Here is a 56,748-nt window from a genome sequence, read left to right on the forward strand (position 1 = left end):
GCAAGTGGTGGAGCGCGACGACAAGGGCATGCCGTTGCGCGTGGCCGGCACCTGCCTCGACATCACCGAGCGCAAGCTGGCGGAAGAAAAGATGCTGCTGCTTGCGCAGCATGATGCTTTGACCGCTTTGCCGAACCGGGCGCTGACCAGGGAACTGGGCGAGCGCGTGCTGGCATCAGCGCGGCGCGACGGCCTGCGCAGCGCAGTGTTGTTCGTCGATCTCGACCGCTTCAAGCCGATCAACGACACCTATGGCCATGATGCCGGCGACGCTGTGTTGCGGGAAGTGGCGGCACGCCTGTCGCACTGCATTCGCGCGGAGGATGTGGTTGGCCGGATCGGCGGCGACGAATTCATGATCGTGCTGGCCGATGTCGACGGCGCACGGGGCGCAGCGCATGTGGCGGCGCAATGCATCGCGTTGCTCCGCCAGCCCTGTCTGCACGGAGAACTCTCCTTGCAGATATCGTCGAGCATCGGCATCAGCCTGTTTCCGGCTGACGGCAACGATATCGACACGCTGATCAAGAATGCCGATACTGCGATGTACCACGCGAAGGAAATGGGACGTGACAATTACCAGTTCTTCACCGGCGAACTGAACCGGCGCGCGGCCAGTGCATTGAGCCTGGAAAGCCGCATGCGCAGCGGGCTTCAGAAGCATCAGTTCAGACTGTATTACCAGCCAGTCGTCGAAATCGATTCGGGCGCGGTGATTTGCGCGGAAGCGCTGCTGCGCTGGCCCGATTCGGGTGTTGCGCCCGACCAGTTCATTCCGGTGGCGGAATGCACCGGACTCATCAACCAGCTGGGCGAGTGGGCGCTCAACGAGGCATGCCGCCAGCAGGGCGCGTGGCAGGCAAGAGGTGTCGGCGATATCCCCGTGTCGGTCAACATATCGACTGCGCAGTTCAGGCAGCCGGGATTCCGCTGCATGGTGGAGCGCGCGATGAAGGAGAGCGGCATCGCGCCTTACCGGCTGCGGCTCGAGATCGGGGAGAACGTGCTGCTCCAGAATTTTTCCTCGGTCGTGAACACGCTGCGCGCGCTCAGGCAGCTCGGCCTGCATGTGGTGCTCGATGATTTCGGCAAGGGATACTCGAGCTTGTCTTATCTGAAACAACTGCCGGTCGACGCCATCAAGATCGACAAGGACTTCGTTCACAATCTCAACAACGACCGCGGCAACATGGCAATCGCCGCGGCCATCATCCATATCGGCAAGGAGCTGGGGCTGCAGGTGATCGCCGAGGGCATCGAGACGGATGCGATCATGCAATCGCTGCATGCGCGCCACTGCGAAGCGATGCAGGGATTCTATGTCTGCGAGCCGCTCGCCAACGCCGAATTCGAGGACTGGTACCGCAGTCATGCCGGCGTGGCAATGACCCAGGGTTGAATGTTCTGCAACTGTTGCTGCACACGATACTCCTGTAGGATGGCACCCGTGCGGCGCATCGGCCGCGAGAATCATTCAACACTTTGCCCTGAGGTCCGGCATCATGCCCTACAAAATCGATAGCGAATTCCACCGAGACAAAGCGCGCGCCCTGCTCGCCGACGCCGAACTGATTTTTGACGAAGCCGCCGTGCAGCAAGCCGTCGACAAGATCGCGCATGACCTCAACGACCGTTTCAACCACACGGAAGGCGCGGCGTTTCCGCTGGTGCTGGGCGTGATGGGTGGCGCCGTGGTTTTTTGCGGACAGTTGCTGACGCGCTTGAAGTTTCCGCTGGAGTTCGATTACATGCACGTCACCCGCTACGGCAGCAAGGACCAGGGCGGAAAGATCGAATGGAAGGTCATCCCGCGCTCGAATGTCGAAGGCCGCACCGTGATCGTATTGGACGACATTCTCGACGAAGGCGAAACGCTCGCGCATGTGAAGGAGCGCCTGCTCGAGATGGGCGCTGCGGAGGTCGTGCTTGCGGTGTTTGCCGACAAGGATATCGGCAAGACGAAGCCGGTGGCTGCGGATTATGTGGGACTGGTTTTGCCGAACAAATTCGTGGTCGGCTATGGCATGGATGCCTACGGCTACTGGCGCAACCTGCCTGCGATCTGGGCGATCAAGACGCAGGGGTAGTCCGCTAAAAGCTGGTGTCCACGGAAGGCATGCCGAGCGTCTTCCGTGGACATCAACCCCTTACAGCGCCAACCGCTTGCGCGCTGCCATGTACTCCGCCTTCAGCTTTTCCACCACTTCCGCCACGCTCAGCACCTGGTCCATCAGGCCGACGCCTTGACCGGCGCCCCAGATGTCGCGCCAGGCCTTGGCCTTGCTGTTGCCACCGGAGCCGAAATTCATCTTCGACTTGTCGGCGACCGGCAGGTCGTCCGGATCGAGGCCGGCGGCAATGATCGATTTCTTCAGATAGTTGCCGTGCACGCCGGTGAACAGGTTGGTGTACACGATGTCGGCCGCGGTCGAGTCGATGATCATCTGGCGATAGGCCTCGTCGACATTGGCTTCCCTGGTCGCCAGCCAGCGTGATCCGATGTAGGCGAAATCCGCGCCCATGGCTTGCGCCGCGAGGATCGCATCGCCGCTGGCGATCGAGCCGGACAAGGCGATCAAGCCGTTGAAGAACTTGCGCACTTCGCCCACCAGCGCGAACGGCGACAGCGTACCCGCATGACCGCCTGCCCCGGCCGCGACCAGGATCAGGCCGTCGACGCCCGCCTCCAGCGCCTTCTCCGCATGACGGATCGAGATCACGTCATGCATCACGATGCCGCCGTAGCTGTGGATCGCGTCCAGCATTTCCTTCGGCGGCGCGCGCAGGCTGGAAATGATGATCGGCACCTGGTGCTTGACGCAGACTTCCACGTCGTGCGCGAGGCGGTCGTTGGATTGATGCACGATCTGGTTCACTGCAAACGGTGCAACCTTGGCACCGGGGTGTGCTTGCCGGAAGGCGTCGAGGTCGGCCTTCATGTCGGTCAGCCAGGTATCGAGCATTTCCGCCGGCCGGGCATTCAATGCGGGGAATGAACCGACGATGCCCGCCTTGCATTGAGCCTTGACCAGCTCGGGTCCGCTGGCGATGAACATCGGCGAAGCGATGACGGGCAGGCTCAGGTTTTGCAGGGCTGCCGGGATACGATTACCACTCATGGAAACTCCTTTGGTTAGGCATGAATGTCCGGCGCGATAGGAATGCATACCGGTGCCACTGACACTCATTGCGAAATTTTCAACACGCTTCTCGGAAATCCGATTGCGTTTTTCTGCATTCTGTTTATGATGTTATCAGAAAAAACAATGTTTTTGTCAAACGGATTTTTGAATGAAACCCAGAAAACAAGCTGTTGGCGAGCGTGCTCCGATCGACTTCCGCCAGGCCCAGGAAGACCTGCGCGTCAACCTGCGCCAGGGAATGCTGGACGCCGCGACGCGTCTGCTGACCGAGGAAGGTCCGTCTGCGCTGACGGTGCGGCGCGTGGCCGATGCAGTCAACTGCTCGACCACCCTGCTCTACTCTTTGTTCGGTGGCAAGGACGGGCTGGCCAATGAGCTGTATCTCGAAGGCTTCGCGCGACTGAAGCAGGAATTCGCCGCCGCGAACGCACAGCCTGCGAAAGGCAAGGACAACAAGGACGGGCTAGCGCCGCTGCTGCAACATGCGCGCATCTATCACCAGTATGCGAAGCGCAACCCGAGCTACTACATGGTGATGTTCGGCGACGCGATCGCCGGCTTCGTGCCGCCGGTCGAGTCGCGCAAGAAGGCGTGGGAATCGCTCGCGGCCCTGATCGACACCTTCGAGCAAGTCATGCAGAGCGGCGCGCTGCCGCCGTCCAATCCGACCGCCGCCGCGCGCCTGTTGTGGGCCGCGATGCACGGCGCGGTCAGCCTGGAACTCAAGGGCTACTACCTCAAGAGCGAGCGCGCCGATGAACTGTTCGACGCCGCCGTGAACGCCGTGCTGCGTTCGCTGCAAATGGGCCCCGCGGATTCCAAAGAGACACCATCAAAACGATAACGACAAGCAAAGGAGCCGTCATGCCGTATCAATGCTTTGAACTCAGCATCACCGACAAAATCGCCCACCTCGTGCTCAACCGTCCCGCGGCGCTGAACACGATGCAGCCGGTCATGTGGCGCGAACTCACCGAGATCCTGCAGGAGCTGCAGCGCAACGCACCGGCACGCGCGCTGGTCATCTCCTCGACCGGCAAGCACTTCACCGCCGGCATGTCGCTCGATGTCTTCGCGGGCGAGTCGAACGTGTCGATCAACGACAGCACCGCCGGCGGACGCGCCAACGTCGTGCCCGTGCTGGAAGACATGCAACGCGTGTTCAACCTGATCGAAGACTTGCGCATGCCGGTCATCGCCGCCATCCAGGGCGGCTGCATCGGCGGCGGTGTCGACATGATCTGCGCCTGCGACATCCGTCTCTCGACCAGAGATGCCTTCTTCTGCATCCAGGAAATCAACATCGGCATGACCGCCGACCTCGGCACCCTGCAGCGCCTGCCCAAACTGATTCCGGAAGGCATGGTGCACGAACTCGCCTACACCGGCCGCCGCCTGCCGGCGCAACGCGCACTCGCAGTCGGCCTGGTCAACGACGTGTTCGACACGCAAGAAGCAATGCTCGAAGCCGCCATGCAAATGGCGCGCGAAATCGCCGAGAAGCCGCCGGTCGCCATCTGGGGCAGCAAGCAAGCGATCCATTACGCGCGCGACCATTCCACGCAAGACGCGCTGCGCCAGATGGGCTGGCTGCAATCCGGCATCTGGCGCACCGGCAACCTCGTCGAATCCTTCCTGGCCAAACAGCAAGGGCGCGCCCCCAACTTCGACGACCTGCCTCCACTGCACTCCTTCGCCGAAACGAAGTATGAATTGAAGTAAAAAACGACGGTCAAATAGTCACGCAGTACATATTGCGAAAACACAGCGCCGTTCCAGCTGGATGAGATAGCACATAGAGGCTGTCGCTTTTCCACGCTGTGAGCTGCCGGCAAATCGGGTACCGAAGCGGATAAAGAAGCGAAACATGTCTGAGCCGAAGGCGAGTTGGTTTCGCTTCCCGCTTCGGCACCCGATTTGCCGGGAACCCCGCAGGGGCAGCGAGGCGCGGTCGCCTTTCTTTGCTCACTTTCTTTGGCGAAGCAAAGAAAGTGAGCGGCCGCCGGGCCGCCCCCGGCAAGCCTCCACGGAGAACCCCCAGCACCGTATCACCGAAGAAAAAACCCCCGCCCACCACCAGAAAAAGGAGAAAAAGATGTTCCAACCGAAGCTCATGCAAGGCAAACGCATCCTCGTCACCGGCGGCGGCACCGGCCTCGGCCGCGCGATGGCGGAAAAATACCTCTCCCTCGGCGCCGACCTCTACATCTGCGGCCGCCGCAAACCGGTATGCGATGACACCGCCGCCGAAATGATGGCCCAATACGGCGGCAGCGTGAAAACCTTCGGCATCGACATTCGCGATGCGGCAGCAGTGGACGACATGGTGGAACAGATCTTCGCCGACGGTCCGCTCACCGGCCTGGTCAACAACGCCGCCGGCAACTTCATCTCGCCCACATCGGCTCTGTCGCCACGCGGCTTCGACGCCATCGCCAACATCGTCATGCACGGCACCTTCTACGTCACGCACGCGGTCGGCAAACGCTGGGTCGAGATGGCGGCGAAAGGACAATGGAAGCCCGAAGACGGCTACCGCAGCGTGGTCTCGATCATCGTAACCTGGGTGCTGAACGGCGGCCCCTTTGTCGTGCCGTCGGCGATGAGCAAATCCGCGATCCATGCGATGACCATGTCGCTGGCGACCGAATGGGCGCAATACGGCGTCCGCCTCAATGCCATCGGGCCGGGAGAGATCCCGACCGAAGGCATGAGCAAGCGTCTGAACCCCGGCGAAGCGCCGGGCGCGCGTTCGGCCAAAATCAATCCGATGGGCCGCGCCGGCAAGATGGAAGAATTGCAAAACCTCGCGACCTTCCTGATGGCCGGCGGCTGCGACTGGCTGACCGGCCAGGCAATCATGATGGACGGCGGCAATCACCTCGCCACCGGCGGCAATTTCTACGAGCTGCGTTCGTGGACGCCGGAGCAGTGGAAGGAAGCGCGCGACCGCATCGAGGCGCAGAACAAGAAGGACCGCGAGCAGCGCACGGCCTGAGCCGCGGTCAATGCCCGATCGCGGTTCGGTGATCCGCACGGGACAGGCTGGGCGGCGCGTCTTCAAATTTCTTCCAGACGCGCCGCAACTGCCGGCTCGAATGAAAGCCGGCCCGCTCCGCAACACGCTCCATGTCGAGCTGCGATTGCGTCAGCAGGTCGCGCGCCAGGGCAATGCGGATGCGGTGAAGATATTCCACCACGCCGGTGCCGGTATGCTCGCGGAACAGCCGCGTCAGATGCCGTTCGCTGGTGCAGGCGATCTCCGCCAATTGCGCGTTGCTCCAGTCATTGGACGGATCGGCGACGATCGCATCCTGCACGCGGTGAATCGCCGGATGCAGGTGATTGCGATACGCGAGCCATGGCGACAACTGCGGATCGCTGCCGGTACGCCGCATGTAGATGACCATGTGCCGCGCAATCGCAGCGCTGCACGCGTAGCCGGCGATCTGCGCCACCACATGCAAGGTCAGGTCGATGCCGGCGGTTGCCCCGGCACTGCTGAAGGTCAATCCGTCTTCAACGAAAATCCGGTTCTCCAGCACGTGCGCGCGCGGCGCGAGTTGGCGCAAGCGGTCGCAGTGCGCGTGATGCGTGGTGCACTGCTTTCCGTCCAGCAGGCCGGCATATCCCGCCAGTTGCGCGCCGGAGCAAATGCTCAGCACGCGATGGCTCGACTTCACCATGCGCTGCAACCATGCGACGGTGGCCCGCGCCGCGTCGCTGCTGAAATCATCGTCACTGCCGATGCAGGCGACGATGATCAGCATGGCATTGTCGGGAAGCGCATCCGGCAAGGGACTGAAGCCGGTGAGGCCCAATCCGATCGAGGTGTTGATATGCGATTCCGCGCTGATGTAGTGCACGCGAAAGTAGGGCGCCCTGCCGCCCTCTTCCGCGAAACGGTTCGCATAACGAAAGATTTCCGCAGGGCCGACCAGGTCGGTGGCGAACGTGCCGTCACGCAGCACGAAATAGACCGGGATCGTTTGATCTGACATGTTCGGTGCTTCCATTGGCATCCCATCGATATTCCATCTGTTTCGCCGTTGCCAGCGCCAGTTGCCGCCCCGCCAGCCGCTCGACCAGATGCAGGCTCATGTCGATGCCGGCCGAGATGCCGGCTGATGTCACTACTTTACCGCAGTCCACCCACGGCGCATCGCGCTGCACGCGCACGGCCGGATAGCGCCGCTGCAAGTCATCGCCATCCTCCCAGTGCGTGGTGGCGGGCAAGCCGTCCAGCAGCCCTGCTTCCGCGAGCAGGAATGCGCCGGTGCAGACCGATGCCGTGATCGTCGCGCTACGCGCCTGGGTGCGGATCCATGCGACCAGCTCCTTGTTGCCGAGCACGCCGGAGACATCGCCGCCCGGCACGATCAGCACGTCGATATCCGGCGAGGGTGGCGGCACACAATCCGGCAAGATTTTCATGCCGCCTCGCGCATGCACCGGCCGCATCCCGGGCGCGATCAGGAAACAGCGGAACAGCGGTGCCGCATGGCACATGCGCGCCTGCACCCGCGATGCGGTGGAAAACACTTCAAAAGGACCGGCGAAGTCGAGAACTTCGACCTCGTCAAAAACCAGTATGCCTATGCTTAGCATGATTCGCCTCTCGTGTTGATGCCTTGTTATCTGCATCGTAGGAGACGGCGGCGCAAGTCGATAGACGCGCGGAAGACAAGAAGCGGACAAAAACGGACATGCGCCGGAGGAAGACTGGCGGTCCGCATAGATCAATATGCAAGCTATGTCTTGTCGCGCTGTCTTAGTGGTCGGAGCACGATGAGTGTCCACGGAAGACACGGAAATCGGCAGAGATTTTTCCGTGTCTTCCGTATTTTCCGTGGACAAGATTTTCCGCGCTGTGGATGCCGGACAACCTAATCCTTGTTGACGAGCTGATCGATATGCACCTGCGCGGCACCGGCGCGCACCAGTTGCGCAACGGTCCAGTGCGCGAGTTCGGACGGTGATTTGTGCAGGTAGCGCCGATTCGCTTCCTCAAACAGCGAGATGCCGGACAGCAGCGACTCGAGTTGCGACAACGGAATGCTTTGCCTTTCCAGCAGCAGGAACTTGAGCAGCACCTTGACGGCATTCTGTGCATTGCGCACCGGATCGCCGACGAAATAGTCGAGGCGCGAGAAGGCGGTATCGAGTGCCTTGCCGACCTCGGTGAACGGCGCGCCGTGGCCGGGAATCACATACTTCACGTCGAGCGAGGCGATCAGCTTGAGCGTGTCGCGCACTTCCGCGAATCCGGACGCGCCTTCGAGTTCGGGAAACACCACACCGAAGCCGTTCTCCCACAAGGCGTCGGCGGAAATCAGGATGCGCTCGTCGGGGCAGTAGAGGATCAGCGAATGCGGATCATGCCCCGGTGCGGCCAGCGCCTGCCATGTCATGTCGCCCAGCGTGAGGACATCGCCCGAGGCGATGGTGTCGTCGAAATCAAAACGCTCGCATTGCTGGCCGGTCGCCTTGTAGGTCAGCTCGTCATCATTCCAGGCACGCACCTTGGCCGCCTCGGCGGCGGGAATGGCGGTGCGGCAGGCGAAAGCGCGCTGCAGGCTCGCATTGCCGCCGCAGTGGTCGGAATGCAGATGGGTGTTGATCAGCAAATCGAGATGCCTGCCCTGCAGCGCGTTCCGCACCAGCGCCACGGTCTGCGCGGCATGCGTCACGTAGCCGCTGTCGACGAGAGCGGTGTGCTCATGCCCGAGGAAGAGGATGTTGTTCGACGACAGCCAGCCGCGTTCGAACACGCGCATCGTTGCAGGCAGTTTCATTTTTTCATCTGGTAAGCCAGGGAAATCTTCGCGAACTCGACCAGCACCGCTTGCGAGCCGCCGTTGAACGTGGTGAAGGAATTCCCGGTGCGCACCACGAGGCGCGGCGGAAAAATCGCGCTCAGGAAGGGAATGCCGATCATCTTTGCGCTGCGGATATCGCGCCATTCGACGTGACGGTTGTACATCCAGCTTTGCGTGATGCCCTTCTCATCGACGGTGACGGTCGAGCGCAGGAACCAGTAGTAGCTGATCGCCAGCATCACCGCCGCGCCGAGCAGCAATGCCTTGACGCCGATCCCGTACTGCAGCAGCGGAAAGCGCGTGGCGATATTCACGCCGTACGCAGCGAGCAAGGCGGTCACCGCGGTGGCCAGCAATTTGAACCACGGGTTGTATGCGGGGCCGGAGACGGTGCGTTCCGGTTTGTAAAATTCGAATTTCATGGAGTTACCTGTTACGTTGTATGCCCTGCGGCAGGGTCTGCGCGCGCTTGAATGCGTCCGAGTCGAAGAACGGATCGCCACGCAGATAAGCCATCAGCATGTCGGTCGAATCCAGCCCCCAGAAGCAACGATTATCCACGACTGCGGTCGGTACGCCAAATACTCCTGCCGCGACGGCCTGTTCGCCATTGCTGCGCAACTGCTGTTTCACTTCCGGCGCGTTCAGCATTTCCGGGCTTGCATGCAATTCCCGCAACAGTTCCTGCCAGTTGGCCTCCTCCGTCGGCAGCTTGCCTTCGCGCCAAACGTAACGGAACAGACGGTGCACCACCTCCGGCGTAATCCCAAGCGCAATGCACAGGCGCAGCAGCGGCAAGGGATTGAACGGATGGTGCGCCGGCGGCTGCATAGTGATGCCGTGCTTGTGCGCCAGCCAGGCGCAATGCTCGTAGGTCCAGGTGCGCTTGGGCAGAATTTCGGCGGGGCCCTTGTTGTCCCAATGCTGCAACAGGCCGGCGAACAGGACGGGCTTGAAATTGACCTGCACGTCGGCGGGCAGCGTGTGCAGCAGCTCGCTCTGCAGATAGGAGAAGGGTGAAATGAAATCGAAATACCAGTCGAGTTGCTTCATCGATTGCCTGCCTTTCGGTAATCAAATTGCGCCGTGATCAGAACAATGCTTCCCGCCGCCTTCTGATCTCCACCCACACCTGCCGCTTCATCTCTTCCGTCGCGGTGCTCCACAGCGCGATCTCATCGATGCTGCGCAAGCATCCCTCGCACAAGCCGGTCTGCGGATTCATCCTGCAGATGCTGATGCAGGGCGACGGCACCTTGCCGGTATCGGACGCCGGGTCGAAATCGATCATCACGCGACGGCGCTCGCCCTGGCCTTTTTCTCCTCCAGCCTGGCGTTGAATTTCTCGGGCAGGATGATCACGCGCTCATGCACGCCTTCGGTGATCTTGTCCATGCCGTCCCAGGCCTCGAGCGAGAACTTCACGCGTCGTCCGTCGACCTCGGTCACCTTGCCGCGGATCTGCAAGGTCATGCCCGGCGGCGTCGCCGCGAGATGGGAGAAATTGACATGCACGCCGACGCTCTGCTCGCGCGGCCAGTCGACGTAGGGCATGATGCCATTGACGCAGGCCAGCTCCATCATGCCGACCATGTAGCCGGTCGCGAGCACATCCGGCATGTCGCGGCAGAACGCGGTGTCGTGATAGAGCTGCGGCACGGTCGAGCGCTCCGGCACGACATAGGTCCATTCAAATGCAATACCTGGTTTGAGATCCGGGCTCATCTTGTCTCCTTCTTGTGTTTCTTTTCAGGCGGTCGCTTTCAGTGCCACGTCGGCCACCGGCGCACCCGTCATCTTCAGCAACTGTTGCGGCGTCAGGTTGAATACCGCGTGTGGATGTCCGGCCGCGGCCCAGACGCTGTCGAGCTTGAGCAGATCCTCATCGACCAGCATCACGGTCTTCTGCAGATGCCCGATCGGACAGACGCCGCCGATCGCGTAACCGATGCGTTCCTTGACGAATTTCGCATCGGCCTTGCCGAGCGCACCGACGATCGCGGCGACTTTCTTTTCATCGACGCGGTTGGCGCCGCTGGCCACCACCATCACCGCCGCGTCGTCGGACAGGCGGCGGAAGACGATGGACTTGGCGATTTCGGCGACGCTGCAACCAAGGCCGGCGGCAGCTTCGGCAGAGGTCTTGCCGGTTTCAGGCAGCATCACGACCGGCTTGTCGTGACCGATCGCGCGCAGCAGGTCGGCCACGCGTTGCGCGGTGTCGGGCAGTTTTTCTTGTGTTGAATCGTACATGTGGTTTCAATCCGTGATCAGCAGGGCGACGCGGCGGCGCAATTCGGGCAGCAAGTCGCGTTCGAACCAGGGGTTTTTCTTCCACCAGGACTGGTTGCGCGGACTCGGATGCGGCAGCGGAAAATACCGCGGCAGATATTCCTTCCAGGCCGCGACCGTCTCGGTCAGGGTCGGCTTGCCATTTTCGCGCAAATAGAACTCTTGTGCATATCGGCCGATCAGCAGGGTCAGTTGCAAGTTCGGCATCGCCGTGAGCAGGCGCGGATGCCAGGCCGGCGCGCATTCCGCGCGCGGAGGAAGGTCGCCGCTCTTGCCCTTGCCGGGGTAGCAGAATGCCGTCGGCACGATCGCGACCTGCTGCGCATCGTAGAACACATCGCGCGACAGGCCGAGCCAGTCGCGCAACCGGTCGCCGGAGGGATCATTCCACGGGATGCCGGTGTCATGCACGCGCTTGCCGGGTGCCTGTCCGACGATCAGCAGGCGCGCACTCGCACCTGCCTGCACCACCGGACGCGGACCATGCGGCAAATGCAGCTCGCACAGCCGGCAGGCGCGGATTTCCGTCAGCAGCGACGGTAACTTGCGATGACTCACCTTCCCGGTATTCCCTGCGCTTTCCTATCCTGCGCGCTTGGCGGCAATCGCATTGCCGGCACGACTGACCGCCTTGCGGCCGAGGTGTTGCGAGATGAACTGCCCCGCATCGACCACCTTGTCGAGGTCGATGCCGGTATCGACGCCGAGACCGTTCATCATGTACAACACGTCTTCCGTCGAGACATTGCCGGTTGCGCCCTTGGCGTAAGGGCAACCGCCCAGTCCCGCGACCGAGGAATGGAAGGTCGCGATGCCGACTTCCATGCTGGCGTAGATATTCGCCAATGCCTGTCCGTAGGTGTCGTGGAAATGGCCGGACAGTTGCGCGATCGGGAATTCCTGCGCTGCCCGCTCCATCACGGCCTGCACCTTTTTCGGCGTGCCCACGCCGATGGTGTCGGCGATGTCGATTTCATCACAGCCCAGTTCGCGCAGGCGGCGCACCACATCGGCCACGCTCTCCGGCGAGACTTCGCCCTGGTAGGGGCAGCCGAAGGAACAGCTGATGCTGCCGCGCAGGCGGATCTTGTTTTGCTTGGCCGCCTCCGCCACTTCGCGAAAGCGTTCGATGGATTCCGCGATCGAACAATTGATGTTCTTCTGCGAGAACGCTTCCGACGCCGCACCGAAGATCACCACTTCATCGGCTTTCGCCGCAAGCGCCGCTTCGAAGCCCTTCATGTTCGGCGTCAGCACGGAATAGATGACACCCGGCTTGCGCCGGATGCGTGCCATCACTTCCGCCGAGGTGGCCATCTGCGGCACCCATTTCGGCGAGACGAAGGACGCGGCTTCGATGTTGACGAAGCCGGCATCGGTCAGGCGGTCGACCAGCTCTACCTTGACGTCGGCGGAAATGGTTTCCTTCTCGTTCTGCAGGCCGTCGCGCGGACCGACCTCGACGATCTTTACCTTGTTCGGCAATCCCATGTGCATCTCCTTCTCAGGCAGCCTTGAAGGCGAGCAGCTGCGCACCCTCGCTCACCTGGTCACCGACCGCATACAGCAGGTCTTCCACCGTGCCGTTTGCGGGCGCGGCAATGGTGTGCTCCATCTTCATCGCTTCCATGATCAGCAGCGGCTCGCCCTTTTCGACGCTCCTGCCCTTGTCGACCAGCACTGCGACGATCTTGCCCGGCATCGGCGCGGTGAGGCGACCGCCTTCCGCTTCCGCTTCGCCCGCATGTGCCAGCGGATCGTTGTAGTTCAGCGGGAAATGCGCGCCGCCGGTGAATACATGGAACATCTCGCCGTCGCGCACCACGGTGCCGCGCACCGTCGCACCGTCGAGCTTGATGACCAGATGATCGTCCTTGCGCTCGACCAGGGTCATCGCGGAAGAGTCCGCGCCGAGCGTCAACGACCAGCCCGCGTCACGATATCCGACTGCCACCGGGTAAGCGCTTGCTTCGTCGGCAAAGTCCAGCTGCCGCAACAGCGTGCCGTTCATGCGCCATCCGCTGGTGTCGGCCCAGGGATCGTTGGCGGCCGCGTCGGCACTCCGCTCCGAGGTGAGGAGCGATGCTGCCGCGAGTGCGAGCACCTGCATGGCGACCGGCTGCGTCGGCGGGAACAAGGCCGCGTGATGGCGTTCGATCAGGCCGGTGTCGAGGTCGGCGTGGGAGAACGGCTGGCTTTCCACCAGACGCTTGAGGAAGGCGACGTTGGTGGCGAGGCCGACGATCTGGTATTCCGACAAGGCCTGCGCCATGTGGCCCAGCGCTTCCGCACGGTCCTTGCCCCAGACGATGAGCTTGGCGATCATCGGGTCGTAGAACGGCGAAATCGCGTCCCCCTCGCGCACGCCGGAATCGATGCGAACAGCAGCAGGCTCGGTGGCAATGCTGCCCTTTCCGAGCTCAAAGCTCACGGCCTGCGGCGTGCACATGTGACGCAGCGTGCCGATCGACGGCAGGAAGCCTTTCTCCGGATTCTCGGCGTAGATGCGCGCTTCCAGCGCGTGTCCGTGGATCTTCAGTTCGTCCTGCTTCTTCGGCAGCGCTTCGCCCGAGGCGACCCGCAACTGCCATTCCACCAGGTCGAGGCCGGTGATCATTTCCGTCACCGGATGTTCGACCTGCAGGCGGGTATTCATTTCCATGAAGTAGAAGGAGCCGTCCTGATTGGCGATGAACTCGACCGTGCCGGCGCCGACGTAACCGACTGCCTTGGCCGCGGCAACCGCGGCTTCACCCATCGCGCAACGCCGCTCGGACGTCATGCCCGGCGCGGGCGCTTCTTCCAGTACTTTCTGATGGCGCCGCTGCACCGAGCAGTCGCGCTCGAACAGGTAGACGCAATCGCCCTTGGTGTCGGCGAACACCTGGATCTCGATGTGGCGCGGACGTGTCAGATATTTTTCGACCAGCACCTTGTCGTCGCCGAAGCTGTTGATCGCTTCGCGCTTGCAGGAGTCGAGCGCGGCCTTGAAGTCGGCGCTTTTCTCGACGATGCGCATGCCCTTGCCGCCGCCGCCCGCGCTGGCCTTCAGCAGCACCGGGTAGCCGATCTTGTCGGCCTGCTCCTGCAGGAAGTCGGCTTCCTGACGGTCGCCGTGATAGCCGGGCACCAGCGGCACGTCCGCCTTTTCCATCAGCGCCTTCGCCGCAGACTTGGAACCCATCGCGCGGATCGCCGAAGCCGGCGGGCCGATGAAGACCAGGCCGGCCTTGGCGCAGGCTTCCGCGAACTCCTCGTTCTCGGACAGGAAGCCGTAGCCGGGGTGGATCGCCTGTGCGCCGGTGGCGAGCGCGACTTCGATGATCTTGTCGGCGCGCAGGTAGCTTTCCTTCGCGGGCGCCGGCCCGATCAGCACGGATTCATCGCATACGGCAACGTGTTTGGCGTTGGCGTCCGCTTCCGAATACACCGCGACGGTTTTGACGCCCAGTCGGTGTGCGGTTGCGGCAACACGGCAAGCGATCTCGCCGCGGTTTGCAATCAGGATTTTGGTGAACACGCTTGCTCCTTTGAGCGCTTGCCCCGGCGGGTAGCCAAGGCAGGCGACGGGTTGTTTTATTGGTGGTAAATCTTCCCTGCCATCCCTCACCCTGAAGGGGAGGGAATGTTCTTGATGACTAAATCAGCATTCCACTTCCTGCGTCACATGCTTGGCGTGCATGCCCAGCTTCTCCAGCAGTGCGCTGTCCGCATCCGCATCCGGGTTGCCGGTGGTGAGCAGCTTGTCGCCGTAGAAAATCGAATTCGCTCCCGCCAGGAAGCACAAGGCCTGCACCGCCTCGCCCATCTCGCGGCGGCCGGCCGACATGCGCACGCGCGCGGTCGGCATCGTGATGCGCGCCACCGCGACGGTGCGCACGAATTCCAGCGGGTCGATCGGCTCGGTGCCATGCAGCGGCGTGCCTTCCACCTGCACCAGGTTATTGATCGGCACCGAATCCGGATAGGGATCGAGATTGGCAAGCTGCGCGATCAGCCCGGCGCGCTGGCGGCGCGATTCGCCCATGCCGACGATGCCACCGCAGCAGACCTTGATGCCGGCATTGCGCACCTTGTCCAGCGTGTCGAGGCGGTTTTCATAGTCGCGCGTGTGGATGATGTTGTTGTAGAACTCCGGCGCGGTGTCGAGGTTGTGGTTGTAGTAATCGAGGCCGGCTTCCTTCAGCCTCTCGGCCTGTCCGTCTTCCAGCATGCCCAGCGTGGCGCAGGCTTCCATCCCGAGCGCCTTGACGCCGCGCACCATCGCTTCAACGTGTTCCAGATCGCGATCCTTCGGGCTGCGCCAGGCGGCGCCCATGCAGAAGCGGGTGGCGCCATGTTCCTTCGCCTTGCGCGCGGCGGCGAGCACCGTTTCCAGTTCGAGCATCTTCTGCGCCTTCACGCCGGTGTCGTAGCGCGCGGCCTGCGGGCAGTAGCCGCAATCCTCGGGACAGCCGCCGGTCTTGATCGACAGCAGCGTCGCCAGTTCGATTTCCTGCGGATCGAAGTTTTCGCGATGCACCTGCTGTGCGCGGAACAGCAAATCGTTGAATGGCAGGTTGAACAGTTCCAGCACCTTGTCGACCGGCCAGCGCTGCGCCACCATTGCCTTGCGCGCGGCGGGGGTCGAGACTTCGTGGAACGTAATCGTTTGCGACATGAATCACTTCCTTTGCACTAATTTGAAACGGGACAAACCGGCCGGCCTTGCGGCCAGCCCGGCAAACTTGAAAAATCGAGATGGTCCGCCGCCGCCGAGGGCGATGCCGCAGGCAAGCGGGGAATGCAACCGAGCGCCGGCGCCGGCAGGCGAGCCGCCAAGGCTTCGAGATTATCCATCCCGTAGCGCATCTCGAGGTCGACCACATTGCCGACCCAGCCGGCCAGCTTCAGGCCGCGCGCCGCGATCGCCTCGGCGGTCAGCAGCGCATGATTCAAACAGCCCAGCCGCAGGCCGACCACCAGGATCACCGGCAGGCCGAGCTGCTGCGCCAGGTCGGCGGTGTCGCAGGTGTCGGACAAGGGCACGCGAAAGCCGCCGACGCCTTCGACCACCACCGCATCGGCCGCCGCCGCAATGCGGTCATAACACGCATGGATATGCTGGAGGTCGATGGTGACGCCTTCCTGTGCCGCTGCGATATGCGGCGCCGCGGGTTCGCGCAGCAGATAAGGCGTGGTCAGTTCGGTGGGCAGCGCGACGCTGGATGCCGCCGCCAGCAGGTCGGCGTCCTCGTTATGCAAGGCGCCGTCGCGCAGTTCCGCGCCTGCGGCAACCGGCTTCATGCCGGCAGCACGCAAACCCTGCTGCGTCAGGGCATACAGCAAGGTACTCGACACCAGCGTCTTGCCGATTTCGGTGTCGGTGCCCGTCACGAAATAAGCGATTGAAGCACTCATGCAGATGCCTCCAGAAGATTGATCGCGCTGGCCAGTTCTGCCACGTCGCGGGCATTATGCGCTGCCGACAAGGTCACGCGCAGGCGCGCGGTGTCGGGCGGAACGGTCGGCGGGCGGATGCCAGGCACCCAGAAGCCCTGCCCGTACAAGGCGGTGGCGGCGCGCATGGTTTCGTCATTGGCGCCGATGATGATCGGCTGAATCGCGGTTTGCGAAGGGACCAATTCCCAGCGCTGCAGGTTCAGCGCGCCGCGCAGTTGTTCGATCAACGCCTTCAGGTGCGCGCGCCGCGCCGCGCCCTCGTCGCCGGCAATGATATCCATGCTGGCCATCAAGGCATGCGCCAGCGCGGGTGCTGCCGCGGTCGTGTAAATGTAAGGGCGGGCGCGCTGCACCAGCCACTCGATCACGGTCTCGTGCGCGGCGACGAATGCGCCGCCGACGCCGGCCGCCTTGCCGAGCGTGCCCATGTAGATGAGGTAAGGCGAACGCAGGTCGAAATGTTCCAGCGCGCCGCGCCCATTCGCGCCGAGCACGCCGAAACCGTGCGCGTCGTCAACCACCAGCCAGGCGCCGTATTGTTCGCACAAGGAGAGCAAGGCCGGCAGCGGTGCGAGATCGCCATCCATGCTGAACACGCTGTCGGTGACGACCAGCTTGTTCTTCGTCTTGCTCTGCTTGAGCATGCTTTCCAGCGCATCGGTGTCGCCGTGCGGATAGACCTTCACTTGCGCGCGTGACAAGCGCGCGCCGTCGATCAGCGAGGCGTGGTTCAGTGCTTCCGAAAAGATTTCCGCATCGCGTCCGCCGAGCGCGCTGATAATCGACAGGTTGGCCATGTAGCCGGTGCAGAAATACAGCGCACGCGGCGATTCCAGGTGCGGCGACAGGAATTCGGCGAAGCGCTCTTCCAGCTGCGCATGCGCGCGCGAGTGGCCGCTGATCAGATGCGATGCGCCGCTGCCGACGCCGTAACGCGCGGCCCCCTCCTGCAAGGCTTCGACCAGGCGCGGATGCGCGGCCAGGCCAAGATAGTCGTTGCTGCAGAAGGCCAGCATGTCGCGGCCGTCGACCTTCACATGCGGCGCGCAGGGCGTCTCCGCCACGCGCAGGCGGCGACGCAGGCTTTGCGCATCCAGATGCTGCAGTTCGCGTTCGAGTGTCGCCAGCAGTTCCATGCTCATGCTCCGATCACTTTATCGAACACGGCTTGCGTGCGGGCGGCGAGGCCGGCGATTTCCTCGTCGTCGAGGATGTAGGGCGGCATCAGGTAGACAGTGCGTCCGATTGGGCGCATCAGCAATTCATTATTCAGTGCTTCCGTGAAGAAGCGACGCGAGAAGCTGCTTGCTGCGGCCGCGTCGTCGATCACCGCATCGAACGCCCAGATCATGCCGCGCTGGCGGAAATTCTTCACCCGCGGATGTTCGGCGAGCGGCGCCAGCGCTTCGGTCATGCGCGCGGCGCGTTCACGGTTGCGCTTGAGCACATCGTCTTCGTCGAAGATCGCCAGCGTCGCCAGCGCGGCGCGGCAGGCGAGCGGATTGCCGGTGTAGGAATGCGAATGCAGGAAACCGCGCCGCACATCGGCATCATAGAAGGCTTGGTAGATGTCGTCGCGCGTCATCACCAGCGACAAGGGCAGGTAACCGCCGCTGATGCCCTTCGACAGGCAGACAAAATCAGGCCAGATATTAGCTTGTTCGCATGCGAAGAAGGTGCCGGTGCGGCCGCAGCCGACCGCGATTTCATCGGCGATCAGATGCACTTGGTAGCGATCGCACAGGGCGCGTACTTCGCTGAGGTAGACCGGATCGTACATCGCCATGCCGGCAGCGCATTGCACCAGCGGTTCGATAATGATGGCGGCGATATGCCTGCTGCGATCCTGCAGCAGCGTTTCGAATGCCTTCGCTGCGCGACACGCGACATCGGCCGGCGTCTCGCCCTGCTCCGCGGCACGCGCATCGGGCGACATCACCACATGCGCCTGCTGCAGCAATGGGCCGTAGGCATCGCGGAACAATTGTACGTCGGTCACTGCCAGCGCACCGACCGTTTCGCCGTGATAGCTGCCCTTCAGGCACACGAACTCGCGCTTGTCGGCATGGCCGGTATTGCGCCAGTAATGGAAACTCATCTTCAGCGCGATCTCGGTCGCCGATGCGCCATCGGATGCATAGAAGCAATGGCCGAGCACGTGGTTGGTGCGCGCCGACAATTGTTCCGACAGGACGATCACCGGTTCATGCGTGAAGCCGGCCAGCATGGCGTGCTCCAGCGTATCGAGCTGCTCCTTGAGTGCGGCATTGATGCGCGGGTTGGCATGGCCGAACAGGTTGACCCACCATGAACTGATCGCATCCAGATAGCGCTTGCCATCCGTGTCGTACAGCCATGCGCCGCGTCCGTGGCTGACCGGCACCAGCGGCACCGTTTCGTGGTGCTGCATCTGCGTGCACGGATGCCAGACGCTCTTGAGGCTGCGTGCGACCTGGTCGGTTGCTGCGAGGTGGGTTTTCAGACTTGCGTTCAAATACTGCTCCAAAACTGTTCCATTCACTTCCTGTTCCGTCCTCGTGCAGGAGGACGGAACGTGTTCTTCCTAAGTCAGCCAGGTCGGCTTGCGCTTTTCCAGAAACGAGCGCACGCCTTCCTTGCCTTCCTCGGAACTGCGGATGTCGGCGATGCGCGTTGCCGTGTCCGCGATCAATGACTCGGTCAGCGGCTGTCCCGCCACATCCTGCACCAGACGCTTGGCTTCCTTCACCGCATTCGGACTGTTGGACACCAAAGCCTTCACAATGTCCGCAGTGGATGCGCCGAGCGCATCGGCGGATACCACCGCATGCACGAAGCCGATGCGCATCGCTTCCTGCGCGGAAAAGCGTTCCGCCGTGAGGAAATACCGACGGGCGGGGTTTTCGCCCATGGCCTTGATGACGTAAGGCGAGATTGTCGCAGGAATAAGGCCCAGTTTTGCCTCGCTCAGACAAAAATTAGTTGCCTCTTTGCAAATAGCGATGTCGCATGCGGCCACCAGACCCATCCCGCCGGCGTAGCAATCCCCTTGCACTTTTGCCACTACCGGTTTCGGGCAGGCATAGATCGTACGCAGCATCTCGGCCAGTTGCATCGCATCCGCACGGTTTTCCTCGTACGTATACCCCGCCATTTTCTTCATCCAGTTGAGATCGGCGCCGGCGCAGAATGCCGGGCCGCTGGCGGCGAGCACGATGGCGCGAATGGCCTCGTTCTGTCCGAGTTCGCGGAAGGCCTGCGTGATTTCGGCGATGGTGGTTTCGTTGAATGCGTTGCGCACCTCGGGGCGGTTGAGGGTGACCGTGGCGACGCGGCCTTCAATGGCGACAGTGAGTGATTGGTAAGACATGATTACATCCTGAATACGCCGAACTTCGTCTCCGGAATCGGCGCGTTCAGCGATGCGCTCAATCCCAGCCCCAGCACCATGCGCGTATCCGCCGGATCGATCACGCCGTCGTCCCACAGACGCGCGGAGGCGTAGTACGGATGGCCCTGATGTTCATACTGCTCGCGGATCGGCGCCTTGAATGCCTCTTCCTCCTGCGCCGACCAGGTGCCGCCCTTGCCTTCGATGCCGTCGCGCTTGACGGTGGCGAGCACGCTCGCTGCCTGTTCGCCACCCATCACGGAAATGCGCGCATTCGGCCACATCCACAGCATGCGCGGGGAAAAGCCGCGTCCGCACATGCCGTAGTTGCCGGCGCCGAAGCTGCCGCCGATGATCACGGTGAATTTCGGCACCGAAGCGGTCGAGACGGCGGTCACCATCTTCGCGCCGTTGCGCGCGATGCCTTCGTTTTCATATTTGCGACCGACCATGAAGCCAGTGATGTTCTGCAGGAACACCAGCGGAATCTTGCGCTGGCAGCACAGCTCGATGAAGTGCGTACCCTTCAATGCCGATTCGGAAAACAGGATGCCGTTGTTGGCGATGATGCCGACCGGCATGCCGAAGATGTGCGCGAAGCCGCACACCAGCGTGGTGCCGTAGCGCGCCTTGAACTCATCGAATTCGCTGCCGTCGACGATGCGCGCAATGACTTCGCGCACGTCGAAGGGCTTGCGCGTGTCGGTCGGGATCACGCCGTACAATTCGCGCGCGTCGTACTTCGGCGCGACCGGTTCGCGCAGCACCATCTGCTGCGGCTTCTTGCGGTTGAGGTTGGAGACGATGCTGCGCGCCAGCGCGAGCGCATGCATATCGTTCTGCGCCAGATGGTCGACCACGCCGGACAGGCGCGTGTGCACGTCGCCACCGCCGAGGTCTTCCGCGCTCACCACTTCGCCGGTCGCGGCCTTTACCAGCGGCGGGCCGCCGAGGAAAATCGTGCCCTGCTCCTTCACGATGATCGACTCGTCGCTCATCGCCGGCACATACGCGCCGCCTGCGGTGCAGGAGCCCATCACCACGGCGATCTGCGGAATGCCCTTGGCCGACAGGTTGGCCTGGTTGTAGAAGATGCGGCCGAAGTGGTCGCGGTCGGGGAACACGTCATCCTGGTTCGGCAGGTTGGCGCCGCCGGAGTCGACCAGGTAAATGCACGGCAGATTGTTCTGGTCGGCGATTTCCTGCGCGCGCAGATGCTTCTTCACCGTGATCGGATAATAGGTGCCGCCCTTGACGGTGGCGTCATTGCAGACGATCACGCATTCCTGCCCGGCCACGCGCCCGATGCCGGTGATGATGCCGGCCGAAGGCGCCGCATTGTGATACATGTCGTAGGCGGCGAGCTGCGAGAATTCCAGGAAGGGCGTGCCCGGATCGAGCAGCATCTGCACGCGGTCGCGCGGCAGCAGCTTGCCGCGCGAAGTATGCTTCTTGCGTGCCTCGTCGCCGCCGCCCAGCGCGATCTTTGCGACCTTCTCCTTCAGGTCGTCGACCAGCGCTTGCATCGCCGCAGAATTGTCCTTGAACTCTTCGCTGCGCGGATTGAGTTTGCTTTCTAAATGCGACATTTCAACATCCTTTGTTGTAATTTTCCGCGCGTTTACGCGGTCTTTTCTTCATCCAGCTGCAGCTCTTGCTTCATCAGTTCGCGCATCTTGAATTTCTGCACCTTGCCGGTGATAGTCATCGGGAAGGCTTCGACGAAGCGGATGTAGCGCGGCACCTTGTAATGCGCGATCTGGCCGCGGCAGAATTCACGAATGCTCTCTTCATTCACGGTCGCACCGGCGCGCGGAATGATCCACGCGCACAATTCCTCGCCGTACTTCTTGTCGGGCACGCCGACCACCTGCACATCCTGCACGCCGGGATGGCGATACAGGAATTCCTCGATCTCGCGCGGGTAAATGTTCTCGCCGCCGCGAATGACCATGTCCTTGATGCGGCCCGAAATATTGACGTAGCCTTCCGCATCCATCACCGCGAGGTCGCCGGTGTGCATCCAGCCTTCGGCATCAATGGCTTCGGCGGTCTTCTCGGGATCGCCCCAGTAGCCGTGCATCACCGAATAGCCGCGCGTGCACAGCTCGCCGGAGGTGCCGACAGGCACGGTCTTGCCGGTGTCGGGATCGACGATTTTCACTTCCAGGTGCGGCTGCGTCTTGCCGACCGTGGACACGCGCTTTTCGAGCGGCGTATCGGTCGTACTCTGGCAACTGACCGGGCTTGTTTCGGTCATGCCGTAGGCGATCGTGACTTCGCTCAAATGCATGTCGCTGACCACGCGTTTCATCACTTCGATCGGGCAAGGCGAGCCGGCCATGATGCCGGTGCGCAGCGTTGACAGGTCGAATTCCTTGAAACGGGGATGATCGAGTTCCGCGATGAACATGGTCGGCACGCCGTGCAGGCCGGTGCAACGTTCCTGCTGTACCGCCTGCAGGACCAGCAGCGGATCGAAAGCGTCGTTCGGATAGACGATGGTGGCGCCATGCGTCAGGCAGGCCAGATTGCCAAGCACCATGCCGAAGCAATGGTAGAGCGGGACGGGAATGCACAAGCGGTCGGCCGGCGTGAGGCGCATCGCCTCGCCGATGAAGAAGCCGTTGTTCAGCACATTGCGATGAGTCAGCGTCGCGCCCTTGGGAAAGCCGGTGGTGCCGCTGGTGAACTGGATGTTGATCGGGTCGGTGTTCTTCAATCCCGCACCGATCTGCGCAAGACGAGGATCGGCGGGATCGCCTGTCGCCATCAGGTCGGAAAAACGCATCATGCCAGGCACCTGTTCTTCGCCGAGCTGTATCACCGTTTTCAAGGACGGCGCGCGCGCCGCGCTCAAGCTGCCCGGCGTGGCGTCAACGATTTCCGGCGCAACGGCACGGATCATCTCGAGGTAATCGCTGGTCTTGAAGGCAGTCATCGTGATCAAGGCCTTGCAGCCAACCTTGTTCAGCGCGTATTCGAGCTCGGCGATCCGGTAGGCCGGATTGATGTTGACCAGAATGATGCCGGCTTTCGCTGTCGCAATCTGCGTCATCAGCCATTGGGCATTGTTGTGCGACCAGATGCCGACACGGTCGCCCGGCTGCAGGCCCAGGCCGAGCAGCGCGCTGGCCAGGCGGTTGGACTCCTGCTGCAGCTCGCGATAGGTATAGCGTAGCTGCTGATGGCAGGACACCAGTGCTTCGTTCTCGGGAAAACGGCTGACCGTGGCATCGAAGAAATCGCCGATCGTCTGTTCGATCAACGGCGACTCCTGACTGCCCCGGTCGTAGCTTGTAACCAACTGCGCCATTTACTCTCTCCAGTCATTTTGTTGTAGAAAAACTGCCATCGACGTAATACCACCGGCCTTCTGCGCGCACGAAGCGACTGGTTTCGTGCAAGCGGTGCGCGCGGCCGCCGATCTTGTAGCGCGCCACAAATTCGACCGTTGCGGTATCACCTTCCGGAACATGCTTGCGCACTTCCAGGCCCAGCCATTTCATATCCTCGTCCTGCGCCACCGCCTCGGCCGGCCGCGTGCTTGCATGCCAGGTCGATTTCACATAATCCTCGTTGTGCAAGGTATAGGCGGTGTAACGCGAACGCATCAGCTGCTCGGCGGTTTGCGGGATTTCACCGCCGTCGATGAAACGCCCGCAGCACTGCTCATAGTGGTTTCCGCCGCAGGGGCATGGTGTCGGCTTGGTGGTACGTGTCATAACTTCTCAGGTAAATGCCTGTCCACGGAAATCACGGAAAGAAAACCAATGACATTCCCAGATGAGGGATGTTTGAGAAGCCACGACCGGTCGCATGAGTCCTTGAACTTTTCCGTGTTTTCCGTGATTTCCGTGGACAAGCAAGAATCAATGTTTGCCCTTGCTCTCTTTCACGCCCACCGGCGCGCCCGCGGCCTTCCATGCGCCGAAGCCGCCTTCGATGTGCGCGACGTTTTCCAGTCCCATGTCCTGCACGGTCTTGGTGGTGAGCGCGCTGCGCCAGCCGGCGGCGCAGAAGAAGACGAATTCCTTCTTTTCGCCGAACACCGGCTTGAAGTACGGCGAATCGGGGTCAACCCAGAATTCGATCATGCCGCGCGGCGCGGAAAAGGCGCCGGGGACGATACCGTCGCGCTCCAGCTCGCGCACGTCCCGCACGTCGACGAACTGTACCTGCGGATCGCCGAACTTGGCCCTGGCCTGTTCCACGCTGTAGGTCTTCACCTGCGCCATCGCCTCATCGACGAGCGCCTTGTATCCTTTTTTCATTGGCATGATGTCTCCTCCGGTTTCAGATCTTTCCGTACTTTAAAAATGCCTCAAGCTGGTCGAAGCGGTCAAAGCCCCAGAACGGTTCGCCGTCGACAATCACAAAGGGCGAGCCGAATACGCCGCGCGCCATCGCCGCGTCGACGTCGGCTTTCAACTGCTCCTTGACGGGCGCACTGTTGGCGCCGTCGATCACCGCCGCCGCATCCAGTCCCGTCTTGCCGGCGATCTCTGCAATGGCATCGGTATCGGCGATATTGCTGCCGTCAACGAAATAGGCGTGGTACACCGCCTGCGCGAACTCGACCGCTTTGCGCTCGCCATGTGCCTGCCGCACCCACAGCATGGCGCGCGCCGCCAGCTGCGTCGCCAGTGGAAATGCGGGCGGGCGTTGATACGAAATGCCGTGAAAACGTGCACAGCGCTCGAAATCGCGAAACGCGTACTCGCCCTTCAAAGGCACCATCGGCAGCGGCACGCCGCCGGTCGTCTTGAACACCGCGCCCAGCAGCAACGGATGCCAGTTCACCTTGCGATCGTATCTTGCCGCGAGATGTTCGATGCGCGTCGATGCGAAGTAGCCGTATGGCGAGGAAAAGTCGAAGTAGAAATCGATTGCGGTCGTCATGGCGTCCTCTCCGTATCAGGCCAGCGCGCGGCCGATCAGGATCTTCTGGATGTCGCTGGTGCCCTCGTAGATCTGGCACACGCGCACGTCGCGATAAATCCGCTCGACCGGAAAATCGCTGACATAGCCGTAGCCGCCATGGATCTGAATCGCATCGGAACAGACACGCTCGGCCATTTCGCTGGCGAACAGCTTGGCCATTGCCGCTTCCTTGAGGCAGGCGCGCCCTGCGTCCTTGAGGCTGGCCGCATGCCAGATCAACTGGCGCGCCGCTTCGATCTGCGTGGCCATGTCGGACAGCTTGAACTGCACCGCCTGGTGCTCGAACAGCGGCTTGCCGAAGCTGGTGCGCTCCTTGGAGTAGGCAAGCGCGGCATCGAACGCGGCGCGCGCCATGCCCACCGATTGCGAGGCGATGCCGATGCGCCCGCCTTCCAGCCCGGACAAGGCAATCTTGTAGCCCTGCCCTTCGTCGCCGATCAGGTTTTGCGCGGGAATGCGGCAGTTATCGAACAGGATCTGTGCCGTGTCGGACGAGTGCTGTCCGAGCTTCTCTTCCAGGCGCGCCACGACGTAACCGGGTGTATTGGTCGGCACCCAGAATGCGCTGATGCCGCGCTTGCCGGCCGCCTTGTCCGTCACCGCCATCACGATCGCGACATCGGCATACTTGCCGCTGGTGATGAACTGCTTCACGCCGTTCAACACGTAATGGTCGCCATCTCTGGTCGCAGTAGTGCGCAAGGCGGCGGCGTCGCTGCCCACATGTGGCTCGGTCAGGCAGAACGCGCCCAGCATCTCGCCGCGCGCCAGCGGCTTCAGCCATTGCTCCTTCTGCGCGTCGTTGGCATACATCATGGCGATGCTGCACACCGGGCAGTTGTTGACCGAGATGATGGTCGAGGTGCCGCCGTCGCCGGCTGCAATTTCTTCCAGTACCAGCGCCAGCGAGAGGTAATCGAGCCCCGCGCCGCCGAGTTCTTCCGGCACGGCGACGCCGAAGGCTCCGAGCGCCGCCAGCCCCTGCAGCTCGTCCTTCGGAAAATGATGTTCCTTGTCCCAGCGTGCGGCATTCGGCGCGAGGCGTTCCTGCGCAAAGCTGCGCAGCGCGTCGCGGATCATTTCGTGTTGTTCTGACAGAACCATCTTGTTTTCTTTTCCCTGTTGGCGATGCGCCGCGCGCACCGATCGATGTTTACCAGTCGAGCATCTTCCCGCTGCGACTGCGATACGCCCCTGTGTCGCCGGGCGTCAGCGATGCAATCACCTGCAGCAATCCGCGCACGCTTTCTTCCGCCGTGATCGCCGCGCCCGGCCCGCCCATGTCAGTCTTCACCCAGCCCGGATCGAGCGCGACGAAAGTCGCCTTCGGGTAGTCGAAGGATGCGCTCTTGACGACCATGTTCAAGGCCGACTTCGATACGCGGTACAGCCAGCCGTAACTCGACTCCGTGCCGCTCACGCTGCCCATGCCGCTGCTGAGGAAACCGAACTTGCCGCCCGCGGCTTCCACCATCGGCGCCACCAGCGGTATCGCCTGCATCGCGCCGAGCACGTTGGTGCGCATCACATGGTCGAAATCCTGCTGCGTCGGTGCTGACTTCGCGTCATCACGCGGCCCGAACACGCCGGCGACATACACGGCAAGATCGAGTTTCACGCCGTCGAGCTGCCAGCCGAGTGCGGCCAGCGAGTCAGGGTTGGCGACGTCGAGCTTGACGGCCTCGGCGCCGTCCGAACGCAATGCCGCCAGCGCCGCGTCGTCGCGCGCGGTGGCGAATACCTTCCAGCGGTCAGTCAGCAGCTGGCGGACAAATTCGTGACCGATGCCGCGAGAGGCACCGATAATGAGTGCGGTAGGCATGACGAGATCCGGGACGGAAAGTCGAAAAAGTCTGATACGGGTTCCCTCCCCCCTGCATGGAGGAGGGAACCGGACGGTGGATTGCTCAATGACGCTTGCTTACATCAGCTCGATCGCCATCGCCGTTCCTTCACCGCCGCCGATGCACAGCGAAGCGACACCCAGCTTGCCGCCGGTCTTCTTCAGCGCGCCGATCAGCGTGACAATGATGCGAGCGCCGGAGGCACCGATCGGGTGGCCGAGTGCGCAGGCACCGCCGTGGATATTGATCTTCTCGTGCGCGATGCCGTGATCGCGCATCGCTGCCATCGGCACGACCGCGAACGCTTCATTGATCTCGAACAGATCGACATCCTTGGTGGTCAGGTTCAGCTTCTTGTACAGCTTGTCGATGGCGCCGACCGGTGCGGTGGTGAACCAGTTCGGTTCCTGCGAATGCGTGGCATGGCCAAGCACGCGGGCGATCGGCTTGCAGCCGAGCTTCTTCGCGGTCGATTCGCGCATCAGCACCAGCGCGGCGGCACCGTCGTTGATGGAGGACGAAGACGCAGCCGTGATCGTGCCATCCTTCTTGAAGGCCGGCTTGAGCGAGGGAATCTTGTCGAGCTTGGCCTTCAGCGGACCTTCGTCCTTGTCGACCACCACGTCGCCGCCCTTGCCCGCCACCGTGACCGGCGCGATTTCCCATTTGAAGGAGCCGTCGGCGGTCGCCGCCTGCGCGCGCTTGACGGATTCGATCGCGAACGCATCCTGCGCTTCGCGGGTGAACTCGTATTTGGCTGCGCATTCCTCGCCGAAGGTGCCCATGGAGCGGCCCTTCTCGTAGGCGTCTTCCAGACCATCGAGCATCATGTGGTCGTACATCATGGCGTGGCCGATGCGATAGCCGCTGCGTCCCTTCGGAATCAGGTAAGGCGCGCCGGTCATCGATTCCATGCCGCCGGCGACGACGATTTCATTGGAGCCGGCGAGGATGGAGTCGAAGCCGATCATGGCGGCCTTCATCGCGGAGCCGCACATCTTCGACATGGTGACCGCGCCGGTGGAAACCGGAATGCCGGCCTTGATCGCCGCCTGGCGTGCCGGTGCCTGGCCCTGACCCGCCATCAGGCAGTTGCCGAACAGGACTTCGCTCACCAGTTTCGGTTCCAGCCCGGCGCGCTCGACCGCTGCGCGAATTGCCACCGCGCCCAGATCGGAAGCCGACAATGCCGCGAAATCTCCCAGGAATGCGCCCATCGGGGTGCGTGCGGCGCCAACAATAACAATAGGATCGTTCATCATTTTCTCCAAAGGTCTGCGAACTAGGCAGCTTGCGCCGCCGGGGGTAAGGATTTGTAGCTGAAACGCAATTCCTGCGGATACGGGAACACATCTTCGACGATGCCTTCGAGCAGGCGCTGCTTCGCGTTCTGCCAGTACTGCGGCGTGAGCAGGTCGGCGTGGTGCTTCAGGAAGTACTTCCGCACTTCCGGATTGCCGAGCAGGAAGGTCTCGAACTGTTCCGGGAACACGTCGTTCTTCGCGACCGGATACCAGGGCTCGCTCGACATCTCATCTTCCTCGTTGCGGGCCACGGGGATCGTCCGGAAGTTGCAGTCGGTGATGTATTCGATTTCATCATAGTCGTAAAACACCACGCGTCCATGACGGGTCACACCAAAGTTCTTGTACAGCATATCGCCCGGAAAGATGTTGACGCCGACCATATCCTTGATGGCGTTGCCGTACTCGACCACGCCGTGTTCGACCGCCGCATGGTCACCGCGCTTTTCCGCTTCCGACAGCCAGATGTTGAGCGGCGTCATGCGGCGTTCGATGTACAAATGCTTGATGATGATCTCCTCGCCCTCTTCCTCGACGATGGAGGGCGCGACCTCCTTCAGTTCGGCCAGCAGTTCCATCGAGAAGCGCGAGCGCGGAAAGGCGACGTTCGAATATTCCAGCGTATCGGCCATGCGACCGACACGGTCATGGTATTTCACCAGCAGGTATTTTTCCTTGACCTGCGCACGGGTTGTTTCCTTCGGCGGCGGGAAATGATCCTTGATGACCTTGAACACGTACGGAAAGGACGGCAGCGCGAACACCACCATCACCAGGCCGCGAATGCCGGGCGCGGCCTCGAAGCAGTCAGAAGAATGATGCAGGTGATGCAGGAAGTCGCGGTAGAACGCATTCTTGCCCAGCTTCTGCAGGCCGAGGATGGTGTAGATCTCGCTGCGCGGCTTGTACGGCATCAGCGTGCGCAGGAACTGCACATAGGCCGAGGGCACCTCCATGTCGACCATGAAGTAGGCGCGGGTGAACGAGAACAGCACCGTGATCAGGGTCGGGTCGAAGATCACCGTGTCCAGCACCATTTCGCGCTTGCGGTTGTACAGGATGGGCACGACGAAGGGATAGATGCGATTGCCGTTGATGCCCTTGCCGACGATGTAGGCGCCCTTGTTGCGATAGAACAAGCTCGACAGCACCTGGATCTGATGGTTCGGCTCCAGCAGGTCGGAACCGAACAGCGCGCGCATGCGCGACTCGACAAAGCCGACGTCGCGGTCGAGATCGGCGAAAGGTGCCGCGAGCTGGAAGTTGGTGACGATGCGCTTCAGGGTGTAGTGCAAGCCATCCGTTGCGGGATAGTAGACGCGGTAGGTCGGCAAGCCCTCTTCCGGCTCGATGTACTCGGTCGAGACGGCCGGCCGCACGAAGATGAAGTCGTTATGGAAATAGGCGCGGTGCAGGATGTTGCAGCACACGGAATTGAAAAAGGTTTCCGCCAGTTCCGGCTGCTTGTGGTTGATCAGCAGGCCGATGTAGTGGAGTTTCACTTCGCGCCAGACGTCGTCGCTGATTTCCTCCTGGTCGTATTCATCCTCCAGGGTCTGCACGCATTCGTGCACGCGATGATCGTAAAAGGCGATGCGTTCGCGTGCCTTGAGCTGCGCGGTTTTCCAGTCGCAGGTTTCGAAGTAGCGCTTGGCATCCTGGCTGGCGGCACGGAACAGGCGATAGTGCTTGTCGAAGCCGTCCAGGATCGTGCGCGCAATATCGAACGCGATCTGCGAGGAGAGGAGTTTGGGAAAGGCGGTCAATGGCATCGTGATAGCTCGAAATGTTTAATCCAAGCCTCCAGTGTAGCCAAATCCATGCGCCCGCCGCCGCAAACCGCACTCCGCAGCATGACGCCGGACAGCGCATTTGGCGCGCGGCGGTGTCGGAGTATCGAGGTGAGCGGGGTGTCCATGATGGATATTACTTCGCCATGTCAAAAAATCACTACCGTAAGACTACGAGTTGCCATGTCTTCAACTTTCGGCGCTGTTTGCGTCGCCGAGCAACACTTGAGCGGCATCAAGTACCGATTGCGGAAATTCGGTGGTCTTGCGCGTATCCGTATCGAGGAACGCACCGACCAGTTCGGTGGTCGCCACTTCCTGTCCCGTTTCGCTGTTGAACATGCGATGCAGGAAGCGCACGGTCTTGCGCTTGATTTCCAGCAGTTCGCTGGTCACGTGCAGCAGCGAACCGGCATGCACTTCCAGCTTGTATTGCGTGCGCTGGTCGAGCGCGACCATGCCGCGCCTGTTCTCTTTCAGGAAGCCGGGCGTGAGCCCGATGCGCGCGAAGAAGTGCCAGGTCGCCTCGTCAAAACGCGCGGTGTAGAACTGCACGTTCATGTGCCCCACATGGTCCATCGACCAGGGATAGACGAAGCCGCGATATGTCTCGATCTGCATGGCCGCTTCCTTTACATGCCGGTTGAGTCGCCCTGCTCGCGCGGCAGCACCGCCATGGTGGCGGTCAGCTTGCTGATGAGCGTCTTCTTGTCTCCTGCCATGGCGAAGACTTCGGATTCGACCACGTGGAACGCCTTGCCGGGCTTGAGCACGTGCGCGCAGCATCGCAGTTCTTCGCCCTTGCCGGGACGCAGCAGGTGCAGCTTGAACTCCAGCGTCAGGATGTACTCATGGGCGGGCGTGACCGACATGGCCGCGCCGCCGGCGGTATGGTCTGCAAGGGTCGCCTGGACACCGGCGTGGATGACGCCGGTGTGCTGCAGATGACGCGGATGGATGCGCAAGGATGATTCGCACCAGCCGGGGCCGAAATCGACAAGCTTGATGCCGAGATCGGTGAGAAAGGCGGCTTCACGGAAACCGTCTTCCACAACCTGACGATAATTGGGATCGGGCGCTCGCATTGACTGGTCTCCTCCGCGCTACGAGCACCTCGCAGGAGGAGCTCTGCGGCGGCCTGTTTTTATTTTGTCTCTGCAAACAATTCGCGGCCGATCAGCATGCGGCGGATTTCGCTGGTGCCGGCGCCGATTTCGTACAGCTTGGCATCGCGCCACAGACGGCCGGTCGGGTTTTCATTGATGTAGCCGTTGCCACCCAGCGTCTGGATCGCTTCGCCCGCCATCCAGGTCGCCTTTTCGGCGGAGTACAGGATCGCGCCGGCAGCATCCTTGCGCAGCGCGCGTACCAGTTCCGGACTCTTGGCGCGGTCGCAAGCCTGACCGACAGCGTAGACGTAAGCCTTGCATGCCATCATGGTCGAATACATGTCGGCAACCTTGCCTTGCATCAGCTGGAATTCGCCGATCGGCTGGCCGAACTGCTTGCGCTCGTGGATGTAGGGCACGACAACATCCATGCACGCCTGCATGATGCCCAGCGGACCGCCGGACAGCACGGTGCGCTCGAAATCAAGGCCGGACATCAGCACGTTGACGCCCTTGCCCAGACCGCCCAGCACGTTTTCCGCCGGCACTTCGCAATCCTGGAACACCAGTTCGCCGGTGTGCGAGCCGCGCATGCCGAGCTTGTCGAGCTTCTGTGCGACGGAGAAACCCTTGTAGCCCTTCTCGACCAGGAAGGCGGTCATGCCGCGCGGCCCGGCTTCGATGTCGTTCTTCGCGTACACCACCATCACGTCGGCATCCGGGCCATTGGTGATCCACATCTTGGAGCCGTTGAGCACCCAGCGGTCGCCCTTCCAGTCGGCGCGCAGCTTCATGCTGACGACGTCGGAACCGGCATTCGGTTCCGACATGGCCAATGCGCCGACGTACTCGCCGGAAATCAGTTTCGGCAGATATTTCTTCTTCTGCTCTTCGGTGCCGTTGCGCTTGATCTGGTTGACGCACAGGTTGGAGTGCGCGCCGTAGGAGAGGCCGACCGAAGCGGAGGCACGCGAGATTTCTTCCATCGCGACGATGTGCGCGAGATAGCCCATGTCGGTGCCGCCGTACTCCTCGCTGACGGTGACGCCGAGCAAGCCGAGTTCGCCCATCTTTTTCCACAGGTCCATCGGGAACTGGTCGGTGCGGTCGATTTCGGCGGCACGCGGTGCGATTTCCGCCTGTGCGAATTGCTGCACGGTTTCGCGCAGCGCGGCGATGTCTTCGCCATGGTCAAAAGTCAGGCCGGGCAGGTGGATCATGTCTTCCTCTCCTTATACGTGGGATACGGTGGCATATCGCCAATCTTGCAGGATCATACCGCCAATTGACGTTTACGTAAACGTAAAGCAGGTACGGTGAAAATACGGTATTGCGCCGAATCAGGCAGCATCTTTCAGACGGCGCGCGGCGGATTTTTTCTCCGCCAGCGCCGCTTTCGCGCCTTTGTCGCCCGCGAGCAGACGACGGCATTCCTCCTCGTGCGCCGCGATTTCCGCCAGCGTCACCTCCAGGTCTTCGCGCTGGCGCTCCAGCGTTTCGCGATGCTGCGCCAGCACGGTCAGAAAGCGCTTCAGTTGCGCCGTCGTGTCCTTGGGCGATTCATACATGTCGACCAGCGCCTTGATCTCCAGCAGGCTCAGGCCGAGCCGCTTGCCGCGCAAGGTCAGCTTCAGGCGGGTACGCTCGCGCGGACTGTACACGCGGGTGCGGCCGCCCGCGCCTTCACGCTTGGGGCTGAGCAGGCCCTGGTCTTCGTAGAAGCGGATCGCGCGCGGCGTGATGTCGAACTCACGGGCCAGTTCGGTAATGGTGTAGGTCGGCATGGAGGGCGTCTGCAGCAAAGAGAGTTTGTGTTTACAATCGTCGGAACCGATTGCAGTTTACGTTAACGTCAATCAGTCGTGCCATTGTAGGCGCGCTGGCGGCAAATGTGAACATGCCAGATTGACAATTTGCATACCGAAAGCCTCATTGATGAATCACCTCGAATCGCAGCTCAGTTATCCTCTTGGCAATGCACTCCCGGCACCGGGCACCGTTCAGGAAGTCGCCCCCGGCGTTTTGTGGCTGCGCATGGGACTGCCGTTTGCGCTCGACCACATCAATCTGTGGCTGGTCCGGGATGATGCCGGCTGGACGGTTGTCGATTGCGGCATTGCCACCGAAGCAACGCGCACGTCCTGGGAAACGATCTTTGCGTCGCATCTGGACGGCTTGCCGATCGTGCGCGTGATCGCCACGCATTGCCATCCGGACCATGTCGGCTTGTCCGAGTGGCTGTGCAAGCGCTGGAACGCGCCCTTGTGGATGACGACCGGCGAATACGGCTTTGCGCGCATGATGTCGGCCTCGCTGCCCGGCGCCGACGGCGTGGCGGCACTGCCGCACTTCCAGCGCCACGGCCTGACCGATCCGGAAATGATCGAGCAACTGCAAAACCGCAAGAGCTATTATCCGTCGCTGGTGCCGGCCGTGCCGGCGTCCTATCACCGCATGCAGGACAAGCAGGTATTGCGCATCGGCGATCATGCCTGGCGCGTGATCACCGGTTTCGGCCATGCACCGGAACATGCATCCCTGTATTGCGCAGACCTGAACATACTGATTTCGGGCGACATGGTCCTGCCGCGCATTTCAACCAATGTGTCGGTCTTCGCCATCGAACCGGAATCCAATCCGGTGCAGCAATATCTCGACTCGCTCGAGAAATACCACGACCTGCCGGACGACACGCTGGTGCTGCCTTCGCATGGCAAGCCGTTTCGCGGACTGCATACGCGCATCGGCCAGTTGAATGACCATCATCGCGAGCGCCTGGCGGAGGTAGTGCAGGCCTGCGCGGTGCCGCAGTCGGCAGCGGACATCGTACCCATCATGTTCAAGCGGAAACTGGACGCGCACCAACTGACCTTTGCCATGGGTGAAGCGCTCGCGCATCTGCACAAGCTCTGGTTCGACGGCATGCTGGCGCGCGAAACCGGCAGCGACGGCATCATCCGCTTCCGCCTGCGCGGCTGACAACAGACGGATCGTTCCCCCTCCCGAAGACCTGCGCCATGCACGCGGCGCAGATCTTCATCGATCTTTTCTTCCTCCGGACCGATTTTTTCCCGCACTGATATCACTCGCGCCTGTCAAACTTGACTGATTTTGTCAATTATGTGTTACCTTCACTGAACACATCTGGTCACAAGAAGTTCCTTTCATCGAGAGACTGACTGTCAATGGATGACATGGAATAGTGCGCGGTCATGAATCCATCAATTGAACGAGAAGGTTTTAGTGAACGGCTGCAGCTCGCTCTGCGCAATGCCGATTACTCTCCCGACAGCCCGACCCAACTGGCGCGGGAATTCAACATCCGCTTTGAAGGCCGCCCGATCACGGTGCATGCCGCGCGCAAGTGGTTGGTCGGCGAAGCCATTCCCACGCAGGAAAAACTGCGTGCGCTGGCCCAGTGGCTCGGGGTGCCGGCCGAATGGCTGCGTTTCGGCGGCACTGAAACCCACACCACTGTGGACGCCCCAGGAAGCCCGGCGCGCTTTGAATCGGCCGACGTCAAGCTGATCGCCGACCTGCAGCGCCTGGACGACCACCACCAGGCCATTGCGCGCGACTTCATTCGCATGCTGGTGCGCATGCAACGCCAGAAATAATCGCCTAGGAACCACCCAGGGCCCGCAGATACCGCAAGCCGGCGATCGCACGGCTGCCGTACCAGGACATCATTTCGCCGTCGAGCAGCTGGACCGGCTTGCCGATCTGCTTCTCCAGGGCATCGACATGCGCCTCGGTGAAACGATACGGCTCGCTCGACAGCAGCACGCCGTCAATCGATTGCACCAGCGCATCCGACCATTCGAAGCTCGGATAACGGGCGGTCGTACCGGGCGCATTCCAGCATTGCCAGCCGATCTCCGCCATCATGTTCGCGATATAGGTATCGCGCGAAACGGTCATCCACGGGTCTTTCCAGATGCAGTAGAGCATGGTTTGCGGCGGCTCCTTCGGCGTCGCCCGCAATGCCGCATATTCCTGCTCGAATGCCGCGCACAGGGCTTCCGCCGCCGGCTCGACGCGAAAGATGCCGCCGATCAGTCGAAACAGCGCAAGATTGTCCCGTGGCGTCAGCGGATGCGTGACGATGACATGCGGAACAAACTGCGCGAGGACATCAACCGAGGATTTCTCGTTCTCATCGATGTTCACGATCAGATGCGTCGGCGCAAGCTTGCGGATCTTGGCTATGTTGACGTCCTTGGTGCCGCCGATTTTCGGAATATTGCGCACGATGTCGGCCGGATGCACGCAGAATCCCGTGCGTCCGACCAGCCAGGGCGCGAGCCCGAGCTCGCACAGCAATTCGGTGATCGAAGGCACCAGCGACACGATGCGCGGCGTCGAGGACGGCGCAATCGGCCGATGCTCGACACCCAGCGCGTCAAGCCACCCGCTCAATTGCGCCCCTTGTGCGGCGCGTTGGCAAAGGCAAGGTCGAACAGCCAGTTCGGCAGCGCCCGCACCAGTTTCGCCGCAATGCTCATCTGCCACGGAAGCACGATCGAGCTGACGCCCGCATCGATGGCAGCAGCGGCCTTGGCGGCGAATTTATCCACCGGCATCAGGAACGGCATCCGGTACTTGTTGATTCGCGTCATCGGGGTATCGATGAAACCGGGAGCAATCGTCACTACCCGGATGCCGCTCTTCTTCATTTCCACGCGCAAGGACTCGCAATAGCTGATGACCGCCGCTTTCGACGCGCTGTAGGCCTCCACGCCCGGAAGGCCGCGCACGCCGGCGATGCTGGCAATGCCGACCAGGCGGCAGTCGCGACTGCCCGATCTGGCCTGTTCCTTCATGGCGCCGATGAACGACGAGAAGGTCGCGACCGTGGCGGTCACATTGGTGGCGAAGATCCGCTCAAACACCGGAAGGTCTTCGGCGTATTCGGTCAAGGTGCCCTGGGATATCCCGGCGTTGGCAATGACGATATCGGCACCGCCCGCTGTCCTGATGAAATGCGCCGCCGCATCGGCCAGCGCACCGTGGTCGGTGACGTCGAGCGCATACAGTTGATGGCGCTCCGGATTGGGCAGGCTGGCGGCCAGTGCTTCCAGCATGGGGCGGCGTCGCGCGGCCAGGCCGAGCGTTGCGCCTTGTGCAGCATAGTGGCGTGCAAGTGCGGCGCCAATGCCGCTGGATGCCCCGGTGATGAATACGCGCTTCATAAGTGTCTCAATTCTCCTTTGTTTTCTTTTTTGGATGCTGCCCTGGAAATAAAAAAGTCCGTCCTCTCGCGAGGACGGACCAGCAGTGTAATACGTTGCGGCTTGACTGCTCTTTATTTGCTCTTCTTCGCAGCGGCGGGCGCTGTTGCCGAACCGTTCTTTTCCTTCGCCACTTTCGCCACCAGCGCATCCATCACTTGCAGCGTCCCTTCGAACAGCACCGACTCCGGACGATTGCCCATGCTGGCGCCGACGATGGACGGCGAGGTCAGGAAGCGGCCGTCGATGGCCACCAGCGGCACGCCGTCGACCTGATAGTCTCCCTGCAGCTGCGCAGCGCGGCGGGCCTTGCTTTGCACACCGAAGGAATTGTAGACGTCGAGAAACTTTTTCTTGTCGATGCCGTTCTTGGCAACGAAATCGGCGATCGCGTTATCGGTGTCGAGACGTTGGTGCTGCACGTGGATGGCGTTGAAGACCTTGACATGCAGCTCGTCCACCTTGCCCATGGCTTCCAGCGCGTAATACAGCTTCTGCTGCGGGATCATGGAATCGCGGAAGGCAACGGGCACACGCTTGAACACGATGTTGTCGCCCTGCTTCTTCACCCACTCCTCCAAATCCGGCTCGAAGGCGTTGCAGTGCGGGCAGGAATACCAGAAGAACTCGCTGACTTCGACCTTCTTGCCGGAATCGGTCTGCTGCGGCTTGTCGAGCGTGCGATAGTCGACGCCATTCTGCGGATTGTTCGGCGCAGCGCTTGCGCCGATGGCAACCAGGCCCAGCGTCAGTGCTGCCAGTGCATGTTTAAGAAAACGCATATGCTTCCTTTTTTCTTGGTGAAATAACTATTTCGCGATGCGCACCACCGCCGCATCGACGCCGTTGTCAGACAGTTTGCCCCGGACCTTGTTCATCGCATCGAGTTGCGTGAACGGACCGACGCGGACCCGGTACAGGACGCCGTTTTCCGACTGGCGCTCGGATACCTTGGCCTCCACGCCTTGCAATGCGAGTTTGGCGCGCATGCTTTCGGCATCAGCCTGTTCGCGGAACGCGCCCGCCTGCAGGAAATAGGTCCACTTGTCTTCTGCGCCATCCGCCTTGGCCTCGGCATCCGCTTTCTTCGCCTTGTCGGACGACGCCTCGACCACCGGCGCCTTGCTGTCCAGCTTGGGATCGACCTTCACGACTTCCGCTTTCTTGTCCGGCTGCGGTGCGGCGGTGTTTTCCGGCGGCGTTTCCTTCATGAAGTCCTTTGCCGCGTCCTTCGCGGCAGCCTTGTTGCCATACAAGGGCTTGTTCGGATCGCCGATCTGGCCGGCGGTCGGCTCGGCGGTCTTCTGCCTGCCGAACTTGTCGGTGAACGGCACCGGCGTCTTGTTGATGGTGACCGCCACGCCGAGCGCGATTCCAAGACCGATGATCAAGCCGATGATGATGCCTAAAATCGTCCCGCCCTGTTGCCTGTTGTACTTGTGCATACGTCCTCAGTTACTTCATGTTACATGCGCGCCGGGGCAGATACCCCGATCAGCGCCAGCCCGTTACGCAAGACCTGACGCGTTGCATACATTAACGCAAGACGGGCCATTCTGGTGGACGCGTCGTCGACCAGCACCCGCTCGGCGTTGTAGTAGCTGTGCAGCTCGCCGGCCAGGTCGCGCAGATAGAACGCTACCTGATGCGGGCCGAGTTCGTCGAGTGCTTTCTGCAGCATTTCCGGATATTCGGCCAGCTTGGCCAGCAGGGCCGCCTCGCGCGGCGAAGTCAGCGCTGACAAATCGACACCCTTGAGCGTCGCTTCATCGCCGCCCCATTGCGCCATCACCGAGCAGATGCGCGCATGCGCGTACTGCACGTAGTACACCGGGTTTTCGTCCGATTGCGACAATGCGAGATCGACATCGAAAGTGAATTCGGTATCGGCTTTGCGCGAGATGAGGAAGAAGCGCACCGCGTCGCGTCCGCGCGTAAGGTCGCGTTCGCCGTTCTCGTCCTTTGCGTCGCCGGCCGACCATTCGATCAGGTCGCGCACCGTCACATAGGAGCCGGCGCGCTTGGAAATCTTGACTTCCTCGCCGTTCTTCATCACGGTGACCATCTTGTGCAGCACGTAGTCGGGATAGCCCTCGGGGATGCCGAGGTCGACAGCCTGCAGACCCGCGCGCACGCGCGCGATGGTGCCGTGATGGTCGCTGCCCTGCACGTTGATCACCTTGCCGTAACCGCGCTGCCACTTGGTGATGTGATAGGCGACGTCCGGCACGAAGTAGGTGTAGGAGCCGTCCGACTTCTTCATCACGCGGTCCTTGTCGTCGCCGTAATCGGTGGTGCGCAGCCACAGCGCGCCGTCCAGCTCGTAGGTCTTGCCGGCCTTGACCAGCGCATTGACCGCGGCCTCCACCCTGCCGTCGTGGTACAGCGAGGATTCGAGGTAGTAGTTGTCGAACTTGACGCCGAATGCCTGCAGATCGAGGTCCTGCTCGCGGCGCAGGTAGGCAACCGAGAACATGCGGATCGATTCGAGGTCGTTGGCGTCGCCGGTCGCGGTGACCGGCTTGCCGTCGCTGGCGGCCACGGTTTTCTTCGCCAGGAAATCGGCGGCGATGTCGGCGATGTAGTCGCCGTTGTAGGCCGATTCCGGCCAGTGTTCGTCGCCCGGCTTCAGGCCGCGTGCGCGCGCCTGCACCGAGTAGGCGAGATTGCCGATCTGGGCACCCGCGTCGTTGTAGTAGAACTCGCGCGTGACCGCATAGCCTTGCACTTCCAGCAGGGACGACAGCGCGTCGCCGAGCGCGCCCTGTCGCCCGTGACCGACGTGCAGCGGTCCGGTCGGATTGGCGGACACGAATTCCACCATCACCTTCTTGCCGGCGCCGGCCGTGCTCTTGCCGAATTGCGCGCCTTCCTTGAAGATCGCATGGACCACCGCCTGCTTGGCGGCGGTCGCGATGCGCAGATTGATGAAGCCCGGGCCGGCGATGTCGGCAGTCTCGATCAGGTCGCCCTTGTTGGCGAGGACCGATGCGACGATGGCCTGCGCGAGTTCGCGCGGGTTCTTTTTCAGCGGCTTGGCCAGTTGCATCGCGATGTTGCAGGCGATGTCGCCGTGTGCCGGATCGCGCGGGCGTTCCAGCACCACGTTCGGTTGCAGATCCGTTCCGGCGACGATGGGTGCAAGCGCGGCCTGGAACAGGTCGATAATCTGTTGTTTTTGTGAAGCGAGCATGGGATAAAAAATGATGGCATTAGTGGGTCGCCCCATGGCCATCATGTCAAATGTGAGGATGGGGAGAATTATACCGGCTCGCCCTCAATCTCCCAATTTGTCGCGGCACCAGGAACCGAGGAATCGTTCCATCTGAAATGCCGCCGGCATCCATGGTGATTCGGACAAGTTTTGCGAAAGCAAGTAAATATAAGTACAGGCGGCGAGGATTTCGCCGGATTCCAGTGTCACTTTGACTGCATCGCGCCGGTAATCTGCGCCCTCGAAAGTGTCGAGCGCATCGATATCCTGCGCGGACACATCGAAATACAGCACGCCTTGCACCGTCTCGCCGGTCCTGGGCACCATGCCGGGATAGGTTTCGCCGCTGATCGCGAAGCGCGCGTGGCCGTCGAGCCGGGCCGGGATTGAGCGGTAGGCGCCGCGCACGACGCGCGTCCAGACCTGTGGAAACATCAGCGAGCCATAGGTGAAAACATGCATGCTAGTAATCCGCTCGCACCAAGGGAACGGTCTGATTCTCTTCGTACACCGCTACCCGATTCCGTCCCTGTTCCTTCGCGCGATAGAGCGCCGCGTCGGCGGCCGCGATCAATTCCGCCGGCAGCTCGTGCGCGACCGGCAGCATGGCCGCCACGCCGAAGCTGACCGTCACGCCCGGTCCGATACGCGAGGCGGCGTGGGGAATCTGCAGGTCGACGATCGCCTGCCGCATGCGTTCCGCAATGGCAGCGGCGTCCTCGGCCGCAACCCCGGGCAGCAGCGCCGCGAACTCTTCGCCGCCGAAGCGCGCCACCAGGTCGGTGGGCCGCTTCGGCACGGAGCGCAGTGCCGCGGCGATCCGTTTCAGGCAGTCGTCGCCCGCCGGATGGCCGTAGTGATCGTTGTAATTCTTGAAGAAGTCGACGTCGGCCAGCACCACCGCGACCGGCTTCGATTCGCGCCGCGCGCGGCTCCATTCGAGATGCAGGCGGCGGTCGAACTCACGGCGGTTGGCAATTTGCGTCATCTCATCTTCGGCCGAGATCTTCGCCAGCAGTTCCACGGCGTGGCTCAGCTCGTCATTGCGCTCGATTTCGCGCATGCGCGCCAGGTAGGCGCGACGCTGATCCTGGTCCATCCTGAAATTGGCGATCAGGCTGATGGCAACGGCGGCCAGGCAGAACAGCAAGTTGTTGAACCTGACTTCCGGCGTCAGGGCGCCGAAGCGGGTCAGGGTCAGCCCGTACAGGAGCGCCATCAGCATGGAGGTGATCAGCGCACTGCGAAAGCGCAGGTTCAGCACGATGTTGCCAAACAACAGGATGAGTGTGATGCCGGTCTGGAAATGCGCCGCATTCGGATGTCTGCTGAGGCCGGCGATCCAGGGCATGCTGATGCCGGACACGATCAGGGCCGCGGAAAGCAGCATTTCGCGCGCAAACGGACGCCGCAGCTTGTACACGAACCAGGTCGTCATCAGGAGAAACGGCACGACGACCAGGAAACGTATCGCCCACGCCTGCAGATAGGCGTCCGGCACCATGGCCGGATCGGTGAGCGCGAACGCGGAATACAAGAGCACCGCCGTCAGGCCGGTCTTGTATATCCGGCGTTCGCGCATGCGATCCATCTCGGCCTGAAACGCGGCCTCGACCTTGCGCGGGAACTTGTAGCGATAGTTCCAGAAGCTGCGGTCGGCCTCGGATTGCGGCGCTGATTCGTCTTGCGTTAAAGAGTCGCGGGACATGGTTCTTTCCAGCCGTTCCGCGCGGTCGGGCCGCAACGGCGTTAACAGAAATTGCAGGCTTGCTCCAACAGCTTAGTCTTCAGCACGCGGCGCGTCCAGTTCGAGCCGATGCGATTCAATTGCTCAAAACGCGCTTGCGTAGCGCACGGCCAGCAGCTTTTCCGCCGCCACGTCGATCATGTTGTTCGGATCGCGCCGCACGGTCAGCGACACGCCCACGGTACCGCGTCGGCCGACCGGTGCCAGGTAGTTGATTTCGGCGCGCATCTCGCGCCCCAGGGGCACCATGGAAAAAATCAGCCGTTCGCGCGAGGGCGTGCCGCCTTGCCCCGACAGCATGTCCATCACGATCCTGCCCGAATACGCACGCATGGGTTGCGACAAGGACAAGCTCATGCGATCGCCTTGCTTCAACCGGTCGGCGGCCACCAGTGCGACTGAAAACGCATTGGTCCTGGCACGCGTGATTTCGGTGACCAGGCTGTCGGTCGCCGTCATGCCGGGCGTCACGCCGTAGGAGGCCTGCCCGGCGAGCGTCACCTTGGGCGCCAGCAGCAGCGCGCCGGCCAGTTGCACCGCACCGGTCGACGTGCCTGCGCCGAAGGACATCGCGCTGCTCGAATAGGCGCCGAGATAGGCGTTGGCTTCATTGGTTTGCGACATCGACACCGACAATGCAGCGCGGCCGAAACTGCGCGAGACTTCGAACAGGGCCGAACTCGCGTGCACCGGGACCGCCGATGACGGCAGTGCAATGCCGTCCTGCGATGCCAGCAGCCGGTTCAGGCCGGCGCTCAGCACGCCGAACTTCAGCTTCACTTCGCCGACCTGCTGCGCAAGCGCCGCATGCGACGCATCGGGCACCAGCGTGAAGTAAGGATTGGACAGCGCGCCCACCTGTTCCAGCGACGCGCCCTCCGGCAGGCGCAGTCCGCCCGCACCGAAATAACTGCCGGCCAGTCCGCCGACGCCGAATGCGGCCTCGGTGCCGCCGTTCTGCGCGGATGAGAAGGACAAGGAGACAATCCGGGCTTGCGCCAGGTCGAATCCGTGCTCCGATCCCGGCATGCGCGATATCCGCCCGTAGGCAACCGAAAACCTGCCGCCGCCATCGAGCAATTGCTCCACCACTTCCATCCTGCGGTCCATGCTGTCGAATGCCTGCTCCAGCGACAGCGGCGTCGGCCGCACCATCGCCGTGCCCATATCGACCTGGAAGTCGCGCTGGAAATCGTCCACGCCGAACACGCGCAACTGGCCGGCGGCGGCCAGGTTCCACAGCATGCTGGTCGCCGGCGAAGGCTGCACCGAGCCGCTCAGCACGCTGATGCGCTTGCCGTTGAGCGTGGTGGTGGTGACCTCGCCGATCGGTTGCAAGGCGCGTTCGATATTCAACAGCCCGCGCCCGTAGACCGGATCGATGCCGGGCGCGCCCAGGTCGGTTGCGGTCACGAACAGGATGGTCGCAATCTGGTCCGCGCTCAAGGACGGCCACATCTGCTTCACCAGCGCAGCCGCGCCGCTGACCATGGGCGTGGCCATCGAGGTGCCCGACATGTATGCATACTGGCCGTCGAGATAGGTCGATACGATGGCCGAGCCGGGCGCGACCAGGAACCAGGGCGCGGTATCGCCGGCGCGGTTGGAATAGGACGCGATGCGATTGCCGGCATCGACGGCGCCGACCGCGATGATCTGGCTGTTGGCCCAGCTTTCCCTGGCGAAGCGCGCCGGCCAGTCCGGATTGCGCATCCCGTGGTTGCCGGCCGCCACCACCATCAGCAGGCCGGATCGCACCGCTTCCTGCATTGCTTGCGGATCGTAGCTGCCGCCCGCGCCCACGCTCATGTTGACAATCGCGGCCTTGCCGATCGCATGGCGCAATCCGCGATCGAGCGCCGTCGTGGAGCCGGTGCCGTCATCCCGGAAAACCTTGACCGGCAGCAGTCGCGCGTCGTAGGCGACGCCGACCACGCCGTAGCCATCGCGCCGTGCCGCCAGAATGCCGGCCACATGCGTCCCATGCCCGTCCTTGTCGACGATGTCGCTGCCGCCGTCGAGCGCGTTGTAGCCCGGGGCGAGCTTGCCTGCCCCGGCGAATTCGCGATGGCTGGCGATGCCGGTATCCAGCACGGCGATCGTGACGCCATTTCCGGTGACGCCGAGCAGGTGCGCATAATCGGCCTTGATGCGGGACAGGATCGACACGGAGTTGCTGCGCTCGATATCGACGGCGGACAAGTCCTCCGCGCGCACCGATGCCGTGAAGGCCGCGGCGAGCGCCAGCGCGGTGACACTGGGGGAAAAGAAGTTGGAGGTGAACATATGTCGCCTTTCTCCGGTTTCTGCTTGTCGGAAAAAGGGCGGCGCTACGCCAGCTACGGCGGCCCCGCTAGCTTGCGGCAATCGACAACATGTTTGCTGTCTGATCACGCGCGAAGCCCGGAAGCTTTGCGTCCCCGCCTTTCAGCGGGTTTGCCCTTAGTACCTGTTCGGTATGTTTTGGGCATGCCAAAAACATACCGAACAGGTTCTTACGATGCCGTCGTGGTTTGAATCACATGTGCATATTTCCATTGTGCATCGTAATTCTGGAAATGCAAATGAATCGCACGCGATTCCGGCTGTGGGGAGTCGCAGCGCGACAACAAGATGTCGAACTGGAATTCAAAAGAGGAAAGGCGCGGGGCGTGAGATCGTGAGTCCTTGTCAATCGGCCAAGTCGGCCTGGCCTTCCAGCCATTCGCGCCACACCGCCATCAGCACGGCGATGATCACAGGTCCGACGAACATGCCGACCAGGCCGAAGGCGGTGAAGCCGCCAATGACGCCGAACAGCACCAGCAGGAAAGGAATGTGCGAGGCGCTGCTGATCACCAGCGGGCGGATCAGATTGTCGACCCAGCTCACCACCAGCGAGCCCCACAGCAGCAGGCCGATACCCGCCCAGGTATGGCCCGACAGCAGCAGCCAGACACCGAGCGAACCCCAGACCAGGGGCGTGCCGAAAGGCAGCAGCGCCACCAGCGCCGTGAGCGCGCCCAGCAGCGCCGGCGCGCGAATGCCGGCTGCCCAGTAACCGATGCCGGCCAGTATGCCCTGCGCCAGCGCGGTCAGCACCAGTCCGTACAGCACTGCCTTGGTGGTGCTGCCGATGGCAAACAGATAAGCGTCGGCGCGCGCTCCGATGAAGCGCCGCATCGCCGCGCGCACCTGGCTGAGCAGGATGTCGCCGTCGCGATAGACGAATACGACGGTGAGCAAGGCGAAGGCCAGCTTGGCCGCATTGCGCCCGACGCCGCCGATCAGCTCGGTCAGCTCGCCGAACCAGCGCTGCGCCAGATCGAGTGCTTCGGTGCGCAGGGCGTAGGGATCGCCGGCGATGCGGTTGAAGATTTGCTGCAGGCGTTCGCCCAGCCAGGGAATTTCCAGCACGGCTTCCGGCAGGCGGCGCGGCCCCTGATTCAGATAGTTGGAGATGCCCTGCGCAGCGGAAATGAATTCGGTTTGCATCAGGCTGATCAGCCACAGCAGCGGCAGCACGAAGGAAGTCGTCAGCAGCAGGCTCATCAGCAGCGCGCTGCCGATCGCGTTATCGTGCAATGCATGACGCAGCCGCGCATACAAAGGCCAGGTGACATAGGCGAGGATCAGCGCCCACACCACCGGCGCAATGAACCATTGCATCACCAGGAAACCGAGAACGGACAGGCCGCCCAACGACAGCCAGAGCAGGACCGTGCGTGTGGTGGCGGATGGATCGCGTTCGATCATGATCGCGTGTGCTTGTTCTGTTCTCGTTCCCTTTCAGGTCATTATCACGCCGAAGGCGCGATGGCATCTCGACTTTTCGCAGACTTCTTGATCCTTGCGATGCGGCGCTGACATCCTCCCCCGTGCCGGGGGAGGAATTGTCTCTAGAACTCATTTCATCAATAGGAGGGCTCGCGAAGGTGGCCTGGACGGGTGCAGTGCAAGGCGCGACGCGACGCGCAGGGTGGCCCCCTGCGCTAGCGCCGCAACGCCGCAATGCGCCGTCCAGACCACCTTCCCGGAGGGTTCGCACCAGAATCGGCGCTGGCGGTGTTGTGCCGGCCGGCGCTCCGGTCCTTGCAAATAGCCCCGCTATTTGACGCGTCGCACGCCTTGCCAGCACCGATTCTGGTGCGAACGCGAACCCGCCTATTGATGAAATGAGTTCTAGTGATCCAGGCGGCGCAGTGCCGTGCGTCCAACACGATCGACCGCACGATTGATCGCGATGTACATATCGGCTTCGGTATCCTCGGCAACAACATCGGGCATGCCATTCAGCACGAGGTGCACGGTGCAGCGCTTGTCGATGCCGCCGCGCGGTCCGTTGATGTCGGCCAGTCGCACCGTCACCTGCTGCACCTGGTCAGCCGCGTGCTTCAGCGCAAAATGCAGTCGGCGCTGGGCATGCTCGGCAAGCGCATTGGTCAGTTCAAATCCTTGGGCGCGGACATCGACTCTCATGACGGACTCCTTCGTGTTGGGTGAATCGGCCGTTTGCTGCCGGCCTTGCATTCAATCTAGTCCACAGGAAACCCGTTTAAAATTCGAATATGATGTCTTTTCAATTCGAAAAATTCGAATCATCATGAGCACGATCAATTACAAGCACCTGCATTACTTCTGGGTCGTCGCCAAGTGCGGCGGCATCGGCCGCGCCGGCGAGCAGCTGCACCTGACGCCGCAGACCATCAGCGGCCAGATCGGCATGCTGGAAGAAGCGCTGGGCACAACCTTGTTCGACCGCGTCGGCCGGCGACTGGAGCTCAACGATACCGGGCGCATGGTATTCAGCTATGCGGATGAGATCTTTACGCTGGGCGAGGAACTGGAGGACATGCTGCGCAATCGTCCCGGCGGCCGTCCCTTGCAGTTCACCGTAGGCGTGGTCGATTCGCTGCAGAAATCGATCGTGCGCCTGCTGCTCGAACCCGCCTTGAACCTGCCCGAAACCCTGCGCATCGTTTGCCGCGAAGGCAAGCTCGACACGCTGCTGGCCGGGCTGGCGATCCGCGGACTGGATATCGTGCTTGCCGATGGTCCGATGCCTCCCAACAGCAACGTGCGCGGCTTCAGCCATTTGCTGGGCGAATGCGGCGTGGCCTTCTTTGCAGCGCCCGCATTGGCCAGACGCCACAGGAAGGCGTTTCCGCACAGCCTCGACGGTGCCCCCTTCCTGCTGCCGGGCGAGGATGCGGCGCTGCGCCCGCGCCTGTTGCGATGGTTCGGCAAGGAGCGCATCCGGCCACGCATCGTCGGTGAATTCGATGATGGAGCGCTGCTCAAGGAATTCGGCGAAGCCGGCGTTGGCATCTTCGCAGCACCCATTGCCGTCGCCGCGCAAGTAAAAAAACAGTACGGCGTGCAGGAAATCGGCCGCACCGACGCCCTCACCGAACAGTTCTATGCGATCTCGGTGGAACGGCGTCTTTCCCATCCGGCCGTGCTTGCCATCAGCACAGCGGCGCAGAAGCGCGTGGCATCGATCTGACACACAATACGGTGCTGTCTGGAATCTTGATCTGGGACAAGGAAATCGGCGCGCGCTTGGCGCACTGTTGCAGGGTTCAGTGCCATTTCCCTCATTACCGTGCGCCGTGCGAACAAGCCGGCGCAGCTTGCCCATCGAGGCCGGACCTGCATGCTACCCGCTTACATTTCGCACAACGACTGCAGCCAGCATGAGATGGGCGCATTTCATCCGGAATGCCCGGAGCGCATCGCAGCCATCCGCAAGCAGTTGCTGGCCGAAGGCGTGCTGGACTTCATGCAGCTCCACGACGCGCCGCTGGCAACCGCGGAGCAACTCGCGCGCGCCCACACCATGGCGCATGTGCGCGAACTGGCGGCCAAGTCACCGCGCGAAGCTTACGAGCAGGTCGATCCTGACACCTGGATGAATCCGCATTCCTACCGCGCGGCATTGCGTGCCGCCGGCGCGGTGGTGAAGGCAACCGACCTCGTGCTGCGCGGCGCCGCGCCGGTCGCATTTTGCAACATCCGGCCTCCCGGGCATCATGCGGAACGCGACTCCGCCGGCGGCTTCTGCTTTTTCAACAACATCGCTGTCGGCATTCGCCATGCGCTGGACGCACACCGCATCAAGCGCGTCGCGCTGATCGACTTCGACGTCCATCACGGCAATGGCAGCGAAGACATCCTGCATGACGATCCGCGCGTACTCATGTGCTCCACCTACGAGGAAAACCTTTATCCGTTTTCCGGCCGCGAACCCATGGGCCCGAACATGGTCAATGTCGGGTTGCCGCCGCATTCGGGCGGCACCGCGTTTCGCGCAGCGGTCGAATCCCATTGGATCCCCGCGCTCGACGCATTCCAGCCCGAATTGCTGTTCATTTCGGCAGGCTTTGACGGCCATCTCGAAGACGACATCAGCAACCTGAGACTGGTCGAGGCGGACTACGCATGGGTCACACGGCAAGTGATGCAAGTCGCGGCACGCCACGCCAAGGGACGCGTCGTGTCCTGCCTGGAAGGCGGCTATGCATTGCCGGCCCTCGCACGCAGCGTCGCCGCGCATGTGAAAGTTTTGATTGGAGCAGATTAAAGAATCAGCAATGCCGATCAGCCAGGGGCAGATCGCGCCTGGATGACCCTCCGCTTTGGGCTGCCGAAGAGACAAACAGCAGACAACAGAACCTGCGATACTGAACAATAACCCTATATGACGATTAGCAAAACATGGACAAGCATTACCTCACCCCCCTCTTCTCCCCAGGCTCGATCGTCGTCTTCGCCGGCGACATCAGCGCCCCGGAAACGCAAACCGGCCCCGGCCGCCTGATCACCGAACAACTGCGCGACGGCAGCTACAAGGCTCCCGTCACCTTCCTCGACATCGGCATGACCGGCACGCTAAGCGACCTCGCGCAATCGCGATCCGACCTCGCCATCATCGCCCTGCCATCCGAGCAACTGACCGCCGCGCTCGAAGTCGCGGCCCGCATCCAGAGCAAGACCGCGCTGATCATTTCCAGCGGCGTCGATGCCAAGCTGGCCGCCGAATTGCAGGCGATCGCCAGGCAGCACGGCATCCATCTGCTCGGCCCCAATTGCATGGGTTTCCAGCGCCCGCACCTCGGCCTGAACGCGAGTGCGCTCGGCTCGCTCGCGCGTTCCGGCTCGCTGGCGCTGGTCTCGCAATCCGGCGCGCTGACTTCATCGATCCTCGACTGGGCCGTCAAGAACGGCGTCGGTTTTTCCTCGGTGGTCTCGCTCGGCGCCAATACCGCCGTCGATGTGGCGCAAGTGCTCGACTTCCTGGCGGAGGACCGCTCGACGCAAAGCATCGTGGTCTACCTCGAAGGCATTCGCAACGCGCGGCGCTTCATGAGCGCGCTGCGTGCCGCCGCCAACGCCAAGCCGGTGATCGTGCTGAAGGCCGGGCGCAAACCGGCCGGCGAGAAAGCGGCGCTCACCCATTCCGGCGCCATCGTCGGCAGTGACGACGTATTCGACGCCGCGCTGCAACGCGCCGGCGCGGTGCGGGTGCGCACCTTCGTGCAACTGTTCTCCGCGGCCAAGGGGCTGTCGGGGCGCAATCTGCCGGTCGGCAAACGCATCGCCATCATCACCAACGGCGGCGGGCCCGGCGTGCTGGCGGCCGACTGGGCCAATGAGCTTGGCCTCGAACTGGCCGCGCTGCCGCCGCAAGCCGCAACCGAACTGGCACCGCAACTGTCGCCGCTGGCCTGTCTGCAATCCCTGATCGATCTGGCCGAAGACGCCGATGCCGCACATTACCGCGCAGCCATCAAGGTTTGCGCATCGAGCAATGGCATCGACGGCATCCTGGTGATCCTGTCGCCCAAGCCGGGACTCGATACCACCGCCGTCGCGCAAGCGCTGGCCGATCTGCATCCGTCCGTCGGCAAGCCGCTCGTCACCTGCTGGATGGGCGATGAACGCGCGGTCGAAGCGCGCAAGGTCCTGACGGCCGCCGCCATTCCGACCTACCGCACGCCGGAAGCGGCGGTCGATGCCTTCAACAACATCGCGTCCTTCCATCGCAACCAGCAACTGCTGCATCAGACCCCGCCGCCCTTGTCCGCGCTGGCCAAGCCGGACCTGGAGGGCGCGCGCATTCTGGTGGAAAGCGTGCTGGCCGAACGGCGCAGGGTGCTGACCGAGATGGAATCGAAGGCGCTGCTGTCGGCCTTCCATATCCCGATCACGAAAACGATACTGGCACGCTCGGCGAGCGAGGCGATCCTGGTCGCCAACCAGCTCGGCTATCCGGTCGCGCTCAAGATCGACTCGCCCGACATCGCGCACAAATCCGATGTGCAGGGCGTGGCGCTCAACCTGCACAACGCGGCATCGGTGCGCGACACCTGGCATGACATGATGGCCACTGTCAGCCGCTTGCGGCCGGATGCGCGCATCAATGGCGTGACGATCCAGAACATGTCGGGCAAGCCGCTGGGCCGCGAGCTGTACATCGGCGTCAGCACCGACGAGCCTTTCGGCCCGGTGATCTCGTTCGGCGCCGGCGGCACCATGATCGAACTGATCGCCGACCGCGCGATCGAACTGCCGCCGCTCAACCAGTTTCTCGCGCAGCGCCTGATCGACCGTGCGCGCTCGGCGGAGACGCTGGGCAACTGGCGCGGCGCGCCGCCGGCCGACCGCGAGGCGCTGGAGCAGATTCTGCTGCGCGTATCGGAAATGGTGTGCGCGCTGCCGCAACTGCGTGAAATGGACATCAATCCGGTGATTGTCGACGAAGCCGGCGCGCTGGTGGTCGACGCGCGCATCGTGATCGATCACGCTCCGGCCGGCACCGACAACTACAACCATCTCGCGATCCTGCCGTATCCGTCGTCGCAAGAACAGGAATGGCCGCTGCGCGGCGGCGGACATTACACGGTGCGGCCGGTCCATCCCGACGACGCACAGATGCTGCAGGATTTCGTGCGCCGCATGTCTCCGGAAAGCCGCTATTTCCGTTTCGTGTCGACCATGCGCGAGCTGTCGCTGAAGATGCTGGCACGCTTCACGCTGATCGATTACGACCGCGAAATGGCGCTGGTGGCGATCCTGCGCGAACGCACGCCGAACGCCGATGGCGGCTTCACCGAAACCGAGCGCATCATCGGCGTGTCGCGCTATGTCACCAACCCGGACCTGACCACCTGCGAATTTTCACTGGCGGTCGCCGACGATTTCAACGGCAAGGGCGTGGGATCGCGCATGATGCTCTCCATCATGGACGTGGCGCGCAGCAAGGGCTTGTCGCAGGTCGAGGGCCTGGTGCTGACCAATAATGCACCGATGCTCAAGCTGATGCGCAGTCTCGACTTCGAGATCAGGAAATACGAGGAAGATCCCGATTTCCGCTTGTGCGTGCGGGTGCTTTAGACCTCGTGTATTGACCTGCCCGCGATTACTTCGCGTGGCAGGTCATGCATAGCTTGCTCCCCGCATTCGAGACGCGCAGGAAGGTCGGGAAGAAGTCGCTGTCGCGGCCTGCCGAAGGAACGCCGTGCGGGTCGTGGCAGGACGCGCATTCCACCTGCACCTTGCCATTGGTGACGTACAGGCGGATGTCGCCGCTGTCCATGCTGCCGCTGTTGTTGGTGTCAAAAAAGCGCGCCGCACCCTGCGAACCGCTGGGTGCATTGAAGTCGGTGCCAGGCCCGTTTTTGGATGGGAAGGTGACGCCCACCGGATGGTCGTTCCTCAGATCGGTGCCGATGGCGGCGACCGTGAAGTCGGTTGCGCCCGCGCCGAGGAAGCCGGCACCCGTCGAATGGCAGGCCAGGCATTCGCCCTGTGTCAGGCGCAAGTGCACCGACGCATTCTGCCCGCGCGGATTGACCCAGGTGTTGAGGAAGGAATCGTTCTGCGTGGTTTCCTGCGCCTTCAAATAACGACCCGAGCCAGGCATGTTGATGATGGAATCGACTGCGGTCTGGCCATCATGGCATGACAGGCAAGCCAGTGAATTGTTGCCCGGCTGGGAAACCTCACCCTGCAGCGTCTGCGTGCCGAGCTGATTGTAGGTGGTATAGGTTGTCACCTTCATGGTGCGGTTCCACAACGGCAGGTTGGTCGTAGTGTTGGCGCCGTGAGGCGTGTGGCAATAGACGCAGATCTCCTGGTAGTCGTTGCGGTAGTTGTCCATCATCGCGCCGCTCGGCCCGCCCGCAACCTGCCGCTGCGTCAGGTTGTGCCGCGTATTGCTGATGCTGCCCCGGTTGCTGAACTTGGTCGTCAGGTCGCCGGCTCCGTAGGCAAGGCCGAAGACGCTTCCGAGCAGCAGGAATGCAACAATGATTTTTCGCAGTGTCATTTGTCTCCGATGTCCGTATTATTTCGCCGCCTGCAGGATCTTGTTGCCCTCGGCCTCGCTCAAGCGGCGAATGACTTCCACTTTGTTGAACAACTGGTCCACCACATATACCCGCCCGGTCTCGTCGACCGAGATACCGCTCAGCAGGCCGTACTGACCGGGACGGCTGTCGCGGCTGGCCTCGCCCACCGTCAGCAGCAATTGCCCGTCCGGCCTGAAGATCTGAAAATTATTGAAGCTGGCGTCGCTTACATAGACATTGCCGTCATTATCGACGGCGATGCCGCGCGGACGCGCCAGGTTGCCCGGATTGACACCAGGGCTGCCGAAGGCGCGCAGGAACTTGCCGTCGCGGTCGAATGCCTGCACCCGGAAATTTCCCGAGTCCAGCACGTACAGCGTGCCGTCAGGGGCGACCGCGCCTTGCAGCGGTACATTGAACTGGCCGTCGGCGCGGCCGCGCGTGCCGATCACCTTCAGCTTCCTGCCTTCCTTGTCGTACACCACCACGCAATGCTGGTCGCTCTCGTTATCGGAGCGGTCGATCGCATAGATCCGTTCGCCGTCGGGACTGACCGCGACGCCGGTCGGCCGCTCCAGGTCGGCCGGCCCGCCGATGGCGCGCTGGAACAGGCCGAGCTGGTCGTACACGATCACTTGCCGACGCTTGCTGTCGGCCACATAGACATTCATCTCCGCATCGAGCGCCAGCCCCGCGGGTTGCTGCAGCGTGCCGGGCTGGCGCAGGCCGAAACGAAAGACCTTGCGCCGCGGGACATCGAAGACGACGATCGACCTGGTGCGGGTGTCGGCCACGAAAATGTTGCCGTTGCGCGCTACCACTGCCGCCGGTTTTTCGAACACCGGTGTGTCCGCCATCGACTTGAGGCCGGTCAGTTCGATCATCATCTTTTCCGTGCCCTGCTCCGGCGCACGGATGTCAGCGGCGGAGCGCAGCACCGTCTCGTAGGCAAAGCGCGGACGGTCCGGCGGTTGCGGCCACAATGTGCGCCGCGCAGGCTTGGCCGCCTGGTCGGGCATTACCGCGCAGGCCGCGAGCAGCACAGCGCATGCAAGCACGGAAAATCGCGGAGCGCATAAGAAGCGCAGAAGACGCAGGCCCGTCGCCATGGCAAAGCGAAACTCCCAACTTTAAGAATTGAATCGCGATGGTTGACGGCGCAAGCTGCGCAGCGGAATCCGTATCGCTCGGTCATGTCTCGGTCCTGCGGTGCATGACCACAGGAGCAACGCGGATACTAATGGAGCGCGAATGCCGTTGTAAATACAACAAATTGATCGCGGATAATGAATCCTGATTTTCTTGTGAAGCGAGCCGCGCGGTGCATGTGCACACCGGTTTTCAGTCGGCCGTTCTCAATCGGATTCGGACACGACGCGGTTGCGTCCGATGGCCTTCGCCGTGTACAACGCGGCATCGGCGCGCCGCATCAGGTCGCTGTGCGAGTCGGCATCGCGCAGGCTCGCGACGCCGATGCTCACGGTATAGGGAACGGCACTTCGCGTTCCAATGATCTTGTCGCCTGCCGGTTTCGTATCGAGCGCCACGCGCAGACGCTCGCCTGCCGCCTGCGCGGCATAACGGTCCGTTTCCGGCAGCAGGACTGCGAACTCCCCGCCGCCGATGCGCGCGAAATAATCGATTTCGCGCAGCACCGCTTCCGCGCGCAAGGCCACGTCGATCAGTACCTGATCTCCGCCGGCATGACCGTAGCTGTCATTGATGTGTTTGAAATGATCGATATCGATCAGCAACAAGGACAAGGCATGGCGCGTTCTCCTGGCGCGCGACAGCTCGCGATCCACCAGTTCAAGGAAGGCGCCGCGCGACCATGCGCCGGTGAGGAAATCGCGATTGGCGGCCTGTTCGGTCTGCGCCATCATTCTTGCGTGCACCATCATCACCGCGCCGAAGCTCAGCGTCGGGAGGATGAGCGCATCCATGGACAGGAAGAAGCCATCCCACCATGCAATTGGCATCTCGCCCGTATTGAATAAAGCTTGAACGATGCGCGGAACATTTCCCAGCGCAACAAGCGACGCCACCACAGCACTGAAGAGATGAGGAAAGCGCAAACGCAACGATTTGCGTGCGCGCAAGACCGTGAACGCAATCACCAGCGAAAGAGAGCCTTCGAACAGTCCGATCGCAGCACTGCGCCATGCGGAGACATCCGGCAGGTAATGGAGTATGGCAAGCGCCGCGACCAGCAGGCCCGCTCCTGCACTCGCCGCGAACCATTGCATCCTGCGGCCGAGAAAGTGCCGGAATCCCGCGAGTACCATGACCACGCCCGCGGCATGCAGCGCCGGTGCCGCCATGTCGGCGACAGGCGGCAGCGCGTCGGCAAATGCGTGAAGCAGAAGTGCGGTGCATGCAAAGACGTTTGCCAGGCACCACTCCTTGATCCCGGGTATTCCACTGCGGATCAGGGAGCCGAGCACGAGCAGCATCAGCACACAAAACAGCGCCCCGGCCAGGAGGATGTTGAATGTCGTCGACATAGAGGATGGAGTTCAAGCGGGAAGCACGCGCGACTGCGCGCATGCATGAGTATAAGCAGATGCGCGCAGCGGCGTGAGGAATCTGTCTGGAGGAATCACTCGATGATTTCCACAGTGCATTGCATTGCCGAACACAGGCAGCATCGGCACCGGAAATGTTCTCGCGGTGCTAACAATTCCTTACAACTCAGGGTCAACTGGTTCTGCATCGACTTCGTTTTGATCAGTGTAGTAAAACTTTTAGTTTAATCATCGAGGAGTGTTATGAAGACTTTGATTGCAACCCTGATCGCCGGCCTGTTTGCTACCGCTGCATTTGCGCAATCGAGCGCACCGGCTCCTGCCTCCAAGCCCGCTGCCAGCGCAACCAAGAAGGAAGCCAAGGCGGAAGAGAAGGCGACCAAGGCTGATGCCAAGGCAGAAGAGAAAGAAACGAAGGCAGCTGCCGATGCCAAGGCCGATGTCGTGAAGGCCGACACCAAAGCCGAAAAATCGAAGGCCAAGGCACACACCAAGGCGAAGAAGAAGATCGCTGCCGCAAAGAAGGATGCAGCCGAAGAGAAGGCTGACGCTGCCAAGAAGTAATCCTGCTGAACCGCATGATTCGCGGAAAGAAAAAGGGGCGGAAATATCCGCCCCTTCCTTTCTGTCTTGCCGCGCTTCATCGCCGTGGTTTGCCGGCGGAATTTATTTCCCGCGCATGCCGAGACGCCATAACGACGTGACCTCCGCCGCGCGTGCCGTGTGCAGCGGATCCGTTTCATCCACCGCTTTCGGATGACGCGGGCGCACATCGATTTTTCCCAGCACGTGCAATCCCGCACGTTCAATGTAACTGAGCAATTCCTCGCGCGAACGCAAGCCGAGATGCTCGGCAAAATCGGACAGGATCAGCCAGCCCTCGCCGCCCGGCGCGAGATGTGCGGCAAGTCCGTCGAGAAAGCCGCGCAGCATGCGGCTGTCGGGGTCGAACACCGCGTATTCGATTGGTGAACTCGGGCGTGCCGGTACCCAGGGCGGATTGCAGATCACCAATGGCGCACGCCCTTCCGGAAACAGATCCGCCTGCACGACCTCCACCTGCTTGCCGTAACCGAGACGCGCGATGTTTTCGCGCGCGCAGGCAAGCGCACGCGCGTCCTGATCCGTGGCAACGATACGTCGCACGCCGCGTTTGGCCAGCACCGCCGACAACACGCCGGTACCGGTGCCGATATCGAATGCCAGCGCGGTGGAAGGCAACGGCGCCTGCGCCACCAGCTCGACATATTCGCCGCGCACCGGCGAGAACACGCCGTAGCAAGGATGGATGCGCGCGCCGAGCGCCGGGATCTCGACGCCCTTCTTGTGCCATTCATGCGCACCGATCAGGCCGAGCAACTCGCGCATGGACGCGACATAAGCTTCATCTGCCGCACCCCAGGCTTCGCTGCAGGCCAGGTGCACATCGGGCGCGCGGCGCAGCGGAATCACATGACCGGCTTCGAATGGCAGCAGGAGCATGCCGAGAATGCGCGCGCGCTGCGCCTGTTCCTTGCGGTGCAGGTGAAATGCCTGGTCAGGAGAGACTGCGGCCACCGGTGCCTTTGCACGGCGCGGCTTGCGCTCGATGCGGCGCGCCAAGGCCTGCAACAACTGACGTGCGTTCTGGAAATCACCGCGCCAAAGCAGTCCGCTGCCTTCGCACGCAAGCCGGTAAGCGTTGTCGGCCGTCATGCGGTCGTCGGCAATGACGACACGCTTGGGCGGAGGCACGCCGGCTTCCGAACGCCAGCGCGCGACGTGCGGCGCGTCGTCCTCTGTCCATTGGATGATCGGATGGCTGCTCATCGCCGCATCCTGTCGGCGGTGGTCGGAAAATCAGGGAATTGCATGGCAGCGTCGCTCGAAGTGTGGGGAAGGCGCCGTGATCCGGCGCCGGCCACGAGTGTAACCCATCCGCGGCGCCGTTCTGCCTTATTCGATGTCGATATGTGCGGTGCTGCCCTTGATGAAGTTGCGCCACATGCTGCGGCATGCCTGCTGAAAGCGCGATGCGAGCAAGTCATGGTCGCACAGCACCGACGTCACAAGCCGCTTGCGTGCGCCTTGCCGCAGCGTACGCAATTTCGCCGGCGCGCCGACGAGTTGCGCCGCGATATGTGCCATCTCCTCGCCATCGGCGGCGATCAGGTTTGCCATGCCGGCACCGCGTGCAATCAGCTCGCCGAACCGGCCGGCGTGATGACTGCCGGCGATCGTCAACGTGGGTACGCCCATCCACAGCGCATGCATCGCCGTGGTATGGCTGTTCCATGGGAAGCAATCGAGAATCAGGTCGATTTCATTATGCAACGCGAGATACTCTTGCATCGCGACATGACCGCGGAACTCCAGCCGCGATGCCGGCACGCCATGTTCCGTAAATGCCTGCAACAGTCGCTCGCGTCCGCTCTCTGCGCCAAGGCCCTTGGCGACGAACAGCATTTTCGCGTTCGGCACCGCTTCCAGCACCTGCGCCCAGCGCGCGACCGTCGATGCGCTAACTTTGTTGAGCCGATGGAAAGAAGCGAAAGTCGGAAAGCCGTTCGTCGTCATCGGCAAGTCAGCGACCTCGACCGCGCTGTCCGGCAGGCGATAGGAAGCGAAACAATTGCCGAGCCTGCAGAGCTTTTCGGTGTAATG

The 56,748-nt window shown here is 62.2% G+C and carries 56 protein-coding genes and 1 riboswitch (2 of these 57 running past the window's edge); of the genes, 11 read left to right on the top strand and 45 right to left on the bottom strand.

The annotated features are described in order from the left end of the window. Positions 1-1,399: the 3' portion of a PAS domain S-box protein gene (locus E6W33_RS22760; protein WP_168798728.1), read on the top strand. Its footprint begins 1,091 nt before the window's first position; 1,399 of the gene's 2,490 nt are visible here — the last part of the coding sequence; its start codon lies off the left edge, out of view; it ends in the stop codon at positions 1,397-1,399. 103 nt (positions 1,400-1,502) lie between these two features. Beyond that, positions 1,503-2,087: a hypoxanthine-guanine phosphoribosyltransferase gene (locus tag E6W33_RS22765; RefSeq protein WP_136419662.1), complete on the top strand. Its 585-nt coding sequence runs from the start codon at positions 1,503-1,505 to the stop codon at positions 2,085-2,087. Positions 2,088-2,147: 60 nt separating this feature from the next. Here E6W33_RS22765 and E6W33_RS22770 read toward each other — a convergent pair whose 3' ends face one another. Then, the gene (locus E6W33_RS22770; protein ID WP_136419663.1) at positions 2,148-3,119 is read right to left on the bottom strand and encodes a nitronate monooxygenase family protein; all 972 of its coding nucleotides are present in this window, start codon (positions 3,117-3,119) and stop codon (positions 2,148-2,150) included. 172 nt (positions 3,120-3,291) lie between these two features. Here E6W33_RS22770 and E6W33_RS27155 point away from each other — a divergent pair, with 172 nt between their 5' ends. The 3 genes from E6W33_RS27155 to E6W33_RS22785 all read left to right on the top strand — a co-directional run bounded on the left by E6W33_RS27155 (position 3,292) and on the right by E6W33_RS22785 (position 6,141). Next, on the top strand, positions 3,292-3,987 hold the full coding sequence (locus E6W33_RS27155; protein ID WP_168798729.1) for a TetR/AcrR family transcriptional regulator: 696 nt from the start codon (positions 3,292-3,294) through the stop codon (positions 3,985-3,987). 20 nt (positions 3,988-4,007) lie between these two features. Then, entirely contained in the window at positions 4,008-4,865 is an 858-nt protein-coding gene (locus E6W33_RS22780; RefSeq protein WP_136419664.1) for an enoyl-CoA hydratase-related protein, read from the top strand. Positions 4,866-5,238: 373 nt separating this feature from the next. Further along, positions 5,239-6,141 (top strand): SDR family oxidoreductase, encoded by a 903-nt coding sequence (locus tag E6W33_RS22785; protein WP_136419665.1) that lies wholly within the window; start codon positions 5,239-5,241, stop codon positions 6,139-6,141. A gap of 7 nt (positions 6,142-6,148) precedes the next feature. Here E6W33_RS22785 and E6W33_RS22790 read toward each other — a convergent pair whose 3' ends face one another. The 29 genes from E6W33_RS22790 to E6W33_RS22930 all read right to left on the bottom strand — a co-directional run bounded on the left by E6W33_RS22790 (position 6,149) and on the right by E6W33_RS22930 (position 32,841). Beyond that, positions 6,149-7,144 carry a helix-turn-helix domain-containing protein gene (locus tag E6W33_RS22790; protein ID WP_136419666.1) on the bottom strand — a complete coding sequence of 332 codons (996 nt, stop codon included), beginning with the start codon at positions 7,142-7,144 and terminating at the stop codon, positions 6,149-6,151. Further along, positions 7,104-7,751: a DJ-1/PfpI family protein gene (locus tag E6W33_RS22795; RefSeq protein WP_136419667.1), complete on the bottom strand. Its 648-nt coding sequence runs from the start codon at positions 7,749-7,751 to the stop codon at positions 7,104-7,106. The genes E6W33_RS22790 and E6W33_RS22795 overlap by 41 nt, the downstream gene beginning before the upstream one ends. A gap of 278 nt (positions 7,752-8,029) precedes the next feature. Then, positions 8,030-8,938, bottom strand: coding sequence for an MBL fold metallo-hydrolase (locus E6W33_RS22800; protein WP_136419668.1), 909 nt, complete (start codon positions 8,936-8,938; stop codon positions 8,030-8,032). Further along, on the bottom strand, positions 8,935-9,384 hold the full coding sequence (locus tag E6W33_RS22805; RefSeq protein WP_136419669.1) for a hypothetical protein: 450 nt from the start codon (positions 9,382-9,384) through the stop codon (positions 8,935-8,937). The genes E6W33_RS22800 and E6W33_RS22805 overlap by 4 nt, the downstream gene beginning before the upstream one ends. Before the next feature lie 4 nt (positions 9,385-9,388). Continuing rightward, on the bottom strand, positions 9,389-10,015 hold the full coding sequence (locus tag E6W33_RS22810; protein WP_136419670.1) for a 2-hydroxychromene-2-carboxylate isomerase: 627 nt from the start codon (positions 10,013-10,015) through the stop codon (positions 9,389-9,391). A 37-nt stretch (positions 10,016-10,052) separates the two neighbouring features. After that, positions 10,053-10,253 (bottom strand): DUF1289 domain-containing protein, encoded by a 201-nt coding sequence (locus E6W33_RS22815; protein ID WP_136419671.1) that lies wholly within the window; start codon positions 10,251-10,253, stop codon positions 10,053-10,055. After that, the gene (locus E6W33_RS22820; protein WP_136419672.1) at positions 10,253-10,687 is read right to left on the bottom strand and encodes a thioesterase family protein; all 435 of its coding nucleotides are present in this window, start codon (positions 10,685-10,687) and stop codon (positions 10,253-10,255) included. The genes E6W33_RS22815 and E6W33_RS22820 overlap by 1 nt, the downstream gene beginning before the upstream one ends. A gap of 24 nt (positions 10,688-10,711) precedes the next feature. Next, positions 10,712-11,215 (bottom strand): YbaK/EbsC family protein, encoded by a 504-nt coding sequence (locus tag E6W33_RS22825; protein WP_136419673.1) that lies wholly within the window; start codon positions 11,213-11,215, stop codon positions 10,712-10,714. Between the two features lie 6 nt (positions 11,216-11,221). Beyond that, positions 11,222-11,812 carry a uracil-DNA glycosylase family protein gene (locus E6W33_RS22830; protein ID WP_211097415.1) on the bottom strand — a complete coding sequence of 197 codons (591 nt, stop codon included), beginning with the start codon at positions 11,810-11,812 and terminating at the stop codon, positions 11,222-11,224. 24 nt (positions 11,813-11,836) lie between these two features. Then, complete coding sequence (locus E6W33_RS22835; RefSeq protein ID WP_136419674.1) at positions 11,837-12,745, bottom strand: hydroxymethylglutaryl-CoA lyase; 909 nt, start codon at positions 12,743-12,745, stop codon at positions 11,837-11,839. Between the two features lie 13 nt (positions 12,746-12,758). Continuing rightward, positions 12,759-14,774, bottom strand: coding sequence for an acetyl/propionyl/methylcrotonyl-CoA carboxylase subunit alpha (locus E6W33_RS22840; RefSeq protein ID WP_136419675.1), 2,016 nt, complete (start codon positions 14,772-14,774; stop codon positions 12,759-12,761). Positions 14,775-14,897: 123 nt separating this feature from the next. Continuing rightward, the gene (gene bioB / locus E6W33_RS22845; protein ID WP_136419748.1) at positions 14,898-15,860 is read right to left on the bottom strand and encodes a biotin synthase BioB; all 963 of its coding nucleotides are present in this window, start codon (positions 15,858-15,860) and stop codon (positions 14,898-14,900) included. A 71-nt stretch (positions 15,861-15,931) separates the two neighbouring features. After that, positions 15,932-16,654: a dethiobiotin synthase gene (gene bioD, locus E6W33_RS22850; protein WP_136419676.1), complete on the bottom strand. Its 723-nt coding sequence runs from the start codon at positions 16,652-16,654 to the stop codon at positions 15,932-15,934. Next, on the bottom strand, positions 16,651-17,832 hold the full coding sequence (gene bioF / locus E6W33_RS22855) for an 8-amino-7-oxononanoate synthase (protein WP_136419749.1): 1,182 nt from the start codon (positions 17,830-17,832) through the stop codon (positions 16,651-16,653). The genes bioD and bioF overlap by 4 nt, the downstream gene beginning before the upstream one ends. 2 nt (positions 17,833-17,834) lie before the next feature. After that, complete coding sequence (gene bioA, locus E6W33_RS22860; RefSeq protein ID WP_247869747.1) at positions 17,835-19,190, bottom strand: adenosylmethionine--8-amino-7-oxononanoate transaminase; 1,356 nt, start codon at positions 19,188-19,190, stop codon at positions 17,835-17,837. A 69-nt stretch (positions 19,191-19,259) separates the two neighbouring features. Next, a complete protein-coding gene (locus tag E6W33_RS22865) occupies positions 19,260-20,045 on the bottom strand; it encodes an enoyl-CoA hydratase/isomerase family protein (RefSeq protein WP_136419677.1) in 786 nt (261 codons plus the stop codon). A 2-nt stretch (positions 20,046-20,047) separates the two neighbouring features. Continuing rightward, positions 20,048-21,655 carry a carboxyl transferase domain-containing protein gene (locus E6W33_RS22870; RefSeq protein ID WP_136419678.1) on the bottom strand — a complete coding sequence of 536 codons (1,608 nt, stop codon included), beginning with the start codon at positions 21,653-21,655 and terminating at the stop codon, positions 20,048-20,050. A gap of 32 nt (positions 21,656-21,687) precedes the next feature. Continuing rightward, positions 21,688-23,382 (bottom strand): AMP-binding protein, encoded by a 1,695-nt coding sequence (locus E6W33_RS22875; RefSeq protein WP_136419679.1) that lies wholly within the window; start codon positions 23,380-23,382, stop codon positions 21,688-21,690. Positions 23,383-23,395: 13 nt separating this feature from the next. Then, entirely contained in the window at positions 23,396-23,791 is a 396-nt protein-coding gene (locus tag E6W33_RS22880) for a YchJ family metal-binding protein (RefSeq protein ID WP_136419680.1), read from the bottom strand. A gap of 147 nt (positions 23,792-23,938) precedes the next feature. After that, on the bottom strand, positions 23,939-24,346 hold the full coding sequence (locus E6W33_RS22885) for a rhodanese-like domain-containing protein (RefSeq protein WP_136419681.1): 408 nt from the start codon (positions 24,344-24,346) through the stop codon (positions 23,939-23,941). Positions 24,347-24,362: 16 nt separating this feature from the next. Next, positions 24,363-24,968 carry a 2-hydroxychromene-2-carboxylate isomerase gene (locus E6W33_RS22890; RefSeq protein WP_136419682.1) on the bottom strand — a complete coding sequence of 202 codons (606 nt, stop codon included), beginning with the start codon at positions 24,966-24,968 and terminating at the stop codon, positions 24,363-24,365. Positions 24,969-24,983: 15 nt separating this feature from the next. Next, positions 24,984-26,114 carry an acyl-CoA dehydrogenase family protein gene (locus E6W33_RS22895; protein ID WP_136419683.1) on the bottom strand — a complete coding sequence of 377 codons (1,131 nt, stop codon included), beginning with the start codon at positions 26,112-26,114 and terminating at the stop codon, positions 24,984-24,986. A gap of 49 nt (positions 26,115-26,163) precedes the next feature. Continuing rightward, positions 26,164-26,832 carry an SDR family oxidoreductase gene (locus tag E6W33_RS22900; RefSeq protein WP_136419684.1) on the bottom strand — a complete coding sequence of 223 codons (669 nt, stop codon included), beginning with the start codon at positions 26,830-26,832 and terminating at the stop codon, positions 26,164-26,166. A gap of 99 nt (positions 26,833-26,931) precedes the next feature. Next, the gene (locus E6W33_RS22905; protein ID WP_136419751.1) at positions 26,932-28,113 is read right to left on the bottom strand and encodes an acetyl-CoA C-acetyltransferase; all 1,182 of its coding nucleotides are present in this window, start codon (positions 28,111-28,113) and stop codon (positions 26,932-26,934) included. 23 nt (positions 28,114-28,136) lie between these two features. Then, positions 28,137-29,930, bottom strand: coding sequence for a bifunctional isocitrate dehydrogenase kinase/phosphatase (gene aceK / locus E6W33_RS22910; protein WP_136419685.1), 1,794 nt, complete (start codon positions 29,928-29,930; stop codon positions 28,137-28,139). A gap of 207 nt (positions 29,931-30,137) precedes the next feature. Beyond that, positions 30,138-30,569, bottom strand: coding sequence for a thioesterase family protein (locus E6W33_RS22915; protein ID WP_136419686.1), 432 nt, complete (start codon positions 30,567-30,569; stop codon positions 30,138-30,140). 11 nt (positions 30,570-30,580) lie between these two features. Next, positions 30,581-31,033: a PaaI family thioesterase gene (locus tag E6W33_RS22920; RefSeq protein WP_136419687.1), complete on the bottom strand. Its 453-nt coding sequence runs from the start codon at positions 31,031-31,033 to the stop codon at positions 30,581-30,583. A gap of 59 nt (positions 31,034-31,092) precedes the next feature. Continuing rightward, complete coding sequence (locus E6W33_RS22925; protein WP_136419688.1) at positions 31,093-32,277, bottom strand: isovaleryl-CoA dehydrogenase; 1,185 nt, start codon at positions 32,275-32,277, stop codon at positions 31,093-31,095. 120 nt (positions 32,278-32,397) lie between these two features. Next, positions 32,398-32,841, bottom strand: coding sequence for a MerR family DNA-binding transcriptional regulator (locus E6W33_RS22930; RefSeq protein ID WP_136419689.1), 444 nt, complete (start codon positions 32,839-32,841; stop codon positions 32,398-32,400). A gap of 151 nt (positions 32,842-32,992) precedes the next feature. Here E6W33_RS22930 and E6W33_RS22935 point away from each other — a divergent pair, with 151 nt between their 5' ends. Both E6W33_RS22935 and E6W33_RS22940 read left to right on the top strand, forming a co-directional pair. Further along, the gene (locus E6W33_RS22935; protein WP_136419690.1) at positions 32,993-34,036 is read left to right on the top strand and encodes an MBL fold metallo-hydrolase; all 1,044 of its coding nucleotides are present in this window, start codon (positions 32,993-32,995) and stop codon (positions 34,034-34,036) included. A 233-nt stretch (positions 34,037-34,269) separates the two neighbouring features. Next, positions 34,270-34,674: a hypothetical protein gene (locus E6W33_RS22940; RefSeq protein WP_136419691.1), complete on the top strand. Its 405-nt coding sequence runs from the start codon at positions 34,270-34,272 to the stop codon at positions 34,672-34,674. Between the two features lie 4 nt (positions 34,675-34,678). Here E6W33_RS22940 and E6W33_RS22945 read toward each other — a convergent pair whose 3' ends face one another. The 10 genes from E6W33_RS22945 to E6W33_RS22990 form a co-directional block, all read right to left on the bottom strand. Further along, the gene (locus tag E6W33_RS22945) at positions 34,679-35,455 is read right to left on the bottom strand and encodes a helical backbone metal receptor (protein ID WP_247869752.1); all 777 of its coding nucleotides are present in this window, start codon (positions 35,453-35,455) and stop codon (positions 34,679-34,681) included. Between the two features lie 17 nt (positions 35,456-35,472). Further along, positions 35,473-36,249 carry an SDR family oxidoreductase gene (locus tag E6W33_RS22950; protein WP_136419693.1) on the bottom strand — a complete coding sequence of 259 codons (777 nt, stop codon included), beginning with the start codon at positions 36,247-36,249 and terminating at the stop codon, positions 35,473-35,475. Between the two features lie 113 nt (positions 36,250-36,362). Then, entirely contained in the window at positions 36,363-37,070 is a 708-nt protein-coding gene (locus tag E6W33_RS22955; protein WP_136419694.1) for a thiol:disulfide interchange protein DsbA/DsbL, read from the bottom strand. A 27-nt stretch (positions 37,071-37,097) separates the two neighbouring features. Beyond that, positions 37,098-37,733: an SPOR domain-containing protein gene (locus E6W33_RS22960; protein WP_136419695.1), complete on the bottom strand. Its 636-nt coding sequence runs from the start codon at positions 37,731-37,733 to the stop codon at positions 37,098-37,100. Positions 37,734-37,753: 20 nt separating this feature from the next. Further along, on the bottom strand, positions 37,754-39,481 hold the full coding sequence (gene argS, locus E6W33_RS22965; protein WP_136419752.1) for an arginine--tRNA ligase: 1,728 nt from the start codon (positions 39,479-39,481) through the stop codon (positions 37,754-37,756). An 84-nt stretch (positions 39,482-39,565) separates the two neighbouring features. Then, complete coding sequence (locus E6W33_RS22970; RefSeq protein ID WP_136419696.1) at positions 39,566-39,964, bottom strand: gamma-glutamylcyclotransferase family protein; 399 nt, start codon at positions 39,962-39,964, stop codon at positions 39,566-39,568. A 1-nt stretch (position 39,965) separates the two neighbouring features. Further along, positions 39,966-41,210 carry a diguanylate cyclase gene (locus tag E6W33_RS22975; RefSeq protein WP_136419697.1) on the bottom strand — a complete coding sequence of 415 codons (1,245 nt, stop codon included), beginning with the start codon at positions 41,208-41,210 and terminating at the stop codon, positions 39,966-39,968. Between the two features lie 123 nt (positions 41,211-41,333). Then, a complete protein-coding gene (locus E6W33_RS22980) occupies positions 41,334-43,535 on the bottom strand; it encodes a S8 family peptidase (RefSeq protein ID WP_136419698.1) in 2,202 nt (733 codons plus the stop codon). A 54-nt stretch (positions 43,536-43,589) separates the two neighbouring features. Beyond that, a riboswitch (cyclic di-GMP riboswitch) is annotated at positions 43,590-43,700 on the bottom strand. Positions 43,701-43,919: 219 nt separating this feature from the next. Then, entirely contained in the window at positions 43,920-44,984 is a 1,065-nt protein-coding gene (locus E6W33_RS22985) for an AI-2E family transporter (RefSeq protein ID WP_136419699.1), read from the bottom strand. A 426-nt stretch (positions 44,985-45,410) separates the two neighbouring features. Further along, positions 45,411-45,707: an HPF/RaiA family ribosome-associated protein gene (locus E6W33_RS22990; RefSeq protein WP_136419700.1), complete on the bottom strand. Its 297-nt coding sequence runs from the start codon at positions 45,705-45,707 to the stop codon at positions 45,411-45,413. 124 nt (positions 45,708-45,831) lie between these two features. On the opposite strand from E6W33_RS22990, the gene nhaR reads away from it, so the two are divergent. The 3 genes from nhaR to E6W33_RS23005 all read left to right on the top strand — a co-directional run bounded on the left by nhaR (position 45,832) and on the right by E6W33_RS23005 (position 50,624). After that, the gene (gene nhaR, locus E6W33_RS22995) at positions 45,832-46,734 is read left to right on the top strand and encodes a transcriptional activator NhaR (protein ID WP_136419701.1); all 903 of its coding nucleotides are present in this window, start codon (positions 45,832-45,834) and stop codon (positions 46,732-46,734) included. Positions 46,735-46,884: 150 nt separating this feature from the next. After that, entirely contained in the window at positions 46,885-47,811 is a 927-nt protein-coding gene (locus E6W33_RS23000) for a histone deacetylase family protein (protein WP_136419702.1), read from the top strand. Between the two features lie 134 nt (positions 47,812-47,945). Next, complete coding sequence (locus E6W33_RS23005; RefSeq protein ID WP_136419703.1) at positions 47,946-50,624, top strand: bifunctional acetate--CoA ligase family protein/GNAT family N-acetyltransferase; 2,679 nt, start codon at positions 47,946-47,948, stop codon at positions 50,622-50,624. A 25-nt stretch (positions 50,625-50,649) separates the two neighbouring features. Here E6W33_RS23005 and E6W33_RS23010 read toward each other — a convergent pair whose 3' ends face one another. The 3 genes from E6W33_RS23010 to E6W33_RS23020 form a co-directional block, all read right to left on the bottom strand. Continuing rightward, positions 50,650-51,558 carry a cytochrome c3 family protein gene (locus E6W33_RS23010; RefSeq protein WP_136419704.1) on the bottom strand — a complete coding sequence of 303 codons (909 nt, stop codon included), beginning with the start codon at positions 51,556-51,558 and terminating at the stop codon, positions 50,650-50,652. 18 nt (positions 51,559-51,576) lie between these two features. Next, on the bottom strand, positions 51,577-52,638 hold the full coding sequence (locus tag E6W33_RS23015) for a hypothetical protein (RefSeq protein WP_168798730.1): 1,062 nt from the start codon (positions 52,636-52,638) through the stop codon (positions 51,577-51,579). Between the two features lie 297 nt (positions 52,639-52,935). Beyond that, a complete protein-coding gene (locus E6W33_RS23020) occupies positions 52,936-54,084 on the bottom strand; it encodes a GGDEF domain-containing protein (RefSeq protein ID WP_136419706.1) in 1,149 nt (382 codons plus the stop codon). A 264-nt stretch (positions 54,085-54,348) separates the two neighbouring features. On the opposite strand from E6W33_RS23020, the gene E6W33_RS23025 reads away from it, so the two are divergent. Then, positions 54,349-54,669 (top strand): hypothetical protein, encoded by a 321-nt coding sequence (locus tag E6W33_RS23025; protein ID WP_136419707.1) that lies wholly within the window; start codon positions 54,349-54,351, stop codon positions 54,667-54,669. A gap of 102 nt (positions 54,670-54,771) precedes the next feature. Here the strand turns inward: E6W33_RS23025 and E6W33_RS23030 are convergent, their stop codons facing one another. Further along, positions 54,772-55,914 carry a class I SAM-dependent methyltransferase gene (locus E6W33_RS23030; protein ID WP_136419708.1) on the bottom strand — a complete coding sequence of 381 codons (1,143 nt, stop codon included), beginning with the start codon at positions 55,912-55,914 and terminating at the stop codon, positions 54,772-54,774. Positions 55,915-56,040: 126 nt separating this feature from the next. Beyond that, positions 56,041-56,748, bottom strand: the 3' portion of a protein-coding gene (locus tag E6W33_RS23035; RefSeq protein ID WP_136419709.1) for a tetratricopeptide repeat protein. It continues 1,275 nt past the right edge of the window; only the last 708 of its 1,983 coding nucleotides appear in the window; the start codon falls outside the window, past its right edge; it ends in the stop codon at positions 56,041-56,043.

It is taken from the genome of Herbaspirillum sp. ST 5-3, from assembly GCF_004804275.1.
Taxonomy (GTDB): domain Bacteria; phylum Pseudomonadota; class Gammaproteobacteria; order Burkholderiales; family Burkholderiaceae_D; genus Noviherbaspirillum.

Coding starts and splice junctions, on each gene's coding strand:
- E6W33_RS22765 (WP_136419662.1), top strand. CDS start 1,503: ATGCCCTACAAAATCGATAGCGAATTCCACCGAGACAAAGCGCGCGCC.
- E6W33_RS22770 (WP_136419663.1), bottom strand. CDS start 3,119: ATGAGTGGTAATCGTATCCCGGCAGCCCTGCAAAACCTGAGCCTGCCC.
- E6W33_RS27155 (WP_168798729.1), top strand. CDS start 3,292: ATGAAACCCAGAAAACAAGCTGTTGGCGAGCGTGCTCCGATCGACTTC.
- E6W33_RS22780 (WP_136419664.1), top strand. CDS start 4,008: ATGCCGTATCAATGCTTTGAACTCAGCATCACCGACAAAATCGCCCAC.
- E6W33_RS22785 (WP_136419665.1), top strand. CDS start 5,239: ATGTTCCAACCGAAGCTCATGCAAGGCAAACGCATCCTCGTCACCGGC.
- E6W33_RS22790 (WP_136419666.1), bottom strand. CDS start 7,144: ATGTCAGATCAAACGATCCCGGTCTATTTCGTGCTGCGTGACGGCACG.
- E6W33_RS22795 (WP_136419667.1), bottom strand. CDS start 7,751: ATGCTAAGCATAGGCATACTGGTTTTTGACGAGGTCGAAGTTCTCGAC.
- E6W33_RS22800 (WP_136419668.1), bottom strand. CDS start 8,938: ATGAAACTGCCTGCAACGATGCGCGTGTTCGAACGCGGCTGGCTGTCG.
- E6W33_RS22805 (WP_136419669.1), bottom strand. CDS start 9,384: ATGAAATTCGAATTTTACAAACCGGAACGCACCGTCTCCGGCCCCGCA.
- E6W33_RS22810 (WP_136419670.1), bottom strand. CDS start 10,015: ATGAAGCAACTCGACTGGTATTTCGATTTCATTTCACCCTTCTCCTAT.
- E6W33_RS22815 (WP_136419671.1), bottom strand. CDS start 10,253: ATGATCGATTTCGACCCGGCGTCCGATACCGGCAAGGTGCCGTCGCCC.
- E6W33_RS22820 (WP_136419672.1), bottom strand. CDS start 10,687: ATGAGCCCGGATCTCAAACCAGGTATTGCATTTGAATGGACCTATGTC.
- E6W33_RS22825 (WP_136419673.1), bottom strand. CDS start 11,215: ATGTACGATTCAACACAAGAAAAACTGCCCGACACCGCGCAACGCGTG.
- E6W33_RS22835 (WP_136419674.1), bottom strand. CDS start 12,745: ATGGGATTGCCGAACAAGGTAAAGATCGTCGAGGTCGGTCCGCGCGAC.
- bioB (WP_136419748.1), bottom strand. CDS start 15,860: ATGGTGGCGCAGCGCTGGCCGGTCGACAAGGTGCTGGAACTGTTCAAC.
- bioD (WP_136419676.1), bottom strand. CDS start 16,654: ATGAGTGCTTCAATCGCTTATTTCGTGACGGGCACCGACACCGAAATC.
- bioF (WP_136419749.1), bottom strand. CDS start 17,832: ATGGAACTGCTGGCGACACTCGAACGCGAACTGCAGCATCTGGATGCG.
- E6W33_RS22865 (WP_136419677.1), bottom strand. CDS start 20,045: ATGTCTTACCAATCACTCACTGTCGCCATTGAAGGCCGCGTCGCCACG.
- E6W33_RS22870 (WP_136419678.1), bottom strand. CDS start 21,655: ATGTCGCATTTAGAAAGCAAACTCAATCCGCGCAGCGAAGAGTTCAAG.
- E6W33_RS22875 (WP_136419679.1), bottom strand. CDS start 23,382: ATGGCGCAGTTGGTTACAAGCTACGACCGGGGCAGTCAGGAGTCGCCG.
- E6W33_RS22880 (WP_136419680.1), bottom strand. CDS start 23,791: ATGACACGTACCACCAAGCCGACACCATGCCCCTGCGGCGGAAACCAC.
- E6W33_RS22885 (WP_136419681.1), bottom strand. CDS start 24,346: ATGCCAATGAAAAAAGGATACAAGGCGCTCGTCGATGAGGCGATGGCG.
- E6W33_RS22890 (WP_136419682.1), bottom strand. CDS start 24,968: ATGACGACCGCAATCGATTTCTACTTCGACTTTTCCTCGCCATACGGC.
- E6W33_RS22895 (WP_136419683.1), bottom strand. CDS start 26,114: ATGGTTCTGTCAGAACAACACGAAATGATCCGCGACGCGCTGCGCAGC.
- E6W33_RS22900 (WP_136419684.1), bottom strand. CDS start 26,832: ATGCCTACCGCACTCATTATCGGTGCCTCTCGCGGCATCGGTCACGAA.
- E6W33_RS22905 (WP_136419751.1), bottom strand. CDS start 28,113: ATGAACGATCCTATTGTTATTGTTGGCGCCGCACGCACCCCGATGGGC.
- aceK (WP_136419685.1), bottom strand. CDS start 29,930: ATGCCATTGACCGCCTTTCCCAAACTCCTCTCCTCGCAGATCGCGTTC.
- E6W33_RS22915 (WP_136419686.1), bottom strand. CDS start 30,569: ATGCAGATCGAGACATATCGCGGCTTCGTCTATCCCTGGTCGATGGAC.
- E6W33_RS22920 (WP_136419687.1), bottom strand. CDS start 31,033: ATGCGAGCGCCCGATCCCAATTATCGTCAGGTTGTGGAAGACGGTTTC.
- E6W33_RS22925 (WP_136419688.1), bottom strand. CDS start 32,277: ATGATCCACCTGCCCGGCCTGACTTTTGACCATGGCGAAGACATCGCC.
- E6W33_RS22930 (WP_136419689.1), bottom strand. CDS start 32,841: ATGCCGACCTACACCATTACCGAACTGGCCCGTGAGTTCGACATCACG.
- E6W33_RS22935 (WP_136419690.1), top strand. CDS start 32,993: ATGAATCACCTCGAATCGCAGCTCAGTTATCCTCTTGGCAATGCACTC.
- E6W33_RS22940 (WP_136419691.1), top strand. CDS start 34,270: ATGAATCCATCAATTGAACGAGAAGGTTTTAGTGAACGGCTGCAGCTC.
- E6W33_RS22950 (WP_136419693.1), bottom strand. CDS start 36,249: ATGAAGCGCGTATTCATCACCGGGGCATCCAGCGGCATTGGCGCCGCA.
- E6W33_RS22955 (WP_136419694.1), bottom strand. CDS start 37,070: ATGCGTTTTCTTAAACATGCACTGGCAGCACTGACGCTGGGCCTGGTT.
- E6W33_RS22960 (WP_136419695.1), bottom strand. CDS start 37,733: ATGCACAAGTACAACAGGCAACAGGGCGGGACGATTTTAGGCATCATC.
- argS (WP_136419752.1), bottom strand. CDS start 39,481: ATGCTCGCTTCACAAAAACAACAGATTATCGACCTGTTCCAGGCCGCG.
- E6W33_RS22970 (WP_136419696.1), bottom strand. CDS start 39,964: ATGCATGTTTTCACCTATGGCTCGCTGATGTTTCCACAGGTCTGGACG.
- E6W33_RS22975 (WP_136419697.1), bottom strand. CDS start 41,210: ATGTCCCGCGACTCTTTAACGCAAGACGAATCAGCGCCGCAATCCGAG.
- E6W33_RS22980 (WP_136419698.1), bottom strand. CDS start 43,535: ATGTTCACCTCCAACTTCTTTTCCCCCAGTGTCACCGCGCTGGCGCTC.
- E6W33_RS22985 (WP_136419699.1), bottom strand. CDS start 44,984: ATGATCGAACGCGATCCATCCGCCACCACACGCACGGTCCTGCTCTGG.
- E6W33_RS22990 (WP_136419700.1), bottom strand. CDS start 45,707: ATGAGAGTCGATGTCCGCGCCCAAGGATTTGAACTGACCAATGCGCTT.
- nhaR (WP_136419701.1), top strand. CDS start 45,832: ATGAGCACGATCAATTACAAGCACCTGCATTACTTCTGGGTCGTCGCC.
- E6W33_RS23000 (WP_136419702.1), top strand. CDS start 46,885: ATGCTACCCGCTTACATTTCGCACAACGACTGCAGCCAGCATGAGATG.
- E6W33_RS23005 (WP_136419703.1), top strand. CDS start 47,946: ATGGACAAGCATTACCTCACCCCCCTCTTCTCCCCAGGCTCGATCGTC.
- E6W33_RS23010 (WP_136419704.1), bottom strand. CDS start 51,558: ATGACACTGCGAAAAATCATTGTTGCATTCCTGCTGCTCGGAAGCGTC.
- E6W33_RS23020 (WP_136419706.1), bottom strand. CDS start 54,084: ATGTCGACGACATTCAACATCCTCCTGGCCGGGGCGCTGTTTTGTGTG.
- E6W33_RS23025 (WP_136419707.1), top strand. CDS start 54,349: ATGAAGACTTTGATTGCAACCCTGATCGCCGGCCTGTTTGCTACCGCT.
- E6W33_RS23030 (WP_136419708.1), bottom strand. CDS start 55,914: ATGAGCAGCCATCCGATCATCCAATGGACAGAGGACGACGCGCCGCAC.